General features: G+C 62.7%; 45 protein-coding genes (2 of these 45 cut by a window edge). 24 read left to right on the forward strand and 21 right to left on the reverse strand.

Annotation, left to right across the window (positions count from 1 at the left end):
- Positions 1 to 1493: the 3' portion of a TonB-dependent receptor gene (locus tag LMH93_RS16275; RefSeq protein ID WP_185280231.1), read on the forward strand. Its footprint begins 640 nt before the window's first position; the window shows 1493 of its 2133 coding nt (coding positions 641–2133); its start codon lies off the left edge, out of view; its stop codon occupies positions 1491 to 1493.
- A gap of 84 nt (positions 1494 to 1577) precedes the next feature.
- On the opposite strand, the gene LMH93_RS16280 is transcribed toward LMH93_RS16275, so the two are convergent.
- Positions 1578 to 2870, reverse strand: coding sequence for a PQQ-dependent sugar dehydrogenase (locus LMH93_RS16280; RefSeq protein ID WP_144000193.1), 1293 nt, complete (start codon positions 2868 to 2870; stop codon positions 1578 to 1580).
- Positions 2867 to 3295, reverse strand: coding sequence for a DUF2231 domain-containing protein (locus LMH93_RS16285; RefSeq protein WP_180689803.1), 429 nt, complete (start codon positions 3293 to 3295; stop codon positions 2867 to 2869). Before LMH93_RS16285 ends, LMH93_RS16280 begins: the two co-directional genes overlap by 4 nt.
- A gap of 164 nt (positions 3296 to 3459) precedes the next feature.
- Between LMH93_RS16285 and LMH93_RS16290 the strand changes: the two genes are divergently transcribed.
- The 5 genes from LMH93_RS16290 (at position 3460) to LMH93_RS16310 (ending at position 9263) form a co-directional block, all read left to right on the forward strand.
- Complete coding sequence (locus tag LMH93_RS16290) at positions 3460 to 3744, forward strand: hypothetical protein (RefSeq protein ID WP_003247660.1); 285 nt, start codon at positions 3460 to 3462, stop codon at positions 3742 to 3744.
- Positions 3745 to 4074: 330 nt separating this feature from the next.
- Positions 4075 to 7065 carry a T6SS effector BTH_I2691 family protein gene (locus tag LMH93_RS16295; protein ID WP_230064373.1) on the forward strand — a complete coding sequence of 997 codons (2991 nt, stop codon included), beginning with the start codon at positions 4075 to 4077 and terminating at the stop codon, positions 7063 to 7065.
- Between the two features lie 4 nt (positions 7066 to 7069).
- Complete coding sequence (locus tag LMH93_RS16300) at positions 7070 to 7966, forward strand: DUF6708 domain-containing protein (protein WP_108190723.1); 897 nt, start codon at positions 7070 to 7072, stop codon at positions 7964 to 7966.
- 149 nt (positions 7967 to 8115) lie between these two features.
- A complete protein-coding gene (locus LMH93_RS16305; RefSeq protein WP_230064374.1) occupies positions 8116 to 9009 on the forward strand; it encodes a DUF6708 domain-containing protein in 894 nt (297 codons plus the stop codon).
- Positions 9006 to 9263 (forward strand): PAAR domain-containing protein, encoded by a 258-nt coding sequence (locus LMH93_RS16310; protein WP_003250871.1) that lies wholly within the window; start codon positions 9006 to 9008, stop codon positions 9261 to 9263. Before LMH93_RS16305 ends, LMH93_RS16310 begins: the two co-directional genes overlap by 4 nt.
- Before the next feature lie 151 nt (positions 9264 to 9414).
- Here LMH93_RS16310 and LMH93_RS16315 read toward each other — a convergent pair whose 3' ends face one another.
- Positions 9415 to 10185: an IclR family transcriptional regulator gene (locus LMH93_RS16315; RefSeq protein WP_003250869.1), complete on the reverse strand. Its 771-nt coding sequence runs from the start codon at positions 10183 to 10185 to the stop codon at positions 9415 to 9417.
- Positions 10186 to 10341: 156 nt separating this feature from the next.
- Here LMH93_RS16315 and LMH93_RS16320 point away from each other — a divergent pair, with 156 nt between their 5' ends.
- The 5 genes from LMH93_RS16320 (at position 10342) to LMH93_RS16340 (ending at position 16491) form a co-directional block, all read left to right on the forward strand.
- The gene (locus LMH93_RS16320) at positions 10342 to 11151 is read left to right on the forward strand and encodes a shikimate dehydrogenase family protein (RefSeq protein WP_070095737.1); all 810 of its coding nucleotides are present in this window, start codon (positions 10342 to 10344) and stop codon (positions 11149 to 11151) included.
- Between the two features lie 4 nt (positions 11152 to 11155).
- Entirely contained in the window at positions 11156 to 12913 is a 1758-nt protein-coding gene (locus tag LMH93_RS16325; RefSeq protein ID WP_108190718.1) for an FAD-dependent oxidoreductase, read from the forward strand.
- The gene (locus LMH93_RS16330) at positions 12874 to 13194 is read left to right on the forward strand and encodes an NIPSNAP family protein (protein ID WP_003250862.1); all 321 of its coding nucleotides are present in this window, start codon (positions 12874 to 12876) and stop codon (positions 13192 to 13194) included. The genes LMH93_RS16325 and LMH93_RS16330 overlap by 40 nt, the downstream gene beginning before the upstream one ends.
- A 41-nt stretch (positions 13195 to 13235) precedes the next feature.
- Complete coding sequence (locus LMH93_RS16335) at positions 13236 to 14924, forward strand: FAD-dependent oxidoreductase (protein WP_185280227.1); 1689 nt, start codon at positions 13236 to 13238, stop codon at positions 14922 to 14924.
- 241 nt (positions 14925 to 15165) lie between these two features.
- The gene (locus tag LMH93_RS16340) at positions 15166 to 16491 is read left to right on the forward strand and encodes an MFS transporter (RefSeq protein ID WP_003250858.1); all 1326 of its coding nucleotides are present in this window, start codon (positions 15166 to 15168) and stop codon (positions 16489 to 16491) included.
- A 154-nt stretch (positions 16492 to 16645) separates the two neighbouring features.
- On the opposite strand, the gene LMH93_RS16345 is transcribed toward LMH93_RS16340, so the two are convergent.
- The 3 genes from LMH93_RS16345 to LMH93_RS16355 all read right to left on the reverse strand — a co-directional run bounded on the left by LMH93_RS16345 (position 16646) and on the right by LMH93_RS16355 (position 19458).
- The gene (locus tag LMH93_RS16345) at positions 16646 to 17461 is read right to left on the reverse strand and encodes a sugar phosphate isomerase/epimerase family protein (protein WP_230064375.1); all 816 of its coding nucleotides are present in this window, start codon (positions 17459 to 17461) and stop codon (positions 16646 to 16648) included.
- 29 nt (positions 17462 to 17490) lie between these two features.
- On the reverse strand, positions 17491 to 18543 hold the full coding sequence (locus LMH93_RS16350; RefSeq protein ID WP_003250855.1) for a Gfo/Idh/MocA family protein: 1053 nt from the start codon (positions 18541 to 18543) through the stop codon (positions 17491 to 17493).
- Positions 18544 to 18681: 138 nt separating this feature from the next.
- Entirely contained in the window at positions 18682 to 19458 is a 777-nt protein-coding gene (locus tag LMH93_RS16355) for an IclR family transcriptional regulator (RefSeq protein ID WP_003250853.1), read from the reverse strand.
- 194 nt (positions 19459 to 19652) lie between these two features.
- On the opposite strand from LMH93_RS16355, the gene LMH93_RS16360 reads away from it, so the two are divergent.
- Positions 19653 to 21365: an FAD-dependent oxidoreductase gene (locus LMH93_RS16360; RefSeq protein WP_230064376.1), complete on the forward strand. Its 1713-nt coding sequence runs from the start codon at positions 19653 to 19655 to the stop codon at positions 21363 to 21365.
- Between the two features lie 108 nt (positions 21366 to 21473).
- Here the strand turns inward: LMH93_RS16360 and LMH93_RS16365 are convergent, their stop codons facing one another.
- From LMH93_RS16365 to LMH93_RS16380, 4 genes are all read right to left on the reverse strand, one after another.
- A complete protein-coding gene (locus LMH93_RS16365) occupies positions 21474 to 24380 on the reverse strand; it encodes an HD domain-containing phosphohydrolase (protein ID WP_230064377.1) in 2907 nt (968 codons plus the stop codon).
- 152 nt (positions 24381 to 24532) lie between these two features.
- Complete coding sequence (locus tag LMH93_RS16370; RefSeq protein WP_230064378.1) at positions 24533 to 26026, reverse strand: aldehyde dehydrogenase; 1494 nt, start codon at positions 26024 to 26026, stop codon at positions 24533 to 24535.
- A 194-nt stretch (positions 26027 to 26220) separates the two neighbouring features.
- Positions 26221 to 27603, reverse strand: a complete 1383-nt coding sequence (locus LMH93_RS16375; protein WP_003250846.1) for an aspartate aminotransferase family protein — start codon at positions 27601 to 27603, stop codon at positions 26221 to 26223.
- Between the two features lie 42 nt (positions 27604 to 27645).
- Positions 27646 to 28488: a helix-turn-helix transcriptional regulator gene (locus LMH93_RS16380; protein WP_014859221.1), complete on the reverse strand. Its 843-nt coding sequence runs from the start codon at positions 28486 to 28488 to the stop codon at positions 27646 to 27648.
- A 282-nt stretch (positions 28489 to 28770) separates the two neighbouring features.
- On the opposite strand from LMH93_RS16380, the gene LMH93_RS16385 reads away from it, so the two are divergent.
- From LMH93_RS16385 to LMH93_RS16395, 3 genes are all read left to right on the forward strand, one after another.
- Positions 28771 to 30153, forward strand: coding sequence for an APC family permease (locus LMH93_RS16385; RefSeq protein ID WP_012052810.1), 1383 nt, complete (start codon positions 28771 to 28773; stop codon positions 30151 to 30153).
- Between the two features lie 153 nt (positions 30154 to 30306).
- Positions 30307 to 31887: an aldehyde dehydrogenase (NADP(+)) gene (locus tag LMH93_RS16390; RefSeq protein WP_003250840.1), complete on the forward strand. Its 1581-nt coding sequence runs from the start codon at positions 30307 to 30309 to the stop codon at positions 31885 to 31887.
- Positions 31888 to 32047: 160 nt separating this feature from the next.
- The gene (locus tag LMH93_RS16395; RefSeq protein WP_230064379.1) at positions 32048 to 33421 is read left to right on the forward strand and encodes an 8-oxoguanine deaminase; all 1374 of its coding nucleotides are present in this window, start codon (positions 32048 to 32050) and stop codon (positions 33419 to 33421) included.
- A 113-nt stretch (positions 33422 to 33534) separates the two neighbouring features.
- Here the strand turns inward: LMH93_RS16395 and LMH93_RS16400 are convergent, their stop codons facing one another.
- Entirely contained in the window at positions 33535 to 34026 is a 492-nt protein-coding gene (locus LMH93_RS16400; protein WP_003250837.1) for a GNAT family N-acetyltransferase, read from the reverse strand.
- A gap of 162 nt (positions 34027 to 34188) precedes the next feature.
- On the opposite strand from LMH93_RS16400, the gene LMH93_RS16405 reads away from it, so the two are divergent.
- Positions 34189 to 34779, forward strand: coding sequence for a biliverdin-producing heme oxygenase (locus tag LMH93_RS16405; protein ID WP_003250835.1), 591 nt, complete (start codon positions 34189 to 34191; stop codon positions 34777 to 34779).
- 199 nt (positions 34780 to 34978) lie between these two features.
- On the forward strand, positions 34979 to 35353 hold the full coding sequence (locus LMH93_RS16410) for a hypothetical protein (protein WP_033725588.1): 375 nt from the start codon (positions 34979 to 34981) through the stop codon (positions 35351 to 35353).
- Between the two features lie 29 nt (positions 35354 to 35382).
- On the opposite strand, the gene LMH93_RS16415 is transcribed toward LMH93_RS16410, so the two are convergent.
- Positions 35383 to 35538, reverse strand: a complete 156-nt coding sequence (locus LMH93_RS16415; protein WP_003250831.1) for a DUF2986 domain-containing protein — start codon at positions 35536 to 35538, stop codon at positions 35383 to 35385.
- A 210-nt stretch (positions 35539 to 35748) separates the two neighbouring features.
- Here LMH93_RS16415 and LMH93_RS16420 point away from each other — a divergent pair, with 210 nt between their 5' ends.
- Complete coding sequence (locus LMH93_RS16420) at positions 35749 to 37503, forward strand: phosphoethanolamine transferase CptA (RefSeq protein ID WP_230064380.1); 1755 nt, start codon at positions 35749 to 35751, stop codon at positions 37501 to 37503.
- A gap of 10 nt (positions 37504 to 37513) precedes the next feature.
- On the opposite strand, the gene LMH93_RS16425 is transcribed toward LMH93_RS16420, so the two are convergent.
- From LMH93_RS16425 to LMH93_RS16440, 4 genes are read right to left on the reverse strand one after another with little or no spacing between them, the layout of a single operon-like run.
- A complete protein-coding gene (locus LMH93_RS16425) occupies positions 37514 to 38044 on the reverse strand; it encodes a PqiC family protein (RefSeq protein ID WP_230064381.1) in 531 nt (176 codons plus the stop codon).
- An 11-nt stretch (positions 38045 to 38055) separates the two neighbouring features.
- Positions 38056 to 39696: a PqiB family protein gene (locus tag LMH93_RS16430; protein WP_004575414.1), complete on the reverse strand. Its 1641-nt coding sequence runs from the start codon at positions 39694 to 39696 to the stop codon at positions 38056 to 38058.
- Positions 39696 to 40325, reverse strand: a complete 630-nt coding sequence (locus tag LMH93_RS16435) for a paraquat-inducible protein A (RefSeq protein WP_012052818.1) — start codon at positions 40323 to 40325, stop codon at positions 39696 to 39698. The genes LMH93_RS16430 and LMH93_RS16435 overlap by 1 nt, the downstream gene beginning before the upstream one ends.
- Positions 40322 to 40918, reverse strand: a complete 597-nt coding sequence (locus LMH93_RS16440; protein ID WP_230064382.1) for a paraquat-inducible protein A — start codon at positions 40916 to 40918, stop codon at positions 40322 to 40324. The genes LMH93_RS16435 and LMH93_RS16440 overlap by 4 nt, the downstream gene beginning before the upstream one ends.
- Before the next feature lie 150 nt (positions 40919 to 41068).
- On the opposite strand from LMH93_RS16440, the gene LMH93_RS16445 reads away from it, so the two are divergent.
- Complete coding sequence (locus LMH93_RS16445) at positions 41069 to 41542, forward strand: YMGG-like glycine zipper-containing protein (RefSeq protein WP_003250819.1); 474 nt, start codon at positions 41069 to 41071, stop codon at positions 41540 to 41542.
- A gap of 44 nt (positions 41543 to 41586) precedes the next feature.
- On the opposite strand, the gene LMH93_RS16450 is transcribed toward LMH93_RS16445, so the two are convergent.
- Positions 41587 to 42498, reverse strand: a complete 912-nt coding sequence (locus LMH93_RS16450) for a LysR family transcriptional regulator (RefSeq protein WP_003250817.1) — start codon at positions 42496 to 42498, stop codon at positions 41587 to 41589.
- A gap of 277 nt (positions 42499 to 42775) precedes the next feature.
- Here LMH93_RS16450 and LMH93_RS16455 point away from each other — a divergent pair, with 277 nt between their 5' ends.
- Together LMH93_RS16455 and LMH93_RS16460 are read left to right on the forward strand one after the other, a co-directional pair.
- Positions 42776 to 43162: a VOC family protein gene (locus LMH93_RS16455; RefSeq protein WP_003250815.1), complete on the forward strand. Its 387-nt coding sequence runs from the start codon at positions 42776 to 42778 to the stop codon at positions 43160 to 43162.
- Positions 43163 to 43203: 41 nt separating this feature from the next.
- A complete protein-coding gene (locus tag LMH93_RS16460; protein ID WP_060538926.1) occupies positions 43204 to 43773 on the forward strand; it encodes a hypothetical protein in 570 nt (189 codons plus the stop codon).
- Between the two features lie 276 nt (positions 43774 to 44049).
- On the opposite strand, the gene LMH93_RS16465 is transcribed toward LMH93_RS16460, so the two are convergent.
- The 3 genes from LMH93_RS16465 to LMH93_RS16475 form a co-directional block, all read right to left on the reverse strand.
- Entirely contained in the window at positions 44050 to 45729 is a 1680-nt protein-coding gene (locus tag LMH93_RS16465; RefSeq protein ID WP_014860841.1) for an MFS transporter, read from the reverse strand.
- A 261-nt stretch (positions 45730 to 45990) separates the two neighbouring features.
- A complete protein-coding gene (locus LMH93_RS16470) occupies positions 45991 to 46410 on the reverse strand; it encodes a VOC family protein (protein ID WP_003250810.1) in 420 nt (139 codons plus the stop codon).
- A gap of 75 nt (positions 46411 to 46485) precedes the next feature.
- Positions 46486 to 47412 carry an alpha/beta fold hydrolase gene (locus tag LMH93_RS16475; RefSeq protein WP_003250808.1) on the reverse strand — a complete coding sequence of 309 codons (927 nt, stop codon included), beginning with the start codon at positions 47410 to 47412 and terminating at the stop codon, positions 46486 to 46488.
- A gap of 182 nt (positions 47413 to 47594) precedes the next feature.
- Here LMH93_RS16475 and LMH93_RS16480 point away from each other — a divergent pair, with 182 nt between their 5' ends.
- The gene (locus LMH93_RS16480; RefSeq protein ID WP_326839523.1) at positions 47595 to 52484 is read left to right on the forward strand and encodes an NEL-type E3 ubiquitin ligase domain-containing protein; all 4890 of its coding nucleotides are present in this window, start codon (positions 47595 to 47597) and stop codon (positions 52482 to 52484) included.
- Positions 52485 to 52491: 7 nt separating this feature from the next.
- Here the strand turns inward: LMH93_RS16480 and LMH93_RS16485 are convergent, their stop codons facing one another.
- Complete coding sequence (locus tag LMH93_RS16485) at positions 52492 to 54996, reverse strand: UvrD-helicase domain-containing protein (protein ID WP_108190703.1); 2505 nt, start codon at positions 54994 to 54996, stop codon at positions 52492 to 52494.
- Positions 54997 to 55181: 185 nt separating this feature from the next.
- Here LMH93_RS16485 and LMH93_RS16490 point away from each other — a divergent pair, with 185 nt between their 5' ends.
- Together LMH93_RS16490 and LMH93_RS16495 are read left to right on the forward strand one after the other, a co-directional pair.
- Positions 55182 to 55880 carry a pirin family protein gene (locus LMH93_RS16490; RefSeq protein WP_003250802.1) on the forward strand — a complete coding sequence of 233 codons (699 nt, stop codon included), beginning with the start codon at positions 55182 to 55184 and terminating at the stop codon, positions 55878 to 55880.
- A gap of 216 nt (positions 55881 to 56096) precedes the next feature.
- A protein-coding gene (locus LMH93_RS16495; protein ID WP_003250800.1) for an amino acid adenylation domain-containing protein crosses the window boundary here: on the forward strand, positions 56097 to 57671 show its 5' portion. Its footprint extends 1197 nt past the window's final position; only the first 1575 of its 2772 coding nucleotides appear in the window; the start codon lies at positions 56097 to 56099; its stop codon lies beyond the right edge, outside the window.

Consider the following 57671-nt stretch of genomic DNA (forward strand, 5'->3'; position numbering starts at 1 on the left):
ACACCTTCCGCGATGATGGCTACATCGACCGCAAGGCCATCGCACCGTCGGCCTACTTCCGTCTCTCGGACGACCTGGAACTGAACCTGGGCGCCACCTACCTGTATGACAAGCGCCTGATCGACTTCGGCATCCCGGCCCTGGGCAACCGCCCGGTGGACGTGGACCGCGACAAGCGCTTTGGCTCTGGCGATGCGGACCAGGATTACGCCCGCAGCGAGGTGTTCTCGCTTACAGCCAGCCTGGACTACCGCATCAACGACAACTTCACCCTGACCAACACCAGCCGTTACTACCGCTACGACCTGGACCGCAACAACACCTTGGCCGACAGCAGCCCGACGCGCTTCGTCACCGCGCCCGACGGTGAACTGCTGATCAAGCTCAACCGCGGCAACGTCGCCCGCGATGAGTACGGTGTGATCAACCAGACGGAGCTCAAGCAACAAGCGCAACTGGCCGGCATGCAGCACAACCTGTTGTACGGCGTGGAAGCAGGCTTTCAGGACAAGTACCAGCGCGTGCTGAGCCAGACCAACGTGGCCCAGGTACCGGTGTACCGTGATGCCTTGGTGCCGGTACCGGAACATGCCGCCAACCTGTCGTCCAAGGGCACCAACTTCCAGCAGACCACCGGTCTGTACGTGCAGGACATGATCGAGCTGAACGCGCACTGGAAGGCATTGGTCGGTGTGCGTTATGACATCTTTGGCCAGGAGTACGACGACGACCGCGTGCAAAACATCGACCTGGATCGTACCGACAAGACCTGGAGCCCGCGTGCGGGTCTGGTCTACCAGCCAGACGCCATCCAGTCCTACTACGTGTCGGTTAGCCGCAGCTATCAGCCTTCGGGCGAAGTGTTCGCGGTGAGCCCGAGCAACCAGCACCTGGAGCCGGAAGAAACCACCAACTATGAAATCGGCGCCAAATGGGACCTGCTCGACAGCCGCCTGTCACTGACCGCCGCAGTGTTCCGCCTTGAGCGCACCAACATGAAGACTGCCGACCCGGCCAACCCCAACCTGACCGTATTGGCTGGCGAACAGCGTACCGATGGCTTTGAAGCCACCGTCAGCGGGCATCTCACCGACAAGTGGCAGATCTATGCCGGTTACGCTTACCTGGACGCCGAAATCACCAAGTCCAACAGCAAGACCAATGGCGTGGCGAACGAAGGCCAGACCCCTACCCTGACGCCGCGCAACAGCGCCAACGTCTGGTTGGTACGTACCCTGACACCAGAGTGGCGTGTGGCCGCCGGAGCCAACTACGTCGACGAACGCTACACAGCGCTCGACAATGTGGTGGTGATGCCAGGCTATACCACCTTCGACGCCGCGCTGCTGTACAGCGTGCCGCAGTGGGATGCCGCGCTGCGCCTGAAGAACGTGTTCGACCGTGACTACTATGCCTCGGCACATGGCTCGGTCGACCTGATCACCCCAGGGGCACCGCGCACACTGGAAGCCAGCTTCAACTACCGCTTCTGACCCACGCGCAATGCCTGTCAGTCAGCAATTGGGCCGCTCTGCGGCCCATCGCCAGCAAGCTTTGACGATTTGATCAGATAGCATTCAGCGATTACGCGTCACCCGCCACACCGTATTCGCCAGGTCATCGGCAATGATCAACGCTCCCCGCGGGTCCACCGTCACCCCAACCGGTCGCCCCCGGGTCTTGCCATCCTCACCGCGAAAGCCCGTGGCGAAGTCGATCGGCTCCCCAGCAGGCTTGCCATTGCTGAACGGCACGAAAATCACCTTGTAACCTACCGGGTTGGGCCGGTTCCAGCTGCCGTGCTCGCCCACGAACACACCGTCGGCAAAGCGCTCGCCCATTGCCGAGGTCGAGAAGTCCACACCCAGTGCGGCCACATGCGAACCCAGGCTGTAGTCCGGCTTGATCGCCGCCGCCACCTTGTCCGGGTTCTGCGGCCGCACCCGCTCATCCACATGCTGGCCCCAGTAGCTGTAAGGCCAACCATAGAAGCCCCCTTCACGTACCGAAGTGAGGTAGTCCGGCACCAGGTCGGGGCCCAGCTCATCCCGCTCGTTGACCACCGTCCACAACTGCCCGGTCTGCGGCTGGATGGTCAATGCCGTCGGGTTACGCAAGCCGGTGGCATAGGGCCGGTGTGCGCCGGTCTCGGCATCGACCTGCCAGACCATGGCCCGATCGATCTCCACCTCCAGGCCGCGCTCGGTGATATTGCTGTTCGAGCCGATACCCACATACAAGAAGCGGCCATCCGGGCTGATGGTCAGCGCCTTGGTCCAATGGTGGTTGATTTCGGCCGGCAGGTCGGTGACCTTGGTTGGCGGGCCGTCGGCCTGGGTCTGGCCTTCCTTGTAGTCAAAGCGCACCAGCGCATCCTGGTTGGCTACATACAGCTTGCCGTTGGCATAGGCCAGGCCGTACGGTGCGTTGAGGTTATCCGCAAACACGGCCTGTACCTCGTAGTTGCCATCGCCATCAGCATCGCGCAGCAAGGTCAGGCGGTTGCCACCCTTGACCTGGGTATTGCCCTTGGCCTTGATCTGGCTGGCGATCACATCCTTGGGCTTGAGCTTGGCCGCGCTGCCTCCCCGGCCCTCAGCCACCAGAATGTCGCCATTGGGCAGCACCAGGCTCTGGCGCGGGATTTTCAAGTTGGTGGCGATGGCGGTGACACTGAAGCCCTCCGGCACGGTCGGTTTCAGTTCGCCCCAGGCAGCCGGTTGCGCAATCTTCATGCTCGGCAGCAAGCCGCGCTGAGGCTCCGGCAGCTTCGGGTCCGGGCCATGGGCCTGGGTCGGCTCGCCGTCGCCACCACAGGCACTCAGCAATAGCGCCACGCCCAACAGGCTAAATGCATGCAAAGGCTTCATGCCACACCTCCTGAACGCAGGTTGCTCAAACCGGCCCAGGCGGCCACCACCGCGAGCACTGTCACGATGACCGACAACACCAACCCAGAGGGCATCACCGCCCAGGCGTCCTTGGCATGCTCAAAGGCATTGATCAGCCCAAGCCCCCAAGTCACCAGCAGCAGCACGAAGTACAGCGTAGCGCGCCCGCCCTTGCGCTCGGCGCGGATCAGGTTGGCCAGCGCGAACAACAGAGCCAGCCCACAGAACACCAGGGCACCGGCGATCAGCCAGGCGGCGAAGTTGCTCCACTGAATCTGGTAGCTGTTGTAGTAGGCGATATCGCTCAGCAGCGCACCAAGGAACAACGGTACGCTGCCCGCCAGCAGCAGGGCATGCAGCGGGCTGGGCGTACAGCGGTAAAGGGTTTGATCAGGTGCGGTCACGGTGCCTCCTTTTCATTCAGTGACCCAGGGCTGATGGTCTTGCGCCATCAGGTAAGCGCGGGGTGCGCTTAGCAAAGGAGCCCCTTGACGCCCTGATAGTTCACCGCTTCGCTGTAATGAAATATCCTGCAAGGCATTTGCTGCCAAGCGCAGAAGGGGAATACATGAGCAGACCAAACGCGTACTGGGCCCTGGCCACCCTGCTCGGCCTCAGCCTGGCTCTCGCCGGCTGCTCCAGCAACGCCAGCAAGGCACGCTACGCCACGCCTGCAGTGGGCTCCAACTGCTTTGCCAAGGCCGTCCCCACTACCGGGGAAGGCGGCCTGGCCTGGGGCAATACATTGAGCATTGCGCGACAGAAATCCCTGAATAACTGCGTGCGTTATGCCAGCCGCTCGGGAGGCACGCCCAGGACTTGCCAGGTAGTGATGGCCAAGTGCAAAAACTGAACATATAACAATCTCAAAGTACGAAACTTCCTACAAAAACACTGCAACTTTTCACACGATATTGCGCAAACACAATATATACATTCAAATAAAATCTTACACTTTCAGCCTCGACCCAAAAGCAGCGATCGAGGCATTGTCTTTCACTTGAATTCCAGATACTTGATCGCCCGCGCATCTTAGCAAGTAAGTAGGAAACTTCTTACAGCATAGAGTCGGGCCTGAAATCCAGCACAGTATGAATAACGGCATTTCAGTATTGTCAGTACTGAAAGTTGCCGCAGTGCGTCTCTGGTTCGAAAAGACTGTCTCTCTGAGCAAGGAGCTCGCATGACCAATGCCTCCGTCAGCAGCGCCACCTCCGGCCCTGCCTGCAGCGCACGCGTGCCCATCCTGCCAGTGCGCTACGCCATCGTACCCCGCACCGGCGACGCCCCCGCCTGCCGCTATGCCGATGCAGGCTTCAACCTGGAACAAGGCTTTGCCCCGCTGCAGCACTCGGCCTACACCCTCCGCGCTGTGCGCCCAGGCTATGTCTACGTGTTCATGAAAGGCCCTCTGGGCGAAAAGCTGGTCATTCATGAGCACGTCGGCGCGGGCCTCTACAAGGAGATGCGCTACCAAGGGCTGGAGGACTACCACCGCCGTGAGCGCTACCTGTCTGGCCAGAGCATCGGCTGGGTATGGGCCGACACCTGCCAGGACACGGCCAAGGAAGTGTGGATCGGCTACAGCCCGCACCTGTGGACCAACGCCATCACCGCCCGTATCACCGGTTCGGCAGCCCTGCGCAAACGGCACATGCGCCAGCTGGACATGGCCGAGCTGGTCAGCGGCAACCCGGCGCCGTCCACCCAGCCCCATGTGTTGCCAGTCAGTGCCCTGCAAACCTGGGTCGAAGACTTCAAGCCAACCGAGCGGCGCATGCCGCTGACCTGGAGCAGCGACCCGGTCACCGAAACCTTGCCCATCGGCAACCTCAATGCCATCGCCCGCCACTACCCCTGGACCCAGCCGAAAGTACCAGTGGTGGTGGCGCTCGCCGACGCCGAAGGCATGGCCCTGGACCTGAGCCTGTCGGTCTCGGCCTACCAGCATCAACTGCGTGACCTGATGCCGGCCGAGCAACTGGAGCACACAAGACCCGCCCAACCTCCCGAGCAGGAGCGCGTGCCGGCATGCTACCGGCTGGATGCCGAACAGCTCAGCCCGCAGAGCCGCGACTTTCACCATCGCAACCTGGTCGCCATGCTGCTGAACAAGACGCTGGAAAGCCTGTACCCGGCAGATGCACCTTCACCGGAACTGGCCGCGTTCAGGCTGGGCACGTCACGCCGGGGGCCTGCCCTGTCGCCGGCCGAGTCCCATTTCCAGGCCCTCACCCATGAAGATTACTCCCCCAATGGCGCACGCCTGGCACAGCGCCTCGATGTCGACAAATACCGGCGCTTCCTCGCCGAACGCGACGCGCTGGAACGGCGGATTGCCGCCCTGCGCAACCTGGCCTTGCAAGCCAGCAACGATCATGACGCCTGGCTGGCGACGGCCGAACCCCAACACATTGATAATCCCTACAGCCTGGCTGCGGCACTGGCCTGTTACGACCGCGACGAACGCACCTCCGCCCGCGGTCTGGAAATCTCACTGGCCTTGCTGATTCACCCGATGGGCCAGCCGACACCCGGCACCGAAGATCATGACCGACGCTTCAAACGCCTGGAGCAATGGCTGGACCAGCACGACAGCCCGCTTTACACCGCCTTGGCGCCGTTCAACCCGTTCAAGGATAAAGCCGATTCGATCGGCGCCATGTTCGGCGCCAGCGACAACGTGATCGAAGGGCTCGCCGGTCGCTTCCCGGCCATGGCGGACATCACCGACCTCACCGCACAGTCGGTCAATGCCGTGGTGCTCAAGCGCCTGCGTGGCCAGACCCGTTGGGATGCCAGCCATGGCCTGCGCCAGCAAGTGTTGCTGGCAGCGCGCGAGGCCAATGCCGAGAAAGCGCTGGGGTTGTTGGCGGCGCGCTATCGCATCACCGAGCAGGCCGTTACGGAAAATCCCTTTAGCCAGGAGGTGCAGCGGTATTTGAAGAGCGGCATGGCGCAGGTTGAAGAGATGAAAGCGTTGCGCATATCAGGAAGCCGCACGGTGTCCATCGAGCTGACCACCACTGCACGGGTGAAACCCAACTTCCTTGGGTTGCTCACCTCGGGCGGTGGAGGTGGTTTAAACGCGGGGATGCTGTGGTTCAACGTGATCTCGCTGAAGACGGCGTACAGCAACCTGCAGCAGAGTGACGCACCGGAATACACGATGGGGTTTGCTTCATCAGTCTTCGGGGTGATCGGCGCGGCGGTAGTGACGCTGGTTAGCGTGCGGGCCACGCATAAAGCCGTAGTCATCAAGTTCAGTTCTACGGCGCCAGGAATGGCGTTTGGAAATGGCATAGTAAAGCACTTAAGTAGCAATTTATTCGCCCGCGCCTCTGGCTACCCGGCGATTATCCTTGGACTAACCTCAGACATATTAAAAGGGTATCGACAGTCCCGAAATGGGGGGGCTCTATCAGGTGCGTATACTGCTGCTGGTGGATTCACATCTGCCGCTGGATCCGCTCTTATACTGGAAGCTAGCCTCGCGATTTCTGGCCCAACATCTTTAATCCCCTTCGCAGGCTGGGCTGCTGCGGGTCTCGTGCTTGTCGGTGCTATCGTGCTTGTCGGTGGGCTTTACCTACACGCTAAAGCACATGAGCGCCTCCATACTCCGATAGAGCTTTGGGCAAGCAGAAGTATTTTTGGCACAAGAGAGAACGATGGCGAAATCCGTTCTGGGATTAAGTTAGACCACCAGAAACTTCTCCCCAGCTTCACCAATATCAACGAAGAGCTTGAAGCCTGGCATACTCAGATCTACGCTCCCATTGCTCTGACTGCTGAACAAACAGCACGCCTAAATCTTGAAGGGCTTACTACACGATTGATTATCAACAATCAGTGGCCAACACCAGATTGGGCAACAATCATCCATAGCCATGTAGACGAGGGCATGGCCACCATTGAACTAACCGTACTCCTAAAAGACTTCATTATAGGGCAGAGCTTATGGCATGGCACCTTAAGCACCTTGGACTTCGACAGCAAGGCAACCCCCTCAAAGACTGAGCCGACCTGCCACTTAACTTGCGCAGGCCTTGTTTTACATTACAGAATCGATAGAGCCAGAGCAAAAAGCGGCACTCTATTAATAAATTTTCTACCAAACCAAGGTTTATCCGCCAATACTCATTCAACCTCAACCCTTCATGTCGAGAGGTAGCACTGTGGCCACAACATGGTTATTTAGTCCACACCAAAACACTTATATCCAACCAAAAATCCACGGACAGATCAGCAAAATAACCACTACATTAGCGCAGCTCAGAAATCCATGGGTTTCCGACTCAGTCTTCATGGCCAAGATGTATACCGCCACGATTTTAGCCATCGCGATTGTATCCTACACAGGATTTTTCACCCACTCAATCAATTACCAACAGGAAGGGGCATATGTATTTATTGCAATACAGCTCCTCGGACCATTTATTTTTACTCCATTCTTAGCTTACCGTGTTTTCTTAATAAAAAAACTTTCTGAAATATACCTCAATAGAGCCACCAAAAAAATCTATTACAAACGCATAAACACACTCATGGTTATTGATTGGAATAACACAAGAGGCGGTATTTTCAAACGCACAGAATTCGGCGGCTCCTCCTTCACCACCAGCTATGCCCTCGCCTTCGCCCCCCGCCGGGAAGACGGCAGCCTGCATCAAAAAGACTGCCTCTGGGTCGACAGTAACGAACCCACCGAACCCGGCGTCAAACATGTCGCCGAAGTGTGGGAATACCTGCGCCACTTCATGGACCACGGCCCGGACAAACTCCCCCCGCCCGGTGAACCCAACTGGTGGCACAAGCCACTCCACGCCATCTGCCTGACCCCGGCAGAAGCCTGGCGCCACTATGCCCCCTGGCGAACCGGCGAGCCCGGTGAAATGCAGGGCAAAAAGAACTGGCAATTGCCGTTCTGGGCCGTGCTGTTCCCCTACAACCTCTCCGTCGCCCTCTGCTGGTATGGGATCTGCCGCCTGTTCAACGTCCGAGCAGCGCCACCGCCTCCCGAAGCATTTGAGGAGGCCCCAGCGCATTCAACCCAAAAAGGGAAGCGTACATGAGCGACACCTCCGTCAGCAGCGCTACCTCCAGGCCCTGTCTGCAGTTCACGCGTCCCCATCCTGACGGTGCACTACACCAACGTGCCATGCACCCGCGACTTCCCGGCCATGGCTGAGACCCTGTCAATTTTTCGTCTGGAACGCTGATCATGGCAACCATCTGGATATTCAACTCAATGTCAGACTCTGGACACAAGCCCTCTATCACAGGGCAACTATTAAGCTTATCCGACACCATTTTATGTTTAAGGAATCCATGGGTCACAGACTCTGTCTTCATGGGAAAGCTGTATTGCGCGATAACTGTTCTGTCAATTGCCGGCTTTTACCCATATTTACTATCCAGGGATATATGGCGCATGTACGAAACCGCTCCATTATTAGCGACTGGATTCTTGCTTATGCCTTTCACTTTCCTACCCTTCCTCATTTATCGAATATATTTCATAAAACGCTTATCAAGCTTCTTCTTCAATCGGGCGACCCAAAAAATCTACTATCAACGTTTAAGCAAGGTACTGGTCTTTGAGTGGAGCAATACCGGCGGTGGTATTTTTAAGCGTACGGAATACGGCGGCTCATCATTCAGCACCAGCTATGCCCTCGCCTTCGCCCCCCGCCGGGAAGACGGCAGCCTGCATCAAAAAGACTGCCTCTGGGTCGACAGTAACGAACCCACCGAACCCGGCGTCAAACATGTCGCCGAAGTGTGGGAATACCTGCGCCACTTCATGGACCACGGCCCGGACAAACTCCCCCCGCCCGGTGAACCCAACTGGTGGCACAAGCCACTGCACGCCATCTGCCTGACCCCGGCAGAAGCCTGGCGCCACTACGCCCCCTGGCGAACCGGCGAGCCCGGTGAAATGCAGGGTAAAAAGAACTGGCAATTGCCGTTCTGGGCCGTGCTTTTTCCCTACAACCTCTCCGTCGCACTCTGCTGGTATGGCATCTGCCGCCTGTTCAACGTCCGAGCAGCGCCACCGCCACCAGCAGCCTTCGAAGAAGCCCCCGTTCAACCCGGCAAAAAGAAGCGCAAATGAAACCCATCGTATTGGTAGGCCATCGTCATAGCTGCCCGCTCCATGGCGAAGGCACTGTGGAAACCGGCGCAAATGCAACATTTGTGGATGGCAAGGCCGTCGCTCGTGTCGGCGATCGCATCAGTTGTGGCGCCGTTATCGAAACCGGCGCTGCCTGCACAATCATCGAGGGCCACCCCGCAGCAAGGGAGGGTGACACTACCAGTCATGGAGGGACGTTGATCGAGGGGGACCAGGGTTGGCTCATTGATTGAAAGCCACTACCGGCCACCGAGCCGGATGCTGAAGCCTGCCAGTCAACAGGTTTGGGCCGTCCAGCGGCCCAAATGGCGAGCAAAGCCACCTTTCTGGGTGACCCGTTCTCACACGCATGGCGCCATGCCCGTAGACTGCGCCATGTCTGCGTCAATCCAGCACTGGCCGAAGCAACGCCTGTGCCTCATACAGGGTCGGCAAATACCGCAACCGTATCTCATCAATACTCAACCGCGAAGCATGAGTCGTGATGGTCAGCGTCGCTTTCAACTGGCCGGCCCGTCCCAGCAATGGCACCCCCAGCACCCGCATACCGATTTCATATTCCTGATCAACGATACAGAACCCCTGCCCCTTCACGCGCAACAGCTCAGCGTCCAGCTGCGCCCGGTCGGTCAGTGTGTAAGGCGTCAACGCCCGCAGCGGCTGACGGGCAAAGTATTCGTCCCGTTCCCCCTCATCCAGCCAGGCCAGCCAGACACGCCCGCCGGCCGTGCAATACATGGGTACCCGCGAGCCCGGCCTGATCGACAAAGACGCCACATGGCTATACCGGCTACGCACCAGATGAATGATCTCATCGCCATCGCGGGTACCCACCGATACGTGCTCCTGGGTCTGCCGCGCCACCTGTTCAACAATCGGCCGCAGCATGCGCGGCAGTTGCGCCGAGTCCACATAGGCCTGGCCGATGCGCAAGGCCTTGGGGGTCAGCCAGTACTCCCGGCTGTCAGTTTCGGCAAAGCCCTCGTGCACCAAGGTCAGCAGAAACCGCCGCACCGCGCTGGGCGTAAGGCCAGATAACCTGGCCGCCTGCGGCACACTCAGGCGCGGCTGCTCGGCGCTGAACAGTTGCATCAGCGCCAGGCCTTTCTGCAAGCCCGCGATCAAGTCACGGGGATGGATGGCGGGTGTGTTCATGCATTCGACTCGCTACCAGAGGAACAAAAACAGCCGATTACTGCGATAACCGGATCATGACTGCGATTATCGCATTAAGTGGCCGCTTGACGCATTGTTGCACGCGTCCCTCTGCCTCACCCTTGCCTCCATAACAACGCCAATAAGGAGGTCAGCATGATTCGAGGTTCCACTGAACTGGTCGCCATCGTCGGTTCGCCCATCGCCCAGGTGAAGTCTCCGGAAAACTTCAACACCTGGTTCAACCACAACAACTGCAACCTCGCCATGCTGCCCTTCGACCTGCACGAGGCGGCGCTGGACAGCTTTGCGGATACCCTGCGTGGCTGGCAGAACCTGCGCGGTTGCGTGGTCACCGTGCCTTACAAGCAGGCGCTGGCCAACCGCGTGGACGGCCTGAGCGAGCGCGCAGCTGCCCTGGGTTCGGTCAATGTGATACGTCGCGAGCGCGACGGACGCCTGCTGGGCGACAACGTGGACGGCGCCGGCTTCCTCGGCGCTGCGCACAAGCATGGCTTCGAGCCGGCGGGCAAACGGGCGCTGGTGATCGGTTGCGGCGGTGTTGGCAGTGCCATTGCCTATGCACTGGCTGAGGCAGGGATCGCCAGCATTACCCTCAGCGACCCCAGCACAGCACGCATGGGTGCTGTATGCGAACTGCTCGGCAACGGCTTCCCCGGGCTCACGGTCAGCACACAGTTCAATGGGCTGGAAGACTTCGACCTGGTGGCCAACGCGTCCCCAGTCGGCATGGGCACCCGCGCAGAGCTGCCGCTGTCCGCCGCCCTGCTGGCTACCCTGCAGCCAGACACCCTGGTCGCCGACGTGGTCACCTCACCCGAGATAACCCCGCTGCTGAACCGCGCGCGGCAAGTAGGTTGCAGGATCCAGACTGGCCCGGAAATGGCCTTCGCCCAACTGGGCCACCTTGGCGCCTTCATGGGCGTCACACCGTTGGAGATCTGAAGCCATGACGACTCTGGAGCACACACACAACAGCTTCGACCTGGTTGTGCTGGGCAGCGGTGCCGGTGGTTTTGCCGCTGCCGCCACCGCGGCCCGCCGCGGGCTGAAGGTGCTGGTGGTGGAAAAGGCCGAACGCTTTGGCGGCACCTCGGCGATTTCTGGCGGCGCGGTGTGGCTGTACGGCACCGACCAAGCCCGTGACGCCGGCGCCAAGGACTCCCCCGAGGCAATGCGCACCTACCTCAAGCAGGTCATCGGCGACGGCTACGATCCCGCCTTGGGCGATGCCTTCATCGAGCATGGCCACCAAGCGCTGCGCTGGCTGGAGCAGAACACCGAACTGCGTTATGCCCTGCGCCCACTCTCGCCCGACTATTACCCGGATGCACCCGGCGCCACTCAGTTCGGCCGGGCGCTGGAAATGGTCGAATACGACGGCAAGCACCTGGGCACACGCTTCAAGGACCTGCAGATGCCACCGCCCGGCATGCTGCTGTTCGGCGGCATGATGGTCAACCGGGTGGATATCCAGCATTTCCTCAGCATTCGCCGCTCACCCAGGTCGCTGTGGCATTGCCTGAAGCTGATGGCGCGTTACGCGCGCGACCGCCTGCAGCACCCACGCGGCACCCGGCTTACCACCGGCAACGCATTGATCGCCCGCCTGGCCACCAGCGCCTTCGCCCACGGCACGCAGTTGTGGTTGCGCAGCGAAGCCGTGGAGCTGATCGCCGAGCACGGCGTGATCACGGGCGTGGTCGTACAGCGCGAGGGCCGCCGTGAGCGGGTAATGGCCCGTGGTGGCGTGGTGTGTGCCATGGGCGGATTCGCAGCAGGCGCAATGGCCGCCGGCTACCGCCCTGCTCAAAAGGCGCCGCACCTGACCATGTCACCACCGGCCAACGATGGAGCCGCCCTGCGCCTTGCCCAGGCCGTGGCAGCAGCCGAGGGCGAGAGCCTGGCGGCCAACTTTTTCTGGGCACCGGTTTCCGAACTGCGTCATGCCGATGGTGAACGTGAGCGCTTCCCGCACCTGGTCACCGACCGCGCCAAGCCGGGCGTGATTGCGGTAGACCAAGCCGGGCGGCGCTTCGTCAACGAGTCCGACTCCTACCACCACTTCGTGCACACCATGTTCGCCAACGGCATTGCCAGCTGCTGGCTGGTCTGCGATGCCGAAGCAATGAACCGGTACGGGCTTGGCCTGGCGCGGCCCAAGCCCGTCAACAACCAGGCGTTGATCGACGCAGGCTACCTGTATCGGGCCACCACATCGCAGGCACTGGCCCTGGCCATCGGCGTCGATCCACAGGTGTTTGCGCAAACACTTGCACAGTTCAACAGCGATGCCAGCAATGGCATCGACCGCGCATTTGGCAAAGGCGGCAACAGTTACAACCGCTACATGGGCGACCCGCAACATACGCCCAACCCATGCTTGGCACCCCTGACCAAGGGGCCGTTCTATGCCATCCGCATTCACACCGGCGACCTCGGTTCAGCCCGTGGCCTGGTGACCAACGCCGATGCCAACGTGCTGAACCGCAGCGGTTTGCCCATTCCCGGGCTGTATGCGGTCGGCAACGACATGAACTCACTGATGAAGGGCACCTACCCCGGCCCCGGCATCACCCTGGGCCCTGCCCTCACCTTCGGCTGGCTTGCTGCCAACCACATCACCGCGCGCCTGCAGGCGCCGGCTACCCCTACGGAGAAACCGGCATGTACTACGAACTCAGAACCTACACCCTCGACCCATTGAAAATGGCCGACTGGCTGGCCCTGTACCAAAGCCACGCACTCGAGGTGCAGAGCGAACACCTGGGCAACCTGGTGGGCTTTTTCACCAGCGAGTTCGGCGACGTCAACCAAGTGGTACACATCTGGGGCTATGCCAGCCTCGACGACCGCATGGCGCGCCGCGCAGCCATGGCGGCAGACTCACGCTGGGCGGAATTCTCGCGACGCAACCGCGAGCTGGGCGCGGTACTGCGCCTGCAATCGCGGCTGCTGCGCCCGACCGGTTTCTCACCGCTGCAGTAAGCCACACGCCACCTCTTCCAACAGCCGAGCGGACCCCTTCCATGCCCCCCCTTGAATGTGACGTACTCATCATCGGCTCCGGCGCCTCTGGCCTGGCTGCCGCCGTAACCGCCGCGCATCACGGCCTGACAGTGGTCGTCGCGGAAAAAGCCAGCCAGCTGGGCGGCACCAGTGCCTGGTCGGGGGGCTGGTTGTGGATACCGCGCAACCCTCTGGCCATCGCCGAAGGCATCGTCGAAGCCGACGATGCCCCGGAGCGCTATCTGCGTGCGCAAACCCACACCCGCGAGCTGGACCCGCGTCAACGCGCCTTCCTGCGCCATGGTCCGGAAATGGTGGCGTTCTTCCAGCAACACACTGCCGTGCAGTTCCAGTGCGGCAGCCGTATGCCCGACATGCGTGAAGGCGATGGCAGTGCACGCGGTGGTCGCTCGCTGTGTGCATTACCTTACGACGGGCGACGGCTAGGGCCTTGGCTGCACACGTTACGCCCACCGCTGGACATCGTCAGCCTGGCCGGCATGGGCATTGCCGGAGGTGCCGACATGGCTGCCTTCTTCAACGCCACACGCTCGCCGAAGGCAGCGCTGCATGTTGGCAAGCGCCTGTTGCGCCATGGCCGAGACCTGCTGCTGCACCGTCGCGGCCTGCATCTGGTCAATGGCAACGCGCTGGTGGCGCGCCTGCTGCGCAGCGCCCTTGATCGTGGCGTGACATTGCTGACCGAGAAAGCGGCCAGCCGTCTGTTGTTGTGCGAGGAACGGGCCAACGGCGCGCTGTTTGCCGATGGCCAAACGATCTACGCACGGCGTGGTGTGGTGCTGGCCTGCGGTGGCTTCCCGCATGATCGCCAGCGTATCTCGCAACTGATACCGCACGCGCCGGACGGTGACCAGCATTACTCCGCTGCGCCCAGGGAGAATAGCGGTGATGGTTTGCGCCTGGGCGAACAGGCGGGTGGGCGGGTGTCTGCGGCAGGCGCCCACGGGGGCGCCTGGGCGCCGGTATCGCAGGTACCGCGCCGCAATGGCCATTTCGGCCATTTCCCACACCTGATCGACCGTGCCAAGCCCGGTTTCATCGCCGTGCGCCGCGATGGTCGGCGCTTCGTCAACGAAGCCGATTGCTACCACGACTTCATGAACGCGCTGTTCGCCGCCACGCCGCAGGCTGAGCAGCCGGAGGCCTGGCTGATCTGCGACCATGCTGCGCAACGACGCTATGGCATCGGTTGGGCCAAGCCCTTTCCCTTCCCTACCCGCTTCTATCAGCGCAGTGGCTATTTGCACAGCGGCGCTACCCTGGCGCAACTGGCGCAGCGCTGCGGGATCGACGCCGAGCAGTTGCAGCGCACGGTGGCGGACTTCAACCATCATGCGGCACAAGGTGAAGACCCTACCTTTCTACGTGGCGCGTCGGCCTACAACCGGGCCCAAGGCGACCCGCAGCAGGCACCCAACCCGTCGCTTCGGCCGTTGCTGAAGGGGCCGTTCCATGCGGTGAAACTGCTGCCAGGCAGCCTTGGCACCTTCGCCGGCCTGGACACAGACGCCTCAGCCCGCGTACTGGACCACGCAGGGCAGCCGATACCCGGGTTGTTTGCAGTGGGTAACGACATGCACAGCGTGATGGGTGGGTACTACCCGAGCGGCGGCATTACCCTTGGCCCTGGGATGACCTTCGGGTATCTGGCCGGTAGAGCGTTGAGCGGGGGCCGTGCACATCATTGATGTCGGTGTTGCGCCCATCAGGCAACCAGGGCCAAAGCCTTCTACCCTTCAGTGACGTGAATACCTGCCGCGCCCGCAGGCCAACGCAACCGTTCGATAACCGAACAGTAGCCCGTCTCTTGAATTGACGCTGCCGTCTTCACTGCTCACCATGCACCGGCCTTGCGTGCCCCCCTGCCTGGGAAACGGTCACGTACCCGTAGCACCGCAGCTGAATACAATTTCAAGAAACGAGCAGTCTATGAACCACTCCAAGATCCCCCCCGCCGCGCCCCGGATGTCCCAGGGCTCGATCGGCGACAAGCTCCGCGGCGCCTTCGGCGTCGGCAAGACCCGTTGGGGCATGCTCGCCCTGGTGTTCTTCGCCACCACCCTGAACTACATCGACCGCGCCGCCCTCGGCATCATGCAGCCCGTGCTGGCCAAGGAAATGAGCTGGACGGCGATGGACTACGCCAACATCAATTTCTGGTTCCAGGTCGGCTATGCCATCGGCTTTCTGCTGCAAGGCCGACTGATCGACAAGGTCGGGGTCAAACGGGCCTTCTTCTTCGCTGTACTGCTGTGGAGCCTGGCCACGGGGGCCCACGGCCTGGCCACCTCGGCGGCAGGTTTCATGGTTTGCCGCTTCATCCTCGGCCTGACCGAGGCCGCCAACTACCCGGCCTGCGTCAAGACCGTGCGCCTGTGGTTCCCGGCGGGTGAGCGGGCCATTGCAACGGGGCTGTTCAACGCCGGTACCAATGTTGGCGCCATGGTCACCCCCGCGCTGTTGCCGCTGATCCTGGCTGTGTGGGGCTGGCAGGCTGCGTTCATCGCCATGGGCAGCCTGGGCCTGGTGTGGGTCGTGCTGTGGGTATTGAAGTACTACAACCCTGAAGACCACCCCCGCGTACGCCAGAGCGAGGTGCAGTACATCCAGCAGGATGACGAGCCCGAGCCAACCCGCGTGCCATTCAGCCGGATCCTGCGCCTGCGTGGCACCTGGGCTTTTGCAGTGGCCTATGCGATTACCGCACCGGTGTTCTGGTTCTACCTGTACTGGCTGCCGCCGTTCCTGAACCAGCAATACAGCCTGGGCATCAACGTGACCCAGATGGGGATCCCGTTGATCATCATCTGGCTGACGGCAGACTTCGGTAGCATCGGGGGTGGCATTCTGTCGTCGTGGCTGATCGGCCGTGGCGTGCGTGCCACGACAGCGCGGCTGGTGTCCATGCTGATCTTTGCCTGCACCATGCTCAGCGTCATCTTTGCCGCCAACGCCAGTGGATTGTGGGTCGCGGTGGCGGCCATCTCGATCGCGGTGGGCGCGCACCAGGCGTGGACGGCGAATATCTGGAGCCTGGTGATGGACTACACACCCAAGCATCTGGTGAGCACCGTATTCGGCTTCGGCAGCATGTGTGCGGCAATTGGCGGGATGTTCATGACGCAGATTGTCGGCAGCGTGCTGACCGCTACCAACAACAACTATGCCGTGCTGTTTACCATGATCCCCGCCATGTACTTCCTGGCGCTGGTGTGGATGTATTTCATGGCACCGCGCAAGGTCGAGAGCGCCTGAGAGCGCTAGCTACTTACCTCTACGGGGCCCTTGCGGGCCCTTTTTTTGGCCTGGTGTTTCTTGAGAAGCAAACAACGACAAGGCAATGTTCGGCGTGGGAGCGGGTTCACTCACGAACGTGACGCAGCCGGTGACAGGCGCCACGTTCGCTCGATCAGACGGTGGCCAACACCGCCTTGGCTTTCTCCAGCGCCATGCGCGCGCGCTGTTCGCCGCTGATGCCCTGCTCCAGCAATTGCCGCGTGGGGATTTCCAGGCTCAGCGGCACGCTCGGCGGCAAGGCGCGCAACAGGCCAACCAGGTCGGCGTCGCCATCACCCGGGAAGCGTCGCTCCTTACGCGCCTGGCGCAGGATCTCGTCCATGTCAGCCGGTACCGGGCCAGCAACGTCACACAGTTGGGCATAGCGCATGCGCTGCGGCTTCAGCTGCGCCAGGTCGTCCAGCGAAGAGCCGGAGCGGTTGAAGTGGAAGGCATCCACCAGTACGCAGCCATTGACGCGGTCGGCGTTGGCCACCACCCGCATGGCCTGGCGCAGGTCACGTACGTCGGTCCAGGGCATGAACTCCAGGTGAGGGTGAATGCCGTATTGCGCCGCCAGCTCGCACAATGCGGCAAAGCGTTCGGTCAGGCGCGCTTCGTCAGGGTCGTTGCCCGCTACCAGCAATTCAGTGCCACCCAACCCGGCGCCCACCGCCAGGATCGCTTCGAAATCGGCCACACAGGTGGCCGGTTCAAGACGCAGGATCTCCAGGTCAAGCACCTTGATACCCGTGTCGCGCAAGCGCGCCTGGGTTTGCCGGCGCAGTTCGGCATCGGCGACCAACGGGAAATGCCGCTCCTGTTCGGTGGCTGGCACCAGCCGTAGACCGACATGGCTGTAACCCGCTCGGGCGGCGGCCTCGACCATGTCCGGTGGAGACAGCTCGAGCACCGTCAGGGCCGCGAGGGAAAAAATTCGATCAGTCATTTATCATCACCCGCCATAGTAAGGTTGTATCAGCCAATGTGCTCGGGCGCGCAAGCCCGACCGCTTTGGGCTGCCTGCCTTATCGCTTCGATCAGCGCCAGTGTGCGCCCCCCGTCGGCAGCGTCGATCAGCGGCGCCTGTTCACCCCGGGCAACCCGCACAAAATGCTGCAATTGCAGGGTCAATGCCTCGCCGGCGGGGATGCTCTCCGAGCTTTGCAACAGGGGCGTATGCCAGCCCGAGCCTGCCTCGGCGTAATGCCAGCGCTTGAGCTGGGGAATGCTCAGTGCTCCTTGGGTACCGGCCAGCAGATAGCACGGCTGGCCATCCTGGCGCGGGTACACAGGGCTTTCGCCAGCATCCAGCTCCCAGCTCCACGGTGCAGCCACCGCGTCGGACCCGGTCAGGCTGCCCAAGGCACCGTTGGCAAACTGCAGCAGCACCGCGGCGCTGTCTTCGTTGGCAAAACCGCGGACATCGTTGCGGGTGAAGGCCTGCACCTGCACCACCTCGCCGCACAGGTAACGCAACAGGTCAAGGTCGTGGATCAGGTTGGTCAGCAAGAAACCGGCCCCTGGCTCGCGACGCCAGGGCGTTTCGAAATAGCTGTCGGGCTTTTGCAGTTGCCACAGCGCGGTGACGTTGATCAAACGGCCCAGCTTGCCTTCGTTGATCACCTGGTGCGCCTTGGCGATCAGCGGATTGTGTCGGCGATGGTGCCCTACAAGCACCGGCACACCTCGGCGGCGTGAGGCTTCCACCAGTGCACGCACTTCATCCAGGTTCACGCCCACCGGTTTCTCCACCAGCACAGGCACTCCGGCCTCGACACAATCCAGGGCGGTGGCGACATGCAGGTTGTTGGGGTTAGCGACGATCACTGCCTCGGGGCGCGCATGCGCCAACATGTGCCGGTGGTCGGCAAAGCAGGGCACACCACACTCGGCAGCGAAGGCCTCGGCCTGCGGGCCGGGGTCGGCTACCGCACACAGTTGGGCTTGCGGCACATTGCGCAAGTGCTGGTAATGCTGCCGGCCCATAATGCCGGCGCCAATCAAGGCAATACGAAGGGGTGCGTTCAACAGCCTGTCCTCTTGTCATTGTTGTTATGAAATTTTGAAACCGGGTTCCAAAATTCATACTCGACAATTTAGAACCAAGTTCAGCTTTTCAGAAGAACGGGCGCAACAGACTGTGCGGTAATCGACCGGAATATCCTCTCAGGCAAACAGCTCGCTGGCGGGACTGGCCGCCGACAGCTCTTCTGCCGCCGACAGCAATAGCGGTGCCAGCGCGGTAAGGCGGCTTTGTGCCAGCCGCGCGCTGGGCCCCGCGATGCTCAGCACGCCGATCACCTCGTCACTTTGCGGGCGGCGTACCACTGCGGCCAGGGCTGAGGTGCCGATGGCGGAGGTCTCCTCGACCCAGGCATACCCACGCTCGCGGGCGCGGTGCAGGTAGGCGAGCAGCTCGTCGGTGGAGCGTGGCGCGTTCGGGCCGAACTGGTCGGGGTCGGCAATACCTTGGCGCAACACCATCTGCAGCGCCTGCTCATCGTCCAGGCTGGCCAGCCAGGCATGCCCGGAGGCGGTATAGAACAGCGGCGCGTCGCGCCCCATATCCGGGTCGTAGCGCAGCCCGGAGCGGGCCCCCTGAGACTTGGCGATCCAGGTTTGCCGGGCACCGTCGATCACCCCAAGGCGCACCAGCTCACCGCTGTCCTGGGCCAGGCGGTCAAGAATCGGCTGGATGATGTCGGCACCGTTGCTGGCGAGGTAACGAAAGCCCAGCGCTACCAGCTTGGCCGACAGCTGATAGCGGCTGTTTTCCCGGTTCTGGCGCACGTAGCCCAGCCGCACCAGCTCCGTGAGCATGCGGTGGGCAGCGCTTTTGGGAATGTCCAGGCGCTCGGCCAGGGTTTGTAACGGCAGCCCTTGGGGTTCACCGGTAAGGCTTTCTACAAGACTGAAGGCGCGTTCGATCTGACTACCAGCCATGTCACAGGTCCCTGATTTTTTTGCGGATTCTAGAAGATGATTCCACATCGTCGCTAGCCAGCGCAGCTCGGGCCACCTCGAATGTCCGATGATCGCCCAGTTCTTGCCTGACATGACCAACCTGACCTTGCAGGACCACCCGCTGCCGATAAGAATGTGGAACATTGTTCTAATAAAAGCACAGGAAACCCGCAATGCCTTCCGCTCCTCTCGAAACCGAATGCGATGTACTGGTCATAGGTTCTGGCGCCGCCGGGCTGGCGGCGGCCGTCACGGCTGCCTGGCATGGGCAGAAGGTGATCGTGGCGGAGAAAGAACCGGTGTTTGGCGGTGCCACCGCCTGGTCCGGCGGCTGGGCCTGGGTGCCACGCAACCCGCTGGCGCGCAGGGCCGGCATCGAGGAAGACATCGAGCAGCCGCGGACTTATCTGCGCCATGAGCTGGGGGCAAACTACAATGCCGAGCGCGTCGATGCCTTCCTTGAGGCGTGCCCGCACATGGTGGCGTTTTTCGAGAAGTACACGGCGTTGCAGTTTGCCGACGGCAACGGCATCCCGGACATGCATGGCGATACGCCGGGGGCAGCCATTGGCGGCCACCAGGTGATCGCCGCGCCCTACGATGCCCGCGAGGTTGGCGCCCTGCTGCCACGCTTGCGCAAGACCATGCGCGAAACCTCGTTCATGGGCATGCCGATCATGGCCGGTGCCGACCTTGCCGCCTTCCTCAACATGACCCGCTCACCCAAAGCCCTGCTGCACGTGTGCAAGCGCTTTGGCCGCCACCTGTACCACCTGGCCCGCCATGGTCGGGCCATGCACCTGGTCAACGGTGTGGCACTGGTGGCGCGCCTGGCTAAATCGGCACAGGACCTGGGTGTGCGCCTGCAAGCGTCGGCGCCGGCCAAACGCCTGCTGATCGAGAATGGCCAGGTACGCGGGGCGTGGGTCGCGACGCCACAGGGCGAGCAGCTGATCCGCGCCAAGGCCGTGGTGCTGGCGGCAGGTGGTTTCCCCAATGACAACGCCCGGCGCCAGCAACTGTTCCCGCGCGATGCCAGCGGCCACGACAACCTGGCGCTGCCGCCCAAGGGGTGTTCTGGCGATGGCCTGTGCCTGGGCGAATCCGCCGGCGGTGTGGTTGCCACCGACCTGAAGTCGCCGGTGGCCTGGGCACCGGTTTCACAGGTGCCGTATCGCGACGGCAGCGTCGGCCACTTCCCGCACATTATCGAGCGCGGCAAACCGGGCGTTATCGGTGTGCTGGCCAACGGCAAGCGTTTCGTCAACGAAGCGCATGGCTATTACGACTATGTGTCGGCCATGGTCGCTGCAGTGCCGCAGGGCCAGGAGGTGTGCTCGTGGCTGGTTTGCGATCATCGCTTCTTGCGCCGCTATGGCCTGGGGCATGCCCGCCCGGCACCGCTGCCGGTAGGGCCGCATGTGCGCAACGGCTACCTGAAACGCGGCGCCACGCTCGAGCAGCTCGCCCAGGCCTGCGGCATTGACCCGTCTGGGCTGCGCGCCACGGTCACTGACTTCAATAACCATGCCCGTAACGGCCAGGACCCGGCGTTTGGCCGCGGTTCCACGCCGTTCAACCGCAAGCAGGGTGACCCACAGCACAAGGGCCCTAACCCGTGCGTGGCGCCCATCGAGCACGGGCCGTTCTATGCGGTGAAAGTAAAGCCCGGCTGTTTTGGCACCTTCGCCGGGTTGCGCACCGACGGCAATGCCCGTGTACTGGATGAGGCCGGGCAACCGATTGCAGGCCTGTACGCAGCAGGTACCGACATGGCCAGCGTGTTTGGTGGCTGGTACCCGTCGGGTGGCATCAACCTGGGGCCGGCGCTGACCTTTGGCTATGTCGCCGGGCGGCACATTGCCGGGGTGCAGGGGTATGAGTGAGCTGACCCACAATACCCGGGTGGTCGGCGCTCTGCAGGAGGACGCAGGGAAAGGCCGTGGCGCTTGAATCGAGCGCCACGCGGTCTGATTTTTCAGCGCTGTCGTCCCTCAGCTCACAGGTCTCGCTGCGCTGCGCTCCTGAATCTGCGCCAGCCAGTAGACCACATCCACCTCGTCAATCTGCTCGGTGCGCAGGAAGCGCTCGGCATATTGGCGGTATACCCCGCTGCTGAGGAACAGTTGTAGCAGTTGCCCGTCGACGTGCCCCTCGCGGGCCATGGCCACCAGGATCTTCACCGATTCGGACAGCGTCTTCGGGGGTTTGTAAGGCCGGTCTGCTGCCGTCAGTGCTTCGAAGATGTCGGCAATCGCCATCACCCGCTCGGCGATGCCCAGGTCCTGCCCGCCCAGGCGGCGCGGATAGCCGCTGCCGTTCATCTTTTCGTGGTGGTTGCCGGCGATGTCGGGTACCCGCTTGAGCTGGCGCGGGAGCGGCAGTGCGCTGAGCATGATGATGGTCTGCACGATGTGTTCGTTGATCTTGAAGCGTTCTTCGTCAGTCAGCGTGCCACGGCGGATCGACAGGTTGTACAACTCGCCGTAGTTGCTGGCGTGGCCTGGCAGGTGCATGTCGAACCCCCAGATATTACGCGGGTCGTCCTTGACCACCGGCGGCGTGCGGGTGCCCCAGTGCACGCAGTGCTCGGGGCGATCAGCCAGCAATGGCTCCTCTGTCGGCAGTGCAGGCTGCGGCACGCCGACAAGGCGTTCCGCCTCGTCACGGGAGATGCCCAGGCGGTTATCGAAATGGCGCAGCCAGCGGCGCTTGCCGATCACCTGCAAACGCTGGATATCGGTGTCCTGCATGAACTCGCCGCCGATGTTGGCCTGGGCGACGAAAGCGAAGTCGTCCTGCAGCTCGGCCTGGCTTCGCTGCAGTGCGGCTTTCAGCACCTGCTGGTCGGCGCCACTGGCCAGGCCTTGCCAGTAGGCCAGCTCCGCATCGCGCCACAGCACTTCGAAACGCATGCGGACTTCGTGGATGCGGTTGTACAGGGTCTCCAGCTTGGTCGCCTTGTCCACCACGTACTCGGGGCTGGTGACCTTGCCACAATCGTGCAGCCACGCTGCCACACGGAACTCGTACCGTTCTGCCTCGGTCATGCTGAAGCTGGCGAACGGGCCGCTGTCGGCTGCCACTGCCTGATCCAGCAGCATCTGCGCCAGCTGAGGCACCCGCTCGCAGTGGCCACCGGTATAGGGGCTCTTGGCATCGATGGCGTCTGCCAGCAGCTTGATCATGGCGTCCAGCAGGCGTTGCTGGGCTTCGACCAACTGGCGGGTTTCGATAGCCACCGCAGCCACTCCGGACAATTCCTCGACAAAGCGCCGGAATGCCTCGCCCACCCGCTCCTGCGCCTGCTCTTCGTCCATTTGCAGGACCAGGATACCCAACAGTGCCTGGCTACGGTCATTCAGCACCACGGCCAGACTGCGCTCATGCAGGCCGAGGGCCTGGGTCACTGTTACAGCCAAGTGCTGCCGGGCGCCCTCATCCACTGCCAGCTCGCTTGGGTAGTGTTCACCGCGGCACGAGGCGGCCAGGCGCAGCAAAGCCTGTTCAGCGTCATACAGGTAAACCCCGCCGGCGTCGCCCCCGGCAGCTTCTACCAGATGGTTCAGCACGCCGTCGAGCATGCGCTCCAGGTTTCGCTCACGGCTGAGCGTAAGGGTAATCGCCTGAAAGTGGCGAATGGTACCGGACATGCGGCTCAGCACGCGGCTCAGTTCACGCACCTCGGAAACCCGCGAGTGCACGCCCACCTCACGGCTGAAATCAAAACTGGCCAAGCCTTGAACCTGCTCGCGCAACAGCCGCAGCGGGCGGCCAATGCGCTGGCCAAGCACACCGCCGAGCACCAGCAGCACGGCCATCAGCGCCACGGTCCAGAGCAACTGCTCGTACAAGACTTTGCGCGCCCCCACCAGTAACTCGTGGCCGGGTACGGCAATCAGCACGTACAAGTCGTGCCCGGCCAGGGTGGTCAGATGCACACGAATGCCATACCAGGTCTGGCCATCCACCTGATAAGGCTGAGGCTGGTTGCCCTTGGGCAGGTCAGCGTATAGCCGCGCCAGGCTGGGAGCGCCCAGCTCGGCGACACGCGACAGGCGCACGCCTTGCCCTTCGTGCACGATTGCCCGCTGCGGGTCCGGATAGGCCACAACGTTGCCCTGGTCATCGACCACCACGATCTCGGTACCCGGGGTCATGCGCAGGTCCTGAGCCTCGCTGGCCAAGTCGTTGACCGAGACATCCAGGCCGATCACGGCGCCACCGTCGACGCTACGTTGGGCCATGGTCAAGCCGACCTCGCGGGTGGTGAAGAACACATAAGGGCGGGTCAGTACAGTAGCGGGTTGTACCGTGGCGTCAGCGAACCAGGGGCGCAGGCGTGGATCGTAGCGATAGTCAGGTTTGGCCTGGGCCTGCAACAGGTTCAGCGCCCGATCATAAAAACGCCACTCGCCCTGCACCTTGGCGCCCTCGCCATGGCTGACGCTCTGCACCAGAAATGCCGTGCCCGGTGGAGCGGCGAAACGCTGCATCAGCTGCGGGTCATGCAGGCGACGCACCAGCAGGAACTCGCCGCTGGGGTAACCCAGATAGGCGGCGCTGAGCATGCGGTTGGCGTCCAGCATTTCCACCAGTTGTGGCAGCCGATCCAGGCGCTGTGCCTGGGTGTGCACAGTCGGGTTGTGGGCAAGCAGGCGAATGCTGCTTTGCGCAGGCTCGATCAGGCGCCTGGCGCGCTCGTCGATCGTCTTGGCAACCTGCTGGGCGGCATCGCCAGCAGCAGCCACAAGGGTTTGGCGAATACCGCGGTACCCCTGCCAGGCCAGGGCAGCGCCGAGCAGCAGCATGCCCAGCACGATGGCCAGCGCCACCAGCCACTGCAGTGAAATACCACGTCCTCTATTGCCAACGACACGCCCCGTCGACACGCAGCCCATCCCAGGTACTCCATGTGCGGCACATTGCCTTGGCTGATGTCTGCAGCAGTGTAGAGTGCATGTGAGCGTTCTGCCGGGTCGGCAACACGTTTACAGACGATCGTGCAAGGCTTTGTACCGCGACGCAGGCGACGTGGGCCATGATCAGGAAATCAGTCGCGCAACTGGTACCAGGTGGTCTTGAGCTGCGAATACTTGTCGAACGAATGCAGTGACAGATCACGGCCAAACCCCGACTGCTTGCCCCCACCGAACGGCACCGTCACATCCAGCGCATCGACCGTGTTCACCGATACGGTACCGGCTTTCAACGCCCGCGCTACCCGGTGCACCTGGTTGAAGTCGTCGCTCCACACCGAGGCTGCCAGGCCATAGATGCTGTCGTTGGCCAGGCGCACCGCTTCTTCTTCGGTGTCGAAGGCGCTGACCGCCAGCACCGGGCCGAACACCTCCTCCCGCGCCAGGCTCATGCGGCCGTCGACACCGGCAAAAATGGTCGGCTCGATGTAGTTGTCCGAACCTTCGACGGTCAGGCGTCGGCCGCCACACACCAATCGCGCGCCCTCTTGCCCGGCACGCACGATGGCGGCCTCGATGCGGCCGGTCTGCTCGGCATCGACAATGGCCCCGGCGCGGCTCGCCGGATCCAGCGGGTTACCGGGCAGCCACTGGCGAGCCTTGGCCTGCAGGCGCTCGATGAACTCATCGTGGATGGCACGCTGCACGTACAGCCGCGAGTTGGCCGAACACACCTCCCCCTGGTTGAAGAAAATGCCGAAGGCGGCCTTTTCCGCCGCCAGGTCCAGGTCCTGGCAGTTGTCGAACACCAGGTTTGGGCTCTTGCCGCCGCACTCCAGCCACACCTGCTTGAGGTTGGACTGCGCCGAGTACTGCATGAAGTACTTGCCCACCTGGGTGGAGCCGGTGAATACCAGGCAGTCCACATCCGGGTGCAGGCCCAGCGCCTGCCCGGCCTGCTCGCCCAGGCCCGGCACTACGTTCAGTACACCTTCCGGCAACCCCGCTTCCAGCGCCAGTTGGGCCAGGCGCAGGGCCGAAAACGGTGATTGCTCGGCGGGCTTGAGTACCACGCTGTTACCGGCAGCCAGCGCCGGGGCCAGCTTCCAGGCGGCCATGTCGAGGGGGAAGTTCCACGGCACCACGGCCGCGACCACGCCGAGGGCTTCGCGGGTGATGGTGGCCAGCGCCGTGGGCGCCGTGGGCGCCACCTGGTCGTACAGCTTGTCCAGCGCTTCGCCGTACCAGCCGAACACATGTGCCGAGCCCGGCACGTCGATGGTGTAGGCGTCCATCACCGGCTTGCCCATGTTCAGCGAGTCCAGCAAGGCCAGTTCTTCACGATGGGCCATGATCAGCTCGGCCAGGCGCAACAGCACCTTCTTGCGCTCGCCCGGCGCCATGCGCGGCCAGGGGCCGTGCTCAAAGGCTCGACGGGCGCTGGCGACGGCCAGGTCGACCTCGGCCTGGCCGCAGGCGGTAACCTGTGCCATTACGTTGTGGGTGGCGGGGTTGATGGCTGCGAAGGTGGCGCCATCCTGTGCGTTGACGGGTTTGCCGCTGATAAGCGCCTGGGATGGCAGGTACAGATCCGAAGCGCGCTGTTGCCAGAATTCGAGGGTATACATGTGTACTCCTGGTAAGCATTGGAGCAATCTTTTGGATGGGGGCGTCGTCCCACGGATGAATCGCCGGGGCTGCTTTGCAGCCCAATCGCGACACAAGGCCGCTCCCACAAGAACAGCGTTGCCCCTGCAAGCGACGCGATTGCTGTGGGAGCGGCCTTGCGTCGCGATCGGGGCGCGAAGCGCCCCCAGAAGGCTTAGAGCTTGCCGACCAGCCGCGCCGTGCGGTCTACGGCTATCCGGGTCTTCTCCACCAGCTCATCCAGCTCGCTGTGGTTGGCGATCAAGGCCGGGGCCATGATCATCCGGCCCAGGGTCGAGCGAATGATCACCCCTTCCTCGAAACCAAAGGTGCGGCACTGCCAGGCCAGGTCGTTCTCGTTGGCAAAGCGCTTGCGCGTCGGCTTGTGCTCGGCAAACTGCAGCGCCGCCACCAGCCCGGCCCCTTGCACCTGGCCGATCAATGGGTGATCGGCAAACACTTCGCGCAGAATGCGCTGCAGGTACGGCCCCGTGTCGTCCTTCACCTGGCGCACGATGCCTTCGTCACGCAGCGCCTTCAGGTTGGCGATGGCCACTGCCGCCGCCACCGGGTGGCCGGAATAGGTCAGGCCGTGGGCAAATACCCCGCCGCGCTCCACCAACGCCTCGGCAATGCGCTTGCTCAGCACCAGGCCGCCCATGGGCACATAGCCGCTGGTCAGGCCCTTGGCAATCGACAGGGTGTCGGGCTCGAAGCCGAAGTATTCATGGGCGAACCATTCGCCGGTGCGGCCAAAGCCACCGATCACCTCATCGGCGCACAGCAGCACGTCGTACTGGCGGCAGATACGCTGGATTTCCGGCCAGTAGCTTTCCGGCGGGAAGATCATGCCGCCGGCCCCCTGGAAGGGTTCGGCAATGAAGCCGGCAACGTTCTCGGCACCCAGTTCGAGGATCTTTTCCTCCAGCTGCAGGGCGCAGCGGCGGCCGAACTCGGCCGGGGTCAGTTCACCGCCCTCGGCGTACCAGTAAGGTTCGTCGATGTGTGCCACATCCGGAATCAGCCCGCCCATGTCGTGCATGAACTTCATCCCGCCCAGCGCCGTGGCCGCCAGGGTCGAGCCGTGGTAGCCGTTCCAGCGGCCGATCATGATTTTCTTGCCTGGCTGGCCAACCACCTGCCAGTAGCGACGCACGGTGCGGATCAGTACCTCGTTGGCCTCGGAGCCGGAGTTGGTGTAGATCGCGTGGCTGTAGTGCCCCGGCAGCAGGCTGAACAGCAACTCGGACAGTTCGATCACCGCCGGGTGGGTGGTGTGGAAAAACATGTTGTAGTAGGCCAGCTGATCCATCTGCGTGGCTGCGGCGGCCGTCAGGTCACGACGGCCATAACCGAGCTGGGTGCACCACAGGCCGGACATGCCATCCAAGTAACGCTTGCCCTCGCTGTCCCACAGGTGCAGGCGTTCGCCACCGACGATCACCCGCGGCCCTTCGGCGTTCAGCGCCTTCTGGTCGAGGAAGGCATGAATGTGGTGGGCGGCATCGGCTGCCTGATAGTCACGGGTCTGGCGTTGCGGGGCGAAAGGCGCGTTCATTGTTGGTTTTCCTTTGCGGTGGGGTTGCAGGGCAGCTGGCGCTCAGCGCAGCTTGCCCATGTAGCTTTCCAGCGGGTCCTTGCCCAGCACGCCCTGGGCATTGGCCAGTGCGTCGATGAACAGGGAGAACAGTTCGGACTGGGTGCCGATGTCGAGCTTGACGTAGACGTTCTTGCGGTGCGACTTGATGGTGTCTTCCGACACCCCCAGCCGCTCGGCCAGCGACCTGGTCGAGTGACCACGCAGGATCAGCTGGGCGATACGGCATTCACGCTCGGTCAGCAGCGAGCTGCCGAAATTGTTCAGCGCGGCATGAATACGTTGCTCGAGGATGTTCTCGAAGCGCCCTGCGCGGCTGTCCAGCCCGGCAAAATGCTTGCCGAGTACCGCCAGTACCCAAGGCGTGATGAGCCCGAACCGCGTGCGGCTTTGCCCATCCAGCTTGTCGGTGAAGGCCAGCGACACCGCCAGGCTTTGCCCGGGCGCCACCTGCAGGATGTAGTTGAGTTCGTCCTCCAGGTGCGAGTGGCGGTAGAACGATTGGTAGTATTCGCTGACCTCGAAGTGATCGGGCGCCACTTCGAACAGGCCGTAGCAGCCGGATTCGACCTGTTCCACACAAGCACCGTAGAACGGGTCAAGCAGGTAGAAGCCCGACAGGTAGCGGCTGACATTGCCCTCGGGCTGCCAAGGTGCCTTGTCATCCTGCTCGAACAGCGCACAGGGCATGCCGTCGTGCGGGTACAGGTACACCGTGGTCGCCTGGATCGGCCGTATCACACTCAATGCAGCAAACAGGCTGGCGGCAAAGCCCGGCCGGCCGATCGCCTCGGTGACCTTGGCCTGGTGCTCGAACCATTGTGCTGAAAGCAATTGATTAGTCACTGTAAGCCTGCCGTTTCTTCTCAGTGGCACCGCCGCCGGTGCGGTGCGTCGTTGAGCAGATACTCCCACGGGGCTGCAGGCACCGGAATCACCCTTTGGGGTGAGCCGGGCAAGGGCAGTGGCCGCTCACCCCAAAGGGTGATTCCGGGTGCCTGCAGGGTGTGGGAGCATCAACCCGCCCCAGCGCTGCGAGCTTTCCGCTCGACCTCCTTGCACAGCACCTAACGGTTGCGAGCCTGCTCGCCTGCCGCGGTGTCCTGCATCCCTTTTCAGGAGTTAGCAATGCATACAACAACAAGTACAGCCCATAGCCCCGCCCCGCATGCACCCTCGCAACCCGGCACCAGCACCGGCCGCTTCCGCAAGTCCATGAGCATGACCGCCCTGGTGCTGTTTGGCCTGGCCTACATGGTGCCCCTGGCCGTATTCACCACCTACGGGCTGGTCACCCAGATGACCAAAGGGCACCTGCCCACCGCCTACCTGCTCACGCTCGCCGCCATGCTGCTGACCGCCTACAGTTACGGCCGCATGGTCCAGGCCCACCCCTACTCCGGCTCGGTCTACACCTACACGCGCAAGGCCTTCGGCAGCCATATCGGCTTCATCACCGGTTGGACACTGCTGCTCGATTACATCTTTCTGCCGCTGCTCAGCTACCTGCTGATTGGCATCTACATGTCGGAATACTTCCCGACCATCCATGCCTGGGTGTGGGTGGCGGGCTCCATTGCCCTGGTCACCTTCCTCAACCTGATCGGCATCGAGTCGATCACCCGAGTCAACTGGATCCTGGTGGTGGTGCAATTGGTGTTCATCATCGTCTTCGTCGCCCTGTCCATTCTCAAGCTCAGCGGACAGGCGGAGCCGGTGTCGCTGCTGGCCCCCTTGCACCACGAAGGCTTCAGCGTGCCGTTGATCATGACCGGCGCCGCCGTGCTGTGCCTGTCGTTCCTCGGCTTCGATGCGGTATCGACCATGGCTGAGGAAACCAGTAACCCGACCTACCGCATTCCCGTGGCGATTCTGGCGGTGTCGTTGATCGGCGGCCTGCTGTTTCTGGTGGTGTCTTATTGCGCACAGATGGTGTTCCCCGATTGGGGCAGCTTCGCCGATCCGGATTCGGCGTCGGTCGACGTGATGCGCCGGGTGGGCGGCGAGCTGCTGGTAACCGCCTTCACCGCGACCTACGTGGCCGGCTGCTTCGCCTCGGCCATGGTGTCCCAGGCCAGCGTGTCGCGCGTACTGTTCGCCATGGGCCGCGACGGCGCATTGCCGCGGGCATTCGGCCAGCTGGTGACGAAAAAGCGCGTGCCGGCCACTGCCATCCTGGTGGTCAGCCTGCTGTCGCTGATCGCCCTGGTGATTACCCTGGATACCGTGGCGAACATGATCAGCTTTGGCGCACTGTTCGCCTTTTCAGCGGTGAACCTGGCAGTGGTCAAGCACTACCTGGTTGACCAGAAACTGCGCGGTTGCCGCAACTGCCTGCTGTACGGCGCCATTCCCGGCCTGGGCTTTCTCAGCACGCTGTGGCTATGGAGCAGCCTGACCAGCCTGTCGTTCACCATCGGCCTGTGCTGGATGGGCCTGGGCCTGTTGGTGCTACTGGGGCTGACCCGGGCGTTGCGCGTGAAGCTGCCAGAGTTGCAGATGGCCGAGTGAGCCCTGACGCCTTGCATGACCGCTCCTGCAGGGCATCGCGAGAACCCGGGTGATAACTGCTCGTTATCACCCGATCCGGATTAATCATTATTCAGCCCCCCGTTCGCCCCCTACAGTCCTGACCAACGATTGTCATTGCCAACGGGAAACGAAATGTCCATCGAACACCGCCTGAACCACATCGCCGGCCAGCTCAGTGGCCACGGTGACGTGCTGCTGCACAGCCTCGACGCCCACACCGGTGAAGCACTGCCCTACGCCTTCCACCAGGCGACCGGCGACGAGGTGGAGGCCGCCGCGCAGGCCGCCGAGGTGGCCTACCCGAGCTACCGCAGCACCCGCCCGGACCAGCGCGCCGCTTTTCTCGACGCGATCGCCAGCGAACTGGACGCGTTGGGTGATGACTTCATCCAGGACGTGATGCGCGAAACCGCACTGCCTGAAGCACGCATCCGCGGCGAACGCAGCCGCACCAGCAACCAGCTGCGCCTGTTTGCCGAGGTGGTACGGCGTGGCGACTTCTACGCTGCACGCATCGACCGCGCCCTGCCCCAGCGCACCCCGCTGCCGCGCCCGGACCTGCGCCAGTACCGCATCGGCGTGGGCCCGGTGGCCGTGTTCGGCGCCAGCAACTTCCCTCTGGCCTTCTCCACCGCTGGCGGTGACACCGCTTCGGCGCTGGCCGCCGGCTGCCCGGTGGTGTTCAAGGCACACAGCGGGCACATGCTCACTGCGGCCCATGTGGCCGCGGCCATCGACCGAGCAGTGACCGGCAGCGGTATGCCGGCAGGCGTTTTCAACATGATCTACGGTGCCGGTGTGGGCGAAGCGCTGGTCAAGCACCCAGCCATCCAGGCAGTCGGCTTTACCGGCTCGCTGCGCGGTGGCCGCGCCCTGTGCGACATGGCCGCAGCGCGCCCGCAGCCGATCCCTGTGTTCGCCGAAATGAGCAGTATCAACCCGGTGATCGTGCTGCCGCAGGCTCTGCAGGCTCGCGGTGAGCAAGTGGCGACCGAGCTGGCCGCCTCGGTGGTGCTGGGCTGCGGGCAGTTCTGCACCAACCCGGGCCTGGTGGTGGGTATCCGGTCGCCACACTTCGAGCATTTCCTGCAAACGCTGGTGGCACGCATGGCCGACCAAGGCCCGCAGACCATGCTCAACGCGGGCACCCTGCGCAGCTACCAGAACGCTGTGCAGCACTTGCTGGCGCACCCGGGTATCCAGCATCTGGCCGGTCAACCGCAAACGGGTAACCAGGCTCAGCCGCAGTTGTTCAAGGCCGACGTGAGCCTGCTGCTCAATGGCGACCCGCTGTTGCAGGAAGAAGTGTTCGGCCCTTGCACCGTGGTGGTTGAAGTGGCCGATGCCCAGCAACTGGCCGAAGCATTGCGTCACCTGCAAGGTCAGCTGACCGCCACCCTGATTGCCGAACCTGACGACCTGCACGCCTTTGCCTCACTGGTGCCGCTGCTGGAACGCAAGGCCGGGCGCTTGCTGCTCAATGGCTACCCGACCGGCGTGGAGGTTTCCGATGCCATGGTGCATGGCGGCCCCTACCCGGCCACCTCCGACGCCCGCGGCACTTCGGTCGGCACCTTGGCCATCGACCGCTTCCTGCGCCCGGTGTGCTTCCAGAACTACCCGGACGCACTGCTGCCGGATGCGTTGAAAAACGCTAACCCGCTGGGGATTGCCCGGTTGCTGGAGGGTGTGAGCAGCCGCGAGGCGGTGTGATCTTTCATGGCTGCAACCCGTGCCGGCCTCTTCGCGGCTCTAGCCGCCAAGAGGCCGCCACTGGCGCTTCGAGCTGTATACAATCAGTAAAAAGCTTGCTTACAATACCGAGCGCCTATGACATCGGTAATCGCCGATGCGTATTGCGCAGGCTTGCACCATGTCATCTACAAACCCTGCAAAAACGCTCCTCGTCAAAAACGCCGCACTGCTGGTCACCATGGACGGCGAACGCCGCGAAATCAAGAACGGCGGCCTGTTCATCGAGGGCAACCTGATCAAGCAAGTCGGCCCCAGCGATACCCTGCCGCAACACGCCGACGTGGTTCTGGACATGGCCGGCAAGGTGGTCATCCCAGGCCTGGTCAACACCCACCACCACATGTACCAGAGCCTCACCCGCGTGGTACCGGCAGCTCAGGACGGCGAGCTGTTCAACTGGTTGACCAACCTGTACCCGATCTGGGCGCGCCTGACCCCCGAGATGATCGCGGTGTCGACCCAGACCGCCATGGCCGAGCTGATCCTGTCCGGCTGCACCACCTCCAGCGACCATCTGTATATCTACCCCAACGGCTGCAAGCTCGACGACAGCATCCACGCGGCGGCCGAGATCGGCATGCGCTTCCACGCCGCGCGCGGCAGCATGAGCGTGGGGCAGAGCCAAGGCGGCCTGCCACCTGACGCGGTGGTGGAAAAGGAAGCCGACATCCTCAAGGAATCGCAACGCCTGATCGAGGACTACCACGATGCCAGCCACGGCTCGATGCGCCGTATCGTGGTCGCGCCATGCTCGCCGTTCTCGGTCAGCCGCGACCTGATGCGCGAAGCTGCCGTGCTGGCGCGCCAGTATGGGGTGTCGCTGCACACCCACCTGGCCGAGAACGTCAACGACATCGCCTACAGCCGCGAGAAGTTCGGCATGACCCCTGCCGAGTACGCCGAAGACCTTGGCTGGGTCGGCCATGATGTATGGCATGCCCACTGCGTGCAGCTCGACCAGCACGGCATTGAGCTGTTCGCCCGCACCGGCACCGGCGTCGCCCACTGCCCATGCTCGAACATGCGGCTGGCCTCGGGCATCGCCCCGGTACGCAAGATGCGCGACCACGGCGTACCAGTGGGCCTGGGCGTCGATGGCTCTGCCTCCAACGACGGCGCCAGCATGATCGGTGAAGTGCGCCAGGCCCTGCTGCTGCAACGGGTGGGCTTTGGCCCTGACGCGATGACCGCACGCGAAGCGCTGGAGATTGCCACCCTGGGTGGCGCGAAAGTGCTCAACCGCAATGATATCGGCGCCCTGGCCCCGGGCATGGTCGCCGATTTCGTCGCCTTCGACCTGGGCCATGTGGCGTATGCCGGCGGCCACCATGACCCATTGGCGGCACTGGTGTTCTGCACCCCGACCCAGGTGCATACCAGCGTGATCAACGGCCGCGTCGTGGTGAAAGACGGCCAGCTGGTCACCGTCGACCTGCCGCGCGTACTGGAACGCCACAACCAGCTGGCCCATCAGCTGGTCAGTGGCACTTGAGGGCAGGTATCAGCTCGGCATCGCCGGGTTGAATGAAGGGCATGCGCAGCCCTTTGGGCTGCGCTGTCACCTAGGCAAGCTGCGGGTAGCGCACACTACGATGTCATGTCCACTCAAAGGTCCATGACCATCTCATGCCAGGCCATACCGCCGTGGTCCGACGGCGACGGTTTCACGTATCGGTAGCCCAGCTTCTGGTACAGGGCCACATGCTGCTCCTTGCACATCAGGTGAATGGTCTGCTTGCCCGCCGCGTGCATGCGCCCGATGAATTCGTTCATCAACAGTTTGGCGTAGCCTTTGCCCTGGTGGGCCGGGTCTACAACCACCGACATGATCACCACGTTCGCGGCCGCCGGGTCATGGCCGACCAGCTCCTTGAAGGCCTCGTCGGACATCACGACCTCGTGGGCGCAGCCACTGTTGATGAAACCCACGATCTCGCCGTCGTTTTCCAGCACCAGGAAGCCTTGTGGGTACTGCGTGATACGCGTGCGGATTTTCTCCAGCGTGGCCGCCTCATCCCCTTCATAGGCGCCAATTTCGATGGCGTAGCAACGCTCGGCATCGGCGGGAACGGGGGTGCGGAACTGAAGGGCGCTCATGGCAAGTATCCTTGGCAATGGTAAAGGCAGCCGCCATGATAAATGAGCCTCGACCTTGCGCTCCATCATTGCGAACTCGGTCAGGTCGGGCGTGTGACGCTTGATGCTTGCCAAGGATGGCAAGCATCATGGGGACCTTGCTCTATTGCCACGGATACGCCGATGACCGCTGTAACTTCCCCCTTCACCGAACCCAGCCGCTGCAAACGCCTGAAAGCGGCCAGCAGCAGGGATCATGACAGCGTCGATCAACTGGTAATGGCAGCGCGGCCCTTCGAGAACCGCGAGCGTTATGGTCGCTTCCTGCAGGTGCAGCACCGCTTTCATGGCAGCCTGCTGGCGTTGTATCAGGATGAACAGCTCAACCAGCAACTGCCGGGGCTGGCGGCGCTGTCACGTTTCGCGGCAGTCGAGGCCGACCTGCGCGACCTGGGCCTGTCGCTGCCAACGTCCACCCAACCGGTCTGTGTCAGCTCGGCCCAGGCCTTGGGATGGCTGTATTGCAGTGAAGGCTCGAACCTGGGGGCGGCGTTTCTCTACAAGCACACGCAACGTCTTGGGCTGGAGGGTGACAAGGGCGCCCGCCACCTGGCCCCTCACCCGGATGGCCGAGCGCTGCATTGGCGCGCATTTGTTGCCAGGCTGGACAGCCTGGTGCTTGGGGATCAGGAAGAAGCAGAGGTGGTGAAAGGGGCGATTGCTGCGTTCGACAGTTACCGGCGGCATTTGCGTGAGGTGTTTGCAGGCCTATGACTGACCAGTGGGGCACTCACGGCGGATACTGCACAGCGCCAACCACCCCGGCAAAGTTCTTCAAGTTGTTGCTGTAGCGAACTTTTTCCTGATTCCCTGTCTATGTGTGAGGCACAGAAAGGTAGCGGAACGCGAGACAAGGTTCGCCCCACACCTGCTGGCCAGATGGCTCATTCGTTATCAGAGGTTGGCTACGCTCATGAAAATACATGTCGCAAGGTTGGTGCTGCTCGGCCTGTTCTCGCTCGCGGCGGTGGGCACGGCATCGGCAACGCAAATGAAAGCCGCCGAACCGGTTTCACCGGCTGTCCAGTCACCGTTAAAGCCATCCGGCAACCCTTGGTCGAGCGTGGCCAGCGTGGCCGTTGAACAGCCAGCCACCCTCCTGGCGCATGATGACGATCGCTGGCACGACCACCGAAGCGACTGGCGCCGCGAACAGTGGCGGCGTGAACAAGCCCGCCGGGACTGGGAGCGGCGGCGCGACTGGGAACGGCGCCGTGATTGGGAGCGCCGCCATGAGCGCGCCATGCGCCAGCGTCATCATGACGCGCATCATTACTACCGCCGTTGAAGCCCAAGCAATCGGTTTTAGGGGCAGTGTCAGTCGGCCAGCTGCGGAGCCTCCCCCGCCGCCTCTGCCTCCATCTTCAAGCGGTCCGCCTTGCAGATGTACTTGGGCTTGCGTGGCGCCAGTTTGGCACTGGCCTTTTTGGCATGCGCCTGCAATAGCTGCTTGATCTTCTTACGACGGTTCATAGTCTACGGGGCCTTTCAGGACGTTTCGCTGCCGCCATCATACCCCGGCAGCCTGGGAAAACGCAGTGAACAGCCCAGCTTATGCCTGCTACGGCCACGCAGGTCACAGGATTCAACGCGTTGACGTATTTTTCACAGTCCGCAGATTAGCGTCACGCCCTTTCCGGTCACGCGCACAACCGCTGGCCGCCAAGGTACGACGAGGCATACGTGTCAAACACTACATCCCCCGCCGCGCACAAGCGCGTAGACTGGGCCGGCCTCGGCTGGCTCTTGCTGTTCTTCTGGTATTTTTCCGGTGTAACCCAGGCGCTGCTGCTGTTCAGCGGGACGACCGGCTTCGCCGGTTTTCGCGATGCGTTATTCCTCAGCAGCCTATGGCTGGCGCCCGTCCTGTTGCTGCCGCGCTTCACCCGCGCCACCGCGGCAATCATTGGTCTGGTGCTGTGGGCTGCATCGCTGGTGGGCCTGAGCTACTTCGGCATCTATCGCCAGGAATTTTCGCAAAGCGTCATCTTTGTGATGTTCGAGTCCAACACCGCCGAGGCTGGTGAGTACTTCAGCCAATACTTCAGCGTGGGGCTGGGCCTGGCACTGGTGCTGTACACGCTGGTCGCGGTAATGCTGTGGCGGCGCGTGCGCCCGGTCAGCCTGCCGCTGCGCAGCCGCCTGCCGGTGGTCGTGCTATTGCTGGTGGCCAACCTGGTCATGCCGTTCTACAAGCAGATGGTCACCCAGGAGCGAAACTTCGCCGATGCGCTCGAAAAAGTGCAGCAGCGAATGGAGCCGGCCGTCCCTTGGCAGTTGCTGGTCGGCTACCGACAGTACCGCCAGCAACTGGACAACATGCAGAAACTGCTGGCCCAGAATGCCGCACTGCCACCGCTGCAAAACCTGCGAGACAGCAGTGGTACAGCGCCTCGCACTCTGGTATTGGTGCTCGGCGAGTCGACCACCCGCGAGCACATGCACCTGTATGGCTATAACCGCGATACCACGCCCAACCTCGACGCGCTGGCCGCCAGCGACAAGGGCCTGACCGTGTTCCGCGACGTGGTATCGCCGCGCCCGTACACCATCGAAGTGATGCAGCAGATTCTCACGTTCGGCGACGAGCAGAACCCGGACCGCTTCCTCAGCGACCCGTCGCTGATCAACCTGCTGAAACAGGCAGGCTACAAGACCTTCTGGATCACCAACCAGCAGACCTTGACCAAGCGCAACACCATGCTCACCACCTTCTCGCAGCAAACAGACGCGCCGGTGTACCTGAACAACCAGCGCAACCAGAATGCCAGCCAGTACGATGACGTGGTGCTGGCACCGTTCGAGAAAGCCCTGCAAGACCCTGCGCCCAACAAGTTCATCATCGTGCACCTGCTGGGCACGCACATGGACTACCGCTACCGCTACCCGGACGACTATGCGCACTTCAACGACAAGCAAGGTGTGCCAGCCAAGCTGACGGCGGACCAGGTAGAAACCTACAACTTCTATGACAACGCGGTGCGCTACAACGACTATGTGGTGTCGACCCTGATCAAGCGTTATGCGGCAGGCAACCCCAACGGGTTCCTGATGTACCTGTCCGATCATGGTGAAGACGTGTACAGCTCCGGTGACCACGACCGCCTGGGGCGCAATGAAGGCGCACCGACCCGGCCGATGTACACCATCCCGTTCCTGCTGTGGACCTCGCCTAGCTGGCAGGCCGAACACCCGCGTGACTTGCAGGCAATGGCCACCCGCCCCTACAGCAGTTCGCATCTGATCCATACCCTGTCAGACCTGGCCGGATTGAGCTACGACCGCTATGAACCGGCCAAGAGCCTGGTGAGCCCACAGTTCATGGCAGCACCACGCTGGATCGGCGACCCGTACCGCAAGGATGGCTTGCGCGAGTTCGATCAGCTGCCGCAGGACAAGGCCGAAGGGGCACAGGAAACAGCCAGCACCCGGCAGTAATAAGGCCGGTTCATGCCCGGCAGCTACCCTGCAGGGCACTCCCCCGCACCGCCTCGGCCAACTTGCGCAGGTTGGCCTGGTGTGCATTCACCAGGCTGGTGATGCTGTTGTCCGCGGCAGTCTGCACAGACGTACGGCAGGTCAGCTCGGCCTGCCCTTGCTGCTTCAGGCGCCACACCGCCTCCAGCGAGGCATAGCGCCCTGGTACCGTGTCGAAGCGCTGCACATCCACCCGCAGCGACGCCTTGCCACCGCCCGCCGGGCCGCCCAACAGGTCCTGCAGGGCGCTGCGGAATTCATCCACCAGGTTGGCGCCCCACCACTCCCTCTCCAGGATGGCCAGGCCGCTCTGCCCTTGCCGCACCACCAACTGTGGGCGGTCGACCTGGGGCGGCACAGCCACCCTAACCACCTGGATGCGCTGGCCGCTGTCACGTACCGGTTCGCTCGGTACCAACGTGTGGTAGTTGTTCGGCGTACTGCTGCAGCCCCCGAGCCACACCAGCAGGCTGGCCACACATGCATTGCGCAGTCGTTGCATCGGCTGTCTCCTCAGGGTTCAAGGTCTGCGGGCCCGGCCGCTTTCGGCCGGCCACGAATGAGCGACTCGGGGTGGCGGCCCAGGTAGTCGGCAAGGTCACGTAGCGAACGCGACATACGCTCCAGCTCGTCCAGTGTTTCGCCCATTCGCTCGCGCTGCGGCGAATCTTCGGAAATGGCCGAGTTGGCCGTGCGCAGGGTCTTGTGCACCTCGTCCAGCGCCACCTTCACCTCCGGCAGCGTCTGGCCATTGAACTGCCTGAGGCTGGCGCGCAGCTCACGCAAGCTACCGTCCAGGTTACCGGCGATGCTTTCCAGCGGCAGCTTGGCAATGCGCTCCATCACCCGCTGCAGCTGTTCCTGCAACTGCTCAAGGCTGCCGGGCAGCGTCGGGATCATGATGGGGTTGGCAGCCATGTCGAAGGTCACCTTGGGGGCATCCGGGTAGAAGTCCAGCGAAATGAACATCTGCCCGGTGATCAGGTTGCCACTACGCGCCTGGGCCCGCAGCCCATGTTCGACAAACGTGCCAATCAGTTTCCGCGCCCCTTCAAAATCGCCCTCGGTGTGCTTGAACACCGCCAGCATCTTGCGGTGCACCGGCCCTAGCCGCTGGGGGTAGATCACCGCATCGACCACTACCGGGAAGGTTTGCCGCGTAGCATCGTAATCGAGCTGGATCGAGGTGACCCGGCCAAATTCCACACCCTTGAACTCCACTGGCGCCCCCACCGACAGGCCCCGCATGGCCTGGTCGAAGCGCAACTGCAGGTACTGTGCCTGGCCATGCGGAGGCGACAGCGCCATGTCGCGGTCGGCGAATAGCTGGAAGCGGGACTGGTCGGCAGCAGGCTCGGCTTGCGCGGCGAAATCGGGCGAGCCGAAGGCCAGCCCGCCCACCAGAATCGACGACAGCGATTCGGTATCGACCTTCAGGCCATTGGCACCGATCTGCATGTCGATGCCACTGGCATTCCAGAAGCGCGTGTCATCAGTGACGAATGTGTCGTAGGGCGCCTGCACGAACACGCCAATCTCTACCCCCTTGCCATCACTCTGGAGCGCAAAGGACACCACTTCGCCCACCGGGATCTTGCGGTAGTAGATCGAAGAACCGATATCCAGCGAGCCCAGGTCGCTGGCGACAAGAACGAAACGCTTGCCCTTTTCGTCATAGGTGATCGGCGGTGGCAGCTCCAGGCCGACAAAGGACTTTTCCGGCACCTTCGACTCGCCGGAATCGGCCCCGATGAAACTGCCCGAAAGCAGCGTGTCCACCCCGGAAACCCCGCCCACGCCGATGCGCGGTCGCACCACCCAGAAGCGCGCCCCCTGGGTAGCAAACGAACGGGCATCGTTGGAGAGCTGAACCTTGGCCACCACGCTCTTATTGTCGTCGGCCAAGTCCACCGTGGTCACTTCGCCGATCACCACGCTGCGGTATTTTACCTGGGTCTTGTGCGCCACCAATCCCTCGCCGCTGTGGAAAGAAATGGTGATCACCGGCCCTTGCTGCATCCAGTTGCGCACCACCAGCGAAGCGCCGATCAGGATCGCCAGGATCGGCACGATCCATACCAGCGACACACTCCAACGTCGGGTGCGCACTTCAACCTGCCCAGGGCCCTCGCGCTTGTCAGTCTGTTGCCCCATCAATGCGGCCTCCCCTCGTTGGCATGGCTATCCCAGATCAAGCGTGGATCAAAGCTCATCGCAGAGAACATGGTCAGCACTACCACCATGCCAAAAAACAGAATGCCCACACGCGGCTCGATGGTGCCCAGCCCGCGCAGTTGCACCAGCGCAGCCACCAACGCCACTACCATCACATCGAGCATGGACCAATAGCCGATCAGCTCGACGAAGCGGTACAACTGCGAACGCTGCCGGCAGGCCCAGGAAGAACCACGCTGGGCAGTGAACAGCAGCAGGCCAAGGGAAAAGAACTTGATGGCGGGCACACCCACGCTGGCAATGAAAATGATCAGCGCGATGTCCCAGGCCCCGGCTTCCCAGAACTCCAGCACGCCACCGCCAATGGTGCTTTCTGTACCACTGCCGAGCATTTCCGTGTGCATCACCGGCAGCAGGTTGGCGGGGATGTAGAAAATCAGTGCGGCCAGCAGAAACGCCCAGCCACGGCTGATGGCATTGGCCTTGCGCCGGTGAATGACGGCGCCGCAACGGTTGCAGGTGTGCGCGCCACTGCGCGTGTCGCATGCCTGGCCACAGCCATGGCACAGACACAAGCCAAGGTCGTGCGCCATGGCTGGGACAGTCATACCTGTTCCCACAAATCGCGGATGTCCTTGCCGGCAATGTGGATGATCAACATGCTCAGTGCGGCCAGGGCCAGCAGGCCGATACCGGGGATCACATCGAGCAGCCCCGCCAGCTTGATCACCGCCACCATCGCCCCCAGCAGACACACCTCCAGCATGCTCCAGGGCCGCAGGCTTTCCAGGCCACGCATGCACAGGGCAAAGCCGGGGGCACGCTGGCCGGCAAGGGCAAAACTCAACACCCAGCACAACAGGGCAATTTGCAGCAGCGGCGCAAAAATGATCGACAGCGCCATGATCAGGGCGATGAAGGTGATACTGCCGTGACTGAGGATCTGCACGGCGTCCCACAATGTGGCCGAGTGGGTCAGCCCCTGCATGCCGATGGTCATCACCGGGTAATAGTTGGCGAACACCAGCAGGACACCGCCAGTCACACTCAATGCCAGCCGCTGCTCGATGGTCAGTGACCTGTGCCGGTACAGCACGCCGCCACAGCGCGGGCAAAGGGCTCGTTGATGTTTGAGCAGCGGTGCGCGGTGGTACACCGTGTCGCAATACTCACAGATGATCAGATCTTGCGTCTGGCTCATGGTTTGCCCGCAGGTAGCCTTGGATCAGGCCAAGAGGCTAATCGGAACGGCGTCTGATATCCGGTGTAGACCATCTGGGCAAAACTTCCATCACGACCTCAAAGGCGAACTATCCTGTGAGGCGGGCTTTCTGCCCGGTGGAGGTGTGCCATGCGTACGTTCACGTGGAGTTACCTGTTGATGCTGCTGTGCGCAGCATCGGCCGCCCAGGCGCAGTCGGTGGTGCCGCTCAAGGGCCAGAGCAGCCAGCAGATGCAACTGGATATCAACGATTGCAATACCGTCGCCACCAATGCCGCAAACGGCACGGCGACGTCCAGCGACCCCCATGTCGGTGGCCGGGTTCGCGGTGCAGCTGCGGGTGCCGCCGCCGGTGCTGTAGGCGCGCAGGTGCGCGGCAACCAGCATGACGCGTTGTACGACCGGGTGGGTGACGATGCCAAGCAGCAATACCGGCAGAACCGTGCCGGCGAAGTGGCCGCCGCCGGGGCCGCGGTCGGTGGCATGCGCCAGCGTCAGGACCGGCGCCAGGACCGGCGCGGCCAGGACGAGGCAAAAACCCAGGCCCATGCCAGTGCCTACAGCGGTTGCCTGCAGGGGCGCGGCTATCAGGTCAGCCCCTGAGCAATGCCACGCCATGCGCCTCCTGCCGGGGTAGCATGGCGTGCTCAGTTCAGGAACTTCGCCAGCTCTTCCCGGCAAAACTCCACGAACAACTGCGCCGGCTTGGTCAGCTGGACTCGCTTCAACCACGCCGCAGCCAGCCCCGACAGCGCCACCGGCTCGGCAATGTCGAGCATTGCCAGGCGCTGGCCGTCATAGGTGTATTCCGAGTGCGGACGGGTTACCAGCAACGAAAAACCGAAACCCTGACCGACCATGCCGCGCACCATCTCGATCGACGGCGAACTGAAGACAATGTTCGGTGCCAGGCCCATCTCGTTGAACAAGCTGACGAAGTAGGTGCGGCTAGGGGCCACGTCCAGCAGGATCATCGGCTCCGGGCACAGGTCGCGCAGCGAGACCTGGGCCTGGCCGGCAAAGCGGTGGTTCTCGGGTAGCAGCACATAGGGCTTCTGCGGCGGCATCAGCGGCTCGGACTCGATGGTGCCATCCAGGTCGTGGTCATAGAGAAATGCCAGGTCGAATGTTCCGGCGGTCAGGCCCTGGATCAGGTCCTGCTGTTCACCGTCGCGCAGGCGAATGTCCACACCCGGGTAGCGCTGACGAAAACCGGCGATCAGGCGCGGCAGGTAGAGTGGCGCCACGGTTTCGAAACAGCCAATGTCGATTTGCCCGGCGACGGTATCGTTGTCGGCCAGGGCATTCTGTTCGAACTCATGGGCCATCTGCAGCAGCGACTTGGTCTTGGCGTAGAAGCGTTTGCCGCTGGGTGTCAATGACACGCCCTGGGCGTGGTGGCGGATGAACAGCTGCACACCGAAACTTTCCTCCAGGCTCTTGATGGCCGTGGAGATGGACGGCTGGGCGATGTACAGCTGGCGTGACGCTTCGGCCACACTGCCCGCTTCCACGGTGGTGACGAAGTACTTCAGTTGTCGCAAGGTATAGGCAGCCACAGGGTACCTCTCTGACGCGGGTCTTGGCAGGCTGGGATCATGCCTCACACTTTACCCTTGGCTACCGCTCTGCGGGCGCTGAGCGCTGAAGGATTTACCTATGCCTTGAACAGGTTTTTTGTAGGGTCTGCCAGTACCTCGTCTCACAGGCCTGCGCAAACCGGCGCCGCACCACGCTTGCACCTGTAACGGGCCCCCGTGGCACTGCAACCACTGGTCAAAAACGCCCGAACGTCTTTACTGATAGTCATCGGCCCCAGGTAAACGGTGTGTGCTTATGAAGATCGTGGTCACCAGCATCCTCGTCGACGACCAGGCCAAGGCCCTGGCTTTCTACCACTACGTACTCGGTTTCGAGCCAAGACACGACATCCCCATGGGCCGGCACCGCTGGTTGACCCTGACTTCGCCCAACGACCCCAATGGCGTCGAACTGCTGCTGGAACCCGACGCGCACCCGGCGGCCAAGGTATACAAGGCCGCGCTCAAGCAGGATGGCATCCCCGCCACCTCGTTCGGCGTGCGCGATATCCAGGCCGAATACACCCGGCTCTGTGCAGCCGGTGTGCAGTTCATCCGGCCACCAACCCCAATGGGGCCGGTTACCGTGGCGGTGTTCGATGACACGTGCGGCAACTTGATCCAGATTGCCCAGAAGCACTAGCCGGTTGCCCTTACCCCAATGCGCACCCACAAGGAAAAAAGATGCGCCACGAATTCAGCGAAGTGCTCAACGACCTGGTCGACTATTTTCTGCTTGGCGATATCCAGTTGCTCGAACGCTTCAAGCAAGACCATCAACTGCCCGACGACCTGGCCGGTGCGTTCACCCACGGTGACAGCGGCGACCAGGCGGTGCGCGAAGGCATCGTGCTGCCGCTGGCCGGTGTCGACAACCTGCCCTACCGCATCCTGTTCACCCTCGATAACCACACCCCGGCCCTGCGCGAGGCCGGCAGCCGCCTGAAGCACCGGCGCAATGGCTATGTACTGCGGGTCGAGCACGGTGCGCTGATGCTGTACACCTGGCGCATCCTGCAGCACTTCACGCCCAAGACCCTGGGTGACCTGATGGCGCGTTACCAGGTGCCAGGGCGGCCGATCATCGAACTGGACAATGGCTGGTACGACGTGGAGGTGCTGGCGGGTGCACTGGTGCGCGACGGGTTGTACGAGCCGGCATTCGAGTTCGTGCTGAAGAAGCGCTGGAGCCAGGGTGAGGCGACAGCTGTGGATACCGGGTATGCATTCGGGCTTCGTGGCTACTTCGACTGATTGATCGCCTGTGCCGGCCTCTTCGCGGGCAAGCCCGCTCCTACACAGCATTCGAGGCCTGTGCCGGCCTCTTCGCGGGTGAACCCGCTCCTACACAGCATTCGAGGCCTGTGTCGGCCTCTTCGCGGGTGAACCCGCTCCTACACAGCGTTCGAGGCCTGTGTCGGCCTCTTCGCGGGTGAACCCGCTCCTACACAGCGTTCGAGGCCTGTGCTGATCATTTCGCGGGTGAACCCGCTCCTGCAGCTAAGGGGCCAGCACAGGCAAACTCGACCTTCAGGTGTGAGTGATATCCCGATCCTTGGTCTCCGGCAGGAAGAAGATCCCCAGCACCGCCGTCATCACGGCAATCACGATCGGGTACCACAAGCCGTAATAGATATCCCCGGTCGCTGCCACCATGGCAAACGCCACGGTCGGCAGGAAGCCGCCGAACCAGCCATTACCGATGTGGTAAGGCAGCGACATCGAGGTGTAGCGGATGCGCGCCGGGAACAGCTCCACCAGCCAGGCGGCAATCGGCCCGTAGACCATGGTCACGTAGATCACCAGAATGGTCAGCAGCAACAGCACCATCGGGTAGTGAATTTTCGCCGGGTCGGCCTTTTCCGGGTAGCCCGCCTCTTTCAATGCACCACTCAGGGTTGCGGTAAACGCTTCGCTTTGCACCTTGAAGTCGGCCGCCGCCAGGCTGCTGCCATCAAAGCTCGGCAATACCCGTTCGCCAATGCGGATCTGTGCCACGCTGCCGGGCTCCGCCGCTTCGTTGGTATACGGGATGGCGCGCTTGGCCAGCAGGCTCTTGGCAATGTCGCAGGAGCTGGTGAATTTGGCCTTGCCCACCGGGTCGAACTGGAATGCACATTGGCCCGGGTCGGCCACCACCACCACCGGGTTCTGCTCCTGGGCAACGAATACATCCGGGTTGCCGTACTCGGTCAGTGCCTTGAAGATCGGGAAGTAGGTCAGCGCGGCGATGATGCAGCCGGCCATGATGATTTTCTTGCGGCCAATCCGGTCGGACAGGCTGCCGAAGAAAATGAAGAACGGTGTGCCGATCAACAGCGAACCGGCAATCAGCAGGTTGGCGGTCTGCGGCTCGATCTTGAGCGTCTGCAACAGGAAGAACAACGCGTAGAACTGCCCGGTGTACCACACCACGGCCTGGCCGGCGGTGCCGCCGAGCAGCGACATGATCACCACCTTGAGGTTGTCCCAGCGGGCGAACGATTCGGTCAGGGGCGCCTTGGATGCCTTGCCCTCGGCCTTCATCTTCATGAACACTGGCGACTCGTTCAGCTGCAGGCGGATGTACACCGAAATCGCCAGCAGCAGAATCGACAGCAGGAACGGTATCCGCCAGCCCCAGGCCTCGAACGCTTCCGTCCCCATGGCCGTGCGACAGGCCATGATCACCAGCAGCGACAGGAACAGCCCCAGGGTGGCAGTCGTCTGGATCCAGGCAGTGAAAAATCCGCGGCGGCCCTTGGGCGCATGCTCGGCCACGTAGGTGGCCGCGCCGCCGTACTCACCGCCCAGCGCCAGCCCCTGCAGCAAGCGCAGGGTGATCAGGATGATCGGCGCGGCCACGCCGATCGTGGCGTAGCCCGGTAGCAGGCCCACCACTGCGGTGGACAGGCCCATGATGACAATGGTGATGAGGAAGGTGTACTTGCGCCCGATCATGTCGCCCAGGCGACCGAACACGATGGCGCCGAACGGTCGGACGGCAAAGCCGGCGGCAAAGGCCAGCAAGGCAAAGATGAACGAGGTGGTTTCATTGACGCCAGCGAAGAAGTGCCTGGCGATAATCGCGGCGAGTGAGCCGTACAGGTAGAAGTCGTACCACTCGAATACCGTGCCCAGGGACGAGGCGAAGATGACCTTGCGCTCCTCCCTGGTGATGCCGCGTTGGGGCGCGCTGCTGCCCGTGGATGCGCTGTCGAGAACCGCCATGGGTTGCCTCCGTCATGTTGTCATGCAGGCCGGAGCACCTCACAACTACTTCACCGTCGCACCCAGGCCCTTGAGCTTGCTTTGTTTGCGCGAAGCACGACGAGGCGGGCCGCCTCGGATCGCAGCAAGGTAAATGAAGCATAATCGGGATTGCCTGGATATCCACCCGCCAGGCCCTGCACAAGAAGGCGGCCTGGACTACACGGCAGCACCGGGTGATGGGCGATATCGGGTTGGCTGACGATTTTGGCGGGGGCGGTTTCACCCGCCAGGCACTACCGGCCCCTTCAACTCGACCTGATTACCATCCGGGTCGTAGCAGTAAAGCGAAAGCCCCTCGCCTTCGGCACCATAACGCTTCTCTGCAGGCTCCACCTTTACCCCGGCGGCTTCCAGATAGGCCGTCAACGCGGCCTCGTCAAACGGCTCGATGCGCAGGCAGAAATGGTGCAGGTTGCGCCCTTCCACGCCCGGTGCCGCTCCGCCTGGCTGCCCCAGCGGGCCATCCAGGGTTACCAGGTCGATCATCGCCGTGCCCGTGGCCAGGTGCACCATGCCCAAGTCTTCGCGCACGCGGCTGACGGTGCAGCCGAGCAGTTCGGTGTAAAAGGCAACACTGCGCGGCAGGTCGCTGACCCGCAACACAAGGTGGTCGATGTGCTTGATGGTGAAAGGCCGCATGCCGGGCTCCCTGTGGCGTGTTTGCGAATACGTTCGCCACCATAGCCCAGGTTCACGCGGCGTGACCAGAATCAGCTACTCGTTCACCAAGCGTTGCAGAACGCCCCCTTCATGGCGCGTCAGGATACGCAGCAACTGGTCGACCAGCGCCCGGTCCGGCGCATCCAGGTGGAAGTGGTGCCCGCCTGGGTGCCAGGAGACTTTCGCCTGGCTGGGCAAGGCGGCCTGACGCCGGGTAAAGGCCTCGCCGGTGAAGGCCCCCTGGCGGCCGAACAGCAGGTACAACGGGCAGCGGATCTGACTGAGCAGGTCGCAGGCTTCGCGCTCGGTCAGTGGCATGGGTTCGGGCAATACCAGCCGCGGGTCGTGGCGCCAGCAATAGCCATCGTCCAGCTGTAGCAGGTCGCGCAGCGCCAGCAGCCGAGCGGCACCTTCCGACAGTTCGGTGTCCAGCCGCTCGCGGCGTTGCGCCAGGGCGGTGTCCAGGTCGTCGAAGCGACCAACATCCGGCTCGGCAAAACCCGGCAACTGGCTACGCTGTACCATGCGCTTGAGCCGGTAAGCCCGCGCCAGGTGCTGCACGCGGTCATCCTCGGCCACCGTGAACGGTGCCCCCATGCCGTCGAGGAAGGTCATGCTGGCAATGCCACTGGTCATGGCCGCCAGCAGCGACGCTATACCGGTGCCCATCCCATGGGCCAGCACATGAAATTGCGCCAGGCCCAGGCTATCGGTCACCGCCAGCATGTCTTCGGCATGCTCCCACAGGTAATAGCCGCTGTCGTGGCGACGATGCCCGGAACGGCCATGGCCGATCAGGTCGGGGGCCACCACGAAGCAGCCGTCCAGCATCGGTGCCAGGCGCTCGAACGAGGCAGCGTTATCCAGCCAGCCATGCAAGGCCAATATGGGAATACCGTCTTCTGCCCCCCAGGTGCGAACCGCTATTTCAACGCCATCGAGGTCTAGCAGGTGGTCTTTCGGACTGCACAGCGAACGCATTGCGATTCTCCTTGGCTGAAGCCTGCACCATGGCCTGCCTCACCCTCTCGCAGATGCTCCCTCGCTGCCAGCCCCCCACCGACCCGCGCATACGCAGGACCGACTGCTGCCAACAACTATCTACCGCACCCCGGCGCCTTGATCAGCGTGGACTGTCTCCCCCCACAAAAGAGATGGTGACCATGACAACCCCGACACCGTTACATCAAAGCCAGATAACCCGATCGTTACCGAAATGGAGCAAGGCGCTCCAACCCACGCATACGCGCAAAGTGGTGCAGAGCCTGTACAAGGAGTACCTCGATGAAGATGGCACCCCTTACTCGTGGTATGCCACTGCCGATGAGCCAATGCGCGAGCAGTTGCACAACGCGTTGCAAACCCGTAACAAACGGCTGGCGCAGGTCAAGCAGGCGCTGGGCGAGTTCAAGGACATCATCGCGTTCTGTGGCCCTCTGTTGACCGAGCGGTTGAAGCTGAATGTACCCGTAGACAGGGCGCAGTATGTGTTCCAGCCCTTTGAGTCAGAGGCCAACATCTGGGTTGGCGTTCCCGATGTGGAAACGCCTTTGGTCCCGGACGTGGAAGCGGACGTGCTGGCCACCCGCCCCGTAGGCCAGCCGCAAACACGCAGTTTGCTGGAGGCTGCCCTGCACAACTTCGAGGGGCTGGACGAAGTCGGTCCCTACAGCAGGCTCACCGACGCCGCTGGCAGCGACACGCCCCTGGCAGGCCTGACGATGGCGGACTTCGTGAGACATTGTCGGGCACTGGACCTTGGCAAACGCTATCAAGACCATTTGCTTGCAACCCATGAAGGCGCCAATCGCGCTGAAATCCAGCGCCTGTCGATTGCAGCGAACCGTGAGGCCTTGAGGGTCCAGGCATTGATCGCCAAGCTCAAAGGCCTGCTGAGCCAGGCCGGGCTCGATGCGCTTGGGCAACTGTGCGACGGCAAGCCTCACCCCACCTATGAAAACGAGGCGTTGCATTGCTGGCACTTCAACCTGTTCGATACCCCCGTCCACGAAATACTGTTCATCGGGCCAGACAACCCTTACCGCAAGAACCCCTGCATTGTGTATGTCCCTGGCGACAGCGAGCACCCGGTCAGGGAGTTCGCTTCTCGTCAGGAAGCGGGCAAGCACCTGCGCAGCCGGCTATTGCAAAGCGAGTTTCGCCGCGCTTTGGTGCATTTCGCCTACAAGGACAGGCAAAAAGAACTCGCCGTAAAGCTGGACATCGCGCTGTTCGAAGAGGATGAAGCGGGCATACGCAAACCCCGCATCATGCCAGTGATCCCTTTCACGCTCTCGCCCATCAGGACCGACCCTTGGACGTCCTTGTACAACGCACACCTTGCGCGCATGAAGGCCGACGCAAAAACCATTGCTGTGCCTACCGCCGAAGTCGACGCCAACGCCCGCAATGAGCGTCTGAAGTACTGGTTCGACCTGGGGATGAACGTGCTGAATGTCGCCGCGTTCTTCGTGCCGGGTTTGAACACGGTCATGCTAGGCGTTTTTGCTTACGACCTGATGAGCTCTGTTTTCACCGGGTTCGAGGCCTGGGAAGAAGGTGATACCCGGCAGGCACTGGCGCAGTTGGAATCGCTGGCCATCAACGCGGGCGTGATTGCCGGCTTTGCAGTGGGCACCAGGATCGTCCAGGCGTCTGGCTTTGTCGATGCACTGAAACGTGTATGGCATGAAGACAAGGAGGTGCTCTGGCACCCCGACATGAAACCCTATGCGAGCACGGCGGCTATTCCTGAGGGGGCTCAACCCGATTTGCTCGGCCATGTACACGTCGATGGGAAGACCTACCTGAAGCTGGATGGGACCCTGTACGAGGTGTTTCAGGGCACTGATCAGCAATGGCGCGTGCGCCACCCCGATGACGCGCAGGCCTATGCCCCACGCTTGCTGCATCAGGGTAACGCCCGCTGGCAACTGGCCCATGAGCAGCCTCTGGAATGGGACCGCGAACAGCTCGCGCGCCGCCTCGGCAGCCATAGTGCAGGCCTGGACGACAGCGAACTGGACCATGCCATGCGCAGTACCGGTACCGATCCAGACGTGCTGCGCCGCACCCAGGCAGCGGGCCTGCGTCCACCCGCTTTGTTGATCGACACGCTGCAGCGGTTGCAACTGGACAATCAGACACAACAGATCATCAGCTGCGTACGCCATGGGCTGCCGCTGGCTGCGTACAAGAACTTTGCCTTGCCCGAGTTGCTGCGCCTGCCGGGGTGGCCCGAGGGGAACGCGCTCAAGGTTTACCAAGGGCCAGAACCCTGGGGCGAATCTGTGCGCTACGGCCCCCCTCACACGCTGGGCCAGACAGAAATCGAAATTACCCGTACCGATCTGGATAATGGCCAATTGAGCCAGACCGTGCTGGATCAGATGGATGAAGAAGCCATTGGGCATTTGCTCGGTGACACACCAGCCGAGCACCGATCGTCCGTACTGAACAATAAGCTCGCGCAACACCTGGAACAGCATCGCGAGGCGCTGTTCGAGAGCCTGCAACAAAGACACCGTCCCACACGCCCAGCAACCGCACAAACCCTCGCCCGGCAGTTTCCTGGGCTGCCGGACAGCGCGCTTGAAGCATTACTTGGCAATATCAGCAACGCCGAACGGGAACGCCTGACCAACGGCCGGGTGCCGCTTCGCATTGCCGAGGAAGCACGCCTTCTGCAAGCTCGAGCGCGGCTTGACCGCGCCCTCCTCGGCCTGTTCAGGCCTAGCCTGGCCAACGACGACAGTCTACGCATCAAACAGGCGCTGCAAGCCGCGCACCCGCAGGCTGACCCGGCCCGGTTGCTGCAACTTGCCCTTGACGATCGCCAGCACTGCGCCTCACTGATCGGCCAGCAACCCATCAACCCCAGGTTCCGCTCCCCTTTGCGGTTGGCCAACGGCCAGCTGGGCTATCCCCTGAGCGGCCGTGGCCTGCAAGGACGAGCCTTGCCGGCTGCACGTCGACTCCGGGCGCTCTACCCCGAACTCAACAGCGAGCAAATCAGTGGGCTACAAGCCGAACTGGCTCGAGGAGGCGACCTGGGTAGCGCCATCAACCGGCTGGAGGTCGAGCAGCGTACCCTCAACCGGGATCTCAACCGCTGGGTAAGCACCGCCCGCACCCTTGAAGAGCGCTTTGATCGCCAGCAATGCACCGAGCGATTGATGAGTGCTTCGCGCCGTGAAGGCGGCGCGCACGCCAAAACACTGGTACTGGACCGTATGCAGCTCGAAGCGCTACCCGCTTTCACTGCACGTATGCCGCATATCCGCAATCTCAGGCTCGAGGGGTTACAGATGCGGCGCCTGGAGGTCAGCTTCCTGGCGAACTTCCCTAACCTGGAAACCCTGGAAATCATCGGCAACCCGGACATCGATGCCGAAACATTGTTCGAGGCGCTCAGGTCGGCACCACGGCTACGCGAGCTGGGCCTGACAGACAATGGCTTGACCACCCTTTCACCCACCGCCCAACAGGTCATCGGGGCAATGCCCGGCCTGCGGCTACTGTGGCTCAGCCGCAACCGGCTGCAACTCGACACCAACAGTTTAGGCTTCCTGACGCGCTTGCCCCTGGATGCCCTCGGCCTGGGCCACAATCAAATCACACTTGACGAAAGCCTTGCCGCCCAGTTCCAGGACATGATCCACCCCACTGTACTGCACCTGTCAGGCAACCCACTGCAACTGCCGCCCGACCTGCGCTTCATGGCCCGTCTTGTCCACCTGGAGCTTGAGCGTTGCGAACTGCAGCAGTGGCCCGACAGCCTGACCGTCCTGATGAGCCAGCCCCAGTACCAACTGCGCTACCTGAACCTTTCGTCCAACCGCATTCGTACCCTGCCAGACTTGCCTGGTGTGCTGCGTACCCCGTTTGCCCGCGATGTCGCCGCGCACTTGCCGGAGCGCCGCTGGCTGTTCAACTACAACACCCTGGAAGCCCAGACACGAGCACGCCTGGGCAGCAGCGGCGTCAACGTATTCGAGCACGCAGAAGACGTGCCACTGTGGCAAGGCATTTTCCGTGGCGAGGCGAGCAGTGCCGAGGAGCAACTGTGGAGCGACCTGTTTGACCAAGGTGAAAACGCAGCGCTGCTGGGCGTACTCGAACGTCTTGCCCAATCGGCAGAAGCGCAGCGTGATGGCGAGGCCCTGAGGGCACGCGTCTGGAAGCTGTTGGATGACGCGGCCCGCGACACCGCGCTGCGTGAACGCCTCGCCACCGTGGCCGGCGACTTCCCGCCAACCTGTGGCGACGCAGGTGCCGACGCGTTCAGTGCCTTAGAGATAGAAGTGCTGGCCCACGAAGCGGCAGCCGTCGCCGGTAGTCGACCCGCTGATCTACTGAGCCTGTATGGCAAGTTGTACCGACGCAGTCAGGTCAATCAACTGGCCGATCGCATCAGCTGGAGAAGGTCCTTGCGCAAACAGGCGCTGCTCGACGGGGCCTTCGATGAAAACCTCCCCCCCTACGATGAGCTGGACGACCCCTCAGCCTTTCCAGACAGCGAACTTCAAACGGGGCTGGTGGACGATGTCGAGGTACGTTTGGCCTTGCGCCAGTCGTTGGCCAGCGCGCTGGACTACCCTGAGCCGAGCCGAGGCATGCTGTACCGCAATACGGCCAGAATCAACGACACAATCATCGAAATGGTGAAAGCTGCGGTCCGTTCCCTGGACAGGGATGCCATCGCTCGGGAGCAATGGTTGACCCAGCAGCCGGGCTGGGTCGAGTACTTGAAACGAGAGCATGCGGCACAGTTCAGCCTGATCACCGACTTCTGGCGGCCAGGCCTTGACTACCTCTATTACTGCCTGGATGAAACCGCCGACCCGGTGACATCCCTGGACAGCTCTGTGCGACGAGCCTTGGCCAGGGTCATGCCTGAAAGCCCGGTGGATGCTGAGGGCAGGCTGCGGCGCGTCGTGCTCAACGAGCAGCAGTATCGCCAGGGCGTGGACGCGCTGACTGCCGAGCAGCAGCAGGTTGAAACCGGTCTGCTGATCAGCCTCACCCGCCAGACGCAAACAATCGGCCGCTGACCCCCACTCACTGCCCGCGCAGGTCTTCGAAGAAGGCCTGCTTGCCGTCCACCTGGCTGGACGCCCGTGGGGCCGCTGCGGCGTCACCACTGACGGCCTCCACGTGCCAATAGCAGTGCTGCACTGCACGGGTCACCGCCACGTAGGCCAAGCGCTGCACTTCTTCCTTCTGTGCCGAGTCGAACGGTTGAGCATCACCTGCCCTGCCCAGCCCGGCCTGACGGTATACCTGGTTCTTGTAGGGTGAGCTGGTCAGGTACTGGCAGTCACCCAGCATGAACACCGCATCGGCCTGTAAACCCTTGGCACTGTGGTAGGTCAGCTGGCGCAGCCGGCGCTGCTCGGCCGGAAGCGCCGCGTCGGCGTGCAGCACGCTTTGCAGGTGCTCGTTCATCAACGCTCGGTCACTGCCCTTGCGGTACAGCATCATGACCGTCTCACCCCGCTGGTAATGCTCGACAAGCGTTTCGCCCAACGCAGCCTCGTCACGGTCGAACACCTTGACCGGCGAGCCGGGCAACTCAGCCGCCGGGCCACTGGCGCGGGCTTTCTTGCCGGCAATCGCCGGGGTGCCCTTGACCAGGTGCTCGGCCGCATCGATCACCTGTTGCTGGCATCGGTAGTTGTCGACCAGCATCACCCGCGTGTTGGCCGGCGACGGGAACGCCTTGGTGAACTCCATGAAATACTTGGGCGAGCTACCACGCCAGCCGTAGATCGATTGCCAGTCGTCCCCCACGCACAGCAACGACGAATGCTGGGCATGGCGCCCGGTGTGCATGGCCGGGCCGCGGCGCCGTATTTCGGCGAGGCTGGCACGCAACCAACTGACGATCTGTGGCGACACGTCCTGGAACTCGTCGATCATCAGGTGCGCCAGCGGCCGCAGCAACGGATCGGGCAGCAAGTGCAGGTTTTCTGGGTTGTTCTCGCCAAACAAGGCGAACATGCGGTTGTAGCTCATCACCGGCGGCGACTGGTCCAGCAGGTGCGCTTCCAGGGCTTTCCAGTACAGCGCCAAGGCCTCGAAGAACAGTGCATCGCTATCGCCGGACGGAAAGCTCATCGCCGCCACCGCTTTGTTCACCTCCAACCCAAGGTTTTCGATGAAATTGGCCGCACTGACGAACGCATCCAGCAGCGGCGCCGGGGCCAGTTCGCCCTTGACCTTGTACTCGAATCCAGGGCCGGCCACGGCATCGCCCGCCAACGATGCCGCCAGGCGCCTGGCCATGGCGTAGTTGTCGAGCCAGATCAGCGGCCTGTCGCAGAACGCCTGCAACAGTGTGCGCTTGACCGCCCACTCGGCACGCACGGTCAGCTTGGCGCCGGGGCGCTGGTACTGCGCGCTTTGTGCGGGGTCGAAGCCCAGCACCACCAAAGGCCCCTGGCCTTCCAGGCGGCCATGCACATGGAAGCGGCTGCCACGGATGTCGACCGTTTCGCGGCAGGGCTCGATGCCCTTGATCGGCCAGACGCCAGCGGCGAACCACAGGTCCTCGATCACGTCGCACAGTTCTTCGTCGCGCTGGGCGGCCAATTGGGTCACCTGTGCGCGCTTCTGCACATCGGGGTTGTTCGGGTCCAGCGGTTTCAGTTGCAAGGCTTCGCTGCGCAACTGGCCGACCAGCTCGGCAAAACGCGGGCTCTCGCCCAGCAAGCTGCTGTAGCACTGGTTCAGCTGCTGGCGCTGGGCATCGTTCAGGCGCAGGTCGAACGGGTTGCTGTCGGCCTCGGCCTCACGCCCGGCAGGCATCTCGTGGCCCAGTGTTTCAAATGCACGCACCTGGCCGAAGCCCGGCAGGCTGCGCACCAGCGGCAGGATGCGCGAATGGAACGTGCGCACCAGCTCGCGGGCCTGCGCAGGCTGCAGGTTGATCTGCCACAGGGCGAACACCTGCAGCAGGCGCTTGATGAAGTCCTTGCGCGACTCGCGGGTGAAGGTGACCACGGTCATCGCATCCAGCTCGTAACCCAGGTAATGACGCAGCAGCAGGATACGCAGCACCAGCGACGTGGACTTGCCTGCCCCGGCGCCTGCCACCACGCAGGTAGACGGGGTGTCACTGAAGATCAGCTTCCATTGCGCGGCGCTGGGCTGGGCTTCGGCGGGCAGGCGCTGGGCGACATCGGCCTTGAAGCGCTTCTTCAACTCGGCCGTCAACGGCAGGCGCCAGTCGTCGAACAAGTTGTCATCCTGGCCTGGCACGGCGGCGCTGTCGGGGCGCGTATCGCGGATCACCAGCACCTGGCGCCCCGCTTCATAGCCCTCCACCCGACCACGCTCGAACCCTTCACGCACGCCATCGGCATGGCCAGTGCGCTGGCCTGTGGCGTGGCCGAGGAACCACGAGTCGCGGTGCTGGGCTTGCAGGCGGGTCAGGCCACGCCCCAGCAAGCGGGCGGCCAGGCGGCGAAACCAGGGCAACTGGGCAGGAGGGGTAAGGTCGGCGGGGGCCAAGGGTTGCTCGTGGGCCACGGTCACTCCGTTGAAAAACAAAACAGCAGGCATGTTCGCCGCATCGACGAAAAATCGCCAGCGAATGCTTGCAGATCAGTGGATTAGGCGATGAAGCGAATAAAACATCGCAGAAAAAACATCTATAAAACAGATTGTTTTAAGCCGATATTTACGCTTATTTTCGATGTTTCTTTAGCGCATCATGGCGTCATTCCACTGATTCAAGGAGCACGACCATGCTGCAACTGCGACCCTTCGAAAGCCTCGGCCACGCCAACCATGGCTGGCTCGATGCCCACCACCATTTCTCGTTTGCCGAGTACTACGACCCGGCACGCATGCACTGGGGTAACCTGCGGGTTTGGAACGACGACCTGATCGCGGCCGGCAGCGGCTTCCCACCGCACCCGCACCGCGACATGGAAATCATCACTTATGTGCGTGAAGGCGCGATCAGCCATCAGGACAGCCTGGGCAACAAGGGCCGTACCGAAGCCGGTGATGTTCAGGTAATGAGCGCCGGTACCGGCATTGTGCACAGCGAGTACAACCTGGAAGACATCGATACACGAATTTTCCAGATCTGGATCGTGCCGGAGCGCACCGGTGAAGCACCGCAGTGGGGTAGCCGGCCGTTCCCCAAAGGCGAGCGCGGCGAAGGCTTCGTGACCTTGGCCAGCGGCCGCGCGGGTGACGAGGACAGCCTGCAGATCCGTACCGATGCCCGTCTGGTGGCTGCCACCCTGCGGGCGGGTGAAACCGCCGAGTACCGCTTCGATGCCGCACGCCGGGGTTACCTGGTGCCGGCCAAGGGGCTGGTGGAAGTCAACGGGTTGCGGGCCAAGGCGCGCGATGGCGTGGCGATCGAGCAGGAAGCGGTGCTGCGGGTGACCGCCATCGAGGACAGCGAGATCGTGCTTGTGGATGTGGCCTGAAAACCAGGCCTGTGACAATCCATGTCGCAGCGCAAGGCGGCTCCCATGGAACAACCGCTAACCCGTCCGGTTAGCAGGGTTTTATGGGGGCACGCTTGCAGCCCTGGACCTGCCCGGCTATCGCAAGGCAGCCTTCAAATATTGGCGCCATCAGCCAGCCTGCACTAGCGTTGTGCTACCAGCCAGCCCAACGTTCCTGCGGAGTACTCGATCATCATGCCGGACCTGCGCCCGAACCCGACGCTGTGCCTGGAGTACCGTGCCGAACAGCCCATTCACCACGCTTTCATCCAGCAGGCCAGCCGCTGCCCGGCGGCCATTGCCATCATTGGCCAGCACACAACCTGCAACTACTCCCAACTGGAGCAGATCAGCGCGGGCATTGCCGCGTTTCTGGTTAAAAACGCCACCAGCGGCACCGATCGTGTGGTCATCGTCACCCGCCGCAGCGCCGCCCTGGTATACGCCATGCTCGGCTGCCTGCGTGCCGGCCTGGCCTTCACCGTGGCTGACGCCGCTTACCCTGCCGCGCGTATCGAGCAAATCGTCAACACCCTGAAGCCTGCGGTGATACTGCGCTGTGCCGAGGCAACCGTCGACGTCGGCCAGCCCATGGTCGTCACGGTGCCTGAAGCCCCCGCGGAGGCGCTGCAGGCCTTCCCTCGCCAACCTGTCGCGCTGCCCGCTGTCAGCCCTGAGCAGCCGGCCTACATCACCTTCACCTCGGGCAGCACCGGTGAACCCAAGGGCATCGTTACCCACCACGCACCGCTGGTGCACTTCATCGACTGGCATGTGCGCCAGCACGGCTTTACCCAGGCCGACACCTTCTCGCTGCTTTCTGGCCTGGGCCACGACCCGGTATACCGCGACGTGTTCACGCCACTGTCGCTTGGCGCGACCATTGCCTGCCCGGCGCAGTCGACCCTGACCGACCCCTCACGGCTGGCCAGCTGGCTTCAGCAGCACGGTGTGAGCGTGATCCACCTCACCCCGCCGCTGGGCAAGCTGATCGAAACTGGCGCACACCTGAACGGCCAGGTTCTCGACCACCTGCGCTACCTGTTCTGGGGTGGCGATGCACTCAGCCCGACGCAGTACCAGCAGGTCCGCGCCATCGCACCGAATGCCGTCAATGTGAACTTCTACGGCACCACCGAAACCCCACAGGCCATGGCTTTCCATACCCTCGACCCGGAAATGGACAATGCCCGGGTGCCCTTGGGCAAAGGCATTGCCGATGCACAATTGCTGGTGATAAACCCGGCCAACCAGCTGGTCAGCGAGGGCGAGACAGGCGAAATCCTGATCCGCAGCCCCTACCTGTCGCGGGGATACTGGGGCGACCCGGGGCTGACCGAAGCCAAATTCATCGCCAACCCGTTCACCGCTGACGCGGCTGACCGCTGTTACCGCACGGGCGACCTGGGCACCTACCTGGCCGATGGCAGCGCCAGTTTTCTGGGGCGTGCTGACAGCCAGGTGAAAATCCGTGGGCATCGCATCGAGCTGGCGGAAATCGAGAACACCATCAGCCGGCACCCACACATAGGGCAATGCGTGGTCCTGGCCAACCACGAGGGTGCATCGACCCGGCTGGTGGCCTATTGCGTCGCACAGCAGGCCACCCGAGCTGACGAACTGCGCCAGGCCCTCGCCGGCCAGTTGCCTGACTACATGGTACCGGCGCTGTTCGTGTTCCTTGATGCCCTGCCGCTCACCCCAAACGGCAAGGTCGACAAACGCGCGCTGCCTGCTGCATTTGACGACAGTATCAGCCCACCGTTGTCA

Source organism: Pseudomonas sp. CIP-10 (assembly GCF_020911845.1).
Lineage (GTDB): Bacteria > Pseudomonadota > Gammaproteobacteria > Pseudomonadales > Pseudomonadaceae > Aquipseudomonas > Aquipseudomonas alloputida.

Coding starts and splice junctions, on each gene's coding strand:
- LMH93_RS16280 (WP_144000193.1), bottom strand. CDS start 2,870: ATGAAGCCTTTGCATGCATTTAGCCTGTTGGGCGTGGCGCTATTGCTG.
- LMH93_RS16290 (WP_003247660.1), top strand. CDS start 3,460: ATGAGCAGACCAAACGCGTACTGGGCCCTGGCCACCCTGCTCGGCCTC.
- LMH93_RS16295 (WP_230064373.1), top strand. CDS start 4,075: ATGACCAATGCCTCCGTCAGCAGCGCCACCTCCGGCCCTGCCTGCAGC.
- LMH93_RS16305 (WP_230064374.1), top strand. CDS start 8,116: ATGGCAACCATCTGGATATTCAACTCAATGTCAGACTCTGGACACAAG.
- LMH93_RS16310 (WP_003250871.1), top strand. CDS start 9,006: ATGAAACCCATCGTATTGGTAGGCCATCGTCATAGCTGCCCGCTCCAT.
- LMH93_RS16315 (WP_003250869.1), bottom strand. CDS start 10,185: ATGAACACACCCGCCATCCATCCCCGTGACTTGATCGCGGGCTTGCAG.
- LMH93_RS16320 (WP_070095737.1), top strand. CDS start 10,342: ATGATTCGAGGTTCCACTGAACTGGTCGCCATCGTCGGTTCGCCCATC.
- LMH93_RS16325 (WP_108190718.1), top strand. CDS start 11,156: ATGACGACTCTGGAGCACACACACAACAGCTTCGACCTGGTTGTGCTG.
- LMH93_RS16330 (WP_003250862.1), top strand. CDS start 12,874: ATGTACTACGAACTCAGAACCTACACCCTCGACCCATTGAAAATGGCC.
- LMH93_RS16335 (WP_185280227.1), top strand. CDS start 13,236: ATGCCCCCCCTTGAATGTGACGTACTCATCATCGGCTCCGGCGCCTCT.
- LMH93_RS16340 (WP_003250858.1), top strand. CDS start 15,166: ATGAACCACTCCAAGATCCCCCCCGCCGCGCCCCGGATGTCCCAGGGC.
- LMH93_RS16345 (WP_230064375.1), bottom strand. CDS start 17,461: ATGACTGATCGAATTTTTTCCCTCGCGGCCCTGACGGTGCTCGAGCTG.
- LMH93_RS16355 (WP_003250853.1), bottom strand. CDS start 19,458: ATGGCTGGTAGTCAGATCGAACGCGCCTTCAGTCTTGTAGAAAGCCTT.
- LMH93_RS16360 (WP_230064376.1), top strand. CDS start 19,653: ATGCCTTCCGCTCCTCTCGAAACCGAATGCGATGTACTGGTCATAGGT.
- LMH93_RS16365 (WP_230064377.1), bottom strand. CDS start 24,380: ATGGGCTGCGTGTCGACGGGGCGTGTCGTTGGCAATAGAGGACGTGGT.
- LMH93_RS16370 (WP_230064378.1), bottom strand. CDS start 26,026: ATGTATACCCTCGAATTCTGGCAACAGCGCGCTTCGGATCTGTACCTG.
- LMH93_RS16375 (WP_003250846.1), bottom strand. CDS start 27,603: ATGAACGCGCCTTTCGCCCCGCAACGCCAGACCCGTGACTATCAGGCA.
- LMH93_RS16385 (WP_012052810.1), top strand. CDS start 28,771: ATGCATACAACAACAAGTACAGCCCATAGCCCCGCCCCGCATGCACCC.
- LMH93_RS16390 (WP_003250840.1), top strand. CDS start 30,307: ATGTCCATCGAACACCGCCTGAACCACATCGCCGGCCAGCTCAGTGGC.
- LMH93_RS16395 (WP_230064379.1), top strand. CDS start 32,048: ATGTCATCTACAAACCCTGCAAAAACGCTCCTCGTCAAAAACGCCGCA.
- LMH93_RS16400 (WP_003250837.1), bottom strand. CDS start 34,026: ATGAGCGCCCTTCAGTTCCGCACCCCCGTTCCCGCCGATGCCGAGCGT.
- LMH93_RS16405 (WP_003250835.1), top strand. CDS start 34,189: ATGACCGCTGTAACTTCCCCCTTCACCGAACCCAGCCGCTGCAAACGC.
- LMH93_RS16410 (WP_033725588.1), top strand. CDS start 34,979: ATGAAAATACATGTCGCAAGGTTGGTGCTGCTCGGCCTGTTCTCGCTC.
- LMH93_RS16415 (WP_003250831.1), bottom strand. CDS start 35,538: ATGAACCGTCGTAAGAAGATCAAGCAGCTATTGCAGGCGCATGCCAAA.
- LMH93_RS16425 (WP_230064381.1), bottom strand. CDS start 38,044: ATGCAACGACTGCGCAATGCATGTGTGGCCAGCCTGCTGGTGTGGCTC.
- LMH93_RS16430 (WP_004575414.1), bottom strand. CDS start 39,696: ATGGGGCAACAGACTGACAAGCGCGAGGGCCCTGGGCAGGTTGAAGTG.
- LMH93_RS16435 (WP_012052818.1), bottom strand. CDS start 40,325: ATGACTGTCCCAGCCATGGCGCACGACCTTGGCTTGTGTCTGTGCCAT.
- LMH93_RS16440 (WP_230064382.1), bottom strand. CDS start 40,918: ATGAGCCAGACGCAAGATCTGATCATCTGTGAGTATTGCGACACGGTG.
- LMH93_RS16445 (WP_003250819.1), top strand. CDS start 41,069: ATGCGTACGTTCACGTGGAGTTACCTGTTGATGCTGCTGTGCGCAGCA.
- LMH93_RS16455 (WP_003250815.1), top strand. CDS start 42,776: ATGAAGATCGTGGTCACCAGCATCCTCGTCGACGACCAGGCCAAGGCC.
- LMH93_RS16460 (WP_060538926.1), top strand. CDS start 43,204: ATGCGCCACGAATTCAGCGAAGTGCTCAACGACCTGGTCGACTATTTT.
- LMH93_RS16465 (WP_014860841.1), bottom strand. CDS start 45,729: ATGGCGGTTCTCGACAGCGCATCCACGGGCAGCAGCGCGCCCCAACGC.
- LMH93_RS16470 (WP_003250810.1), bottom strand. CDS start 46,410: ATGCGGCCTTTCACCATCAAGCACATCGACCACCTTGTGTTGCGGGTC.
- LMH93_RS16475 (WP_003250808.1), bottom strand. CDS start 47,412: ATGCGTTCGCTGTGCAGTCCGAAAGACCACCTGCTAGACCTCGATGGC.
- LMH93_RS16480 (WP_326839523.1), top strand. CDS start 47,595: ATGACAACCCCGACACCGTTACATCAAAGCCAGATAACCCGATCGTTA.
- LMH93_RS16485 (WP_108190703.1), bottom strand. CDS start 54,996: ATGCCTGCTGTTTTGTTTTTCAACGGAGTGACCGTGGCCCACGAGCAA.
- LMH93_RS16490 (WP_003250802.1), top strand. CDS start 55,182: ATGCTGCAACTGCGACCCTTCGAAAGCCTCGGCCACGCCAACCATGGC.